The organism is Kitasatospora sp. NPDC087315, from assembly GCF_044744345.1.
GTDB lineage: Bacteria > Actinomycetota > Actinomycetes > Streptomycetales > Streptomycetaceae > Kitasatospora.
On sequence record NZ_JBIUYD010000036.1, the window covers coordinates 1 to 57,671 of the forward strand.

47 protein-coding genes and 1 pseudogene (1 of these 48 running past the window's edge) are annotated in these 57,671 nt (G+C 74.6%); 34 read left to right on the forward strand and 14 right to left on the reverse strand.

The features are described from left to right. Positions 1–91 precede the first annotated feature (91 nt). On the reverse strand, positions 92–886 hold the full coding sequence (locus tag ACIO5D_RS35035; RefSeq protein ID WP_400800124.1) for a TetR/AcrR family transcriptional regulator: 795 nt from the start codon (positions 884–886) through the stop codon (positions 92–94). Between the two features lie 96 nt (positions 887–982). On the opposite strand from ACIO5D_RS35035, the gene ACIO5D_RS35040 reads away from it, so the two are divergent. Then, positions 983–1,882, forward strand: coding sequence for a siderophore-interacting protein (locus ACIO5D_RS35040; RefSeq protein ID WP_363609945.1), 900 nt, complete (start codon positions 983–985; stop codon positions 1,880–1,882). Positions 1,883–1,946: 64 nt separating this feature from the next. On the opposite strand, the gene ACIO5D_RS35045 is transcribed toward ACIO5D_RS35040, so the two are convergent. Further along, positions 1,947–2,777 (reverse strand): hypothetical protein, encoded by an 831-nt coding sequence (locus ACIO5D_RS35045; protein WP_400800127.1) that lies wholly within the window; start codon positions 2,775–2,777, stop codon positions 1,947–1,949. After that, on the reverse strand, positions 2,774–3,307 hold the full coding sequence (locus ACIO5D_RS35050; RefSeq protein ID WP_363609949.1) for a SigE family RNA polymerase sigma factor: 534 nt from the start codon (positions 3,305–3,307) through the stop codon (positions 2,774–2,776). The genes ACIO5D_RS35045 and ACIO5D_RS35050 overlap by 4 nt, the downstream gene beginning before the upstream one ends. Before the next feature lie 197 nt (positions 3,308–3,504). Here ACIO5D_RS35050 and ACIO5D_RS35055 point away from each other — a divergent pair, with 197 nt between their 5' ends. The 3 genes and pseudogenes from ACIO5D_RS35055 to ACIO5D_RS35065 all read left to right on the forward strand — a co-directional run bounded on the left by ACIO5D_RS35055 (position 3,505) and on the right by ACIO5D_RS35065 (position 8,051). Continuing rightward, a complete protein-coding gene (locus ACIO5D_RS35055; protein WP_400800130.1) occupies positions 3,505–4,176 on the forward strand; it encodes a hypothetical protein in 672 nt (223 codons plus the stop codon). 33 nt (positions 4,177–4,209) lie between these two features. Further along, positions 4,210–6,930: pseudogene (locus ACIO5D_RS35060) on the forward strand (S8 family serine peptidase); the annotation flags it as partial. 143 nt (positions 6,931–7,073) lie between these two features. Beyond that, on the forward strand, positions 7,074–8,051 hold the full coding sequence (locus ACIO5D_RS35065) for an alpha/beta fold hydrolase (protein ID WP_400800135.1): 978 nt from the start codon (positions 7,074–7,076) through the stop codon (positions 8,049–8,051). A 34-nt stretch (positions 8,052–8,085) separates the two neighbouring features. On the opposite strand, the gene ACIO5D_RS35070 is transcribed toward ACIO5D_RS35065, so the two are convergent. From ACIO5D_RS35070 to ACIO5D_RS35080, 3 genes are all read right to left on the reverse strand, one after another. Beyond that, positions 8,086–9,534 carry a VWA domain-containing protein gene (locus tag ACIO5D_RS35070; RefSeq protein WP_400800137.1) on the reverse strand — a complete coding sequence of 483 codons (1,449 nt, stop codon included), beginning with the start codon at positions 9,532–9,534 and terminating at the stop codon, positions 8,086–8,088. Further along, entirely contained in the window at positions 9,531–10,403 is an 873-nt protein-coding gene (locus tag ACIO5D_RS35075; RefSeq protein ID WP_363615170.1) for a MoxR family ATPase, read from the reverse strand. The genes ACIO5D_RS35070 and ACIO5D_RS35075 overlap by 4 nt, the downstream gene beginning before the upstream one ends. A 471-nt stretch (positions 10,404–10,874) precedes the next feature. Next, positions 10,875–11,555, reverse strand: a complete 681-nt coding sequence (locus tag ACIO5D_RS35080) for a Tat pathway signal sequence domain protein (protein ID WP_363612028.1) — start codon at positions 11,553–11,555, stop codon at positions 10,875–10,877. Between the two features lie 453 nt (positions 11,556–12,008). Here ACIO5D_RS35080 and ACIO5D_RS35085 point away from each other — a divergent pair, with 453 nt between their 5' ends. From ACIO5D_RS35085 to ACIO5D_RS35100, 4 genes are all read left to right on the forward strand, one after another. Then, complete coding sequence (locus ACIO5D_RS35085) at positions 12,009–12,722, forward strand: TetR/AcrR family transcriptional regulator (RefSeq protein ID WP_400759728.1); 714 nt, start codon at positions 12,009–12,011, stop codon at positions 12,720–12,722. 181 nt (positions 12,723–12,903) lie between these two features. Then, positions 12,904–13,563 (forward strand): DUF6230 family protein, encoded by a 660-nt coding sequence (locus ACIO5D_RS35090; RefSeq protein WP_363612032.1) that lies wholly within the window; start codon positions 12,904–12,906, stop codon positions 13,561–13,563. 188 nt (positions 13,564–13,751) lie between these two features. Next, a complete protein-coding gene (locus tag ACIO5D_RS35095) occupies positions 13,752–14,195 on the forward strand; it encodes a DUF6114 domain-containing protein (protein WP_400800204.1) in 444 nt (147 codons plus the stop codon). Between the two features lie 382 nt (positions 14,196–14,577). Beyond that, a complete protein-coding gene (locus ACIO5D_RS35100) occupies positions 14,578–15,870 on the forward strand; it encodes a globin domain-containing protein (RefSeq protein WP_400800140.1) in 1,293 nt (430 codons plus the stop codon). A 39-nt stretch (positions 15,871–15,909) separates the two neighbouring features. Here the strand turns inward: ACIO5D_RS35100 and ACIO5D_RS35105 are convergent, their stop codons facing one another. The 3 genes from ACIO5D_RS35105 to ACIO5D_RS35115 all read right to left on the reverse strand — a co-directional run bounded on the left by ACIO5D_RS35105 (position 15,910) and on the right by ACIO5D_RS35115 (position 26,666). Then, the gene (locus ACIO5D_RS35105; protein WP_363612036.1) at positions 15,910–17,358 is read right to left on the reverse strand and encodes a selenium-binding protein SBP56-related protein; all 1,449 of its coding nucleotides are present in this window, start codon (positions 17,356–17,358) and stop codon (positions 15,910–15,912) included. A 235-nt stretch (positions 17,359–17,593) separates the two neighbouring features. Then, positions 17,594–25,159, reverse strand: coding sequence for a LamG-like jellyroll fold domain-containing protein (locus tag ACIO5D_RS35110; RefSeq protein WP_400800143.1), 7,566 nt, complete (start codon positions 25,157–25,159; stop codon positions 17,594–17,596). Positions 25,160–25,706: 547 nt separating this feature from the next. Further along, positions 25,707–26,666 (reverse strand): alpha/beta hydrolase, encoded by a 960-nt coding sequence (locus tag ACIO5D_RS35115; protein ID WP_363612040.1) that lies wholly within the window; start codon positions 26,664–26,666, stop codon positions 25,707–25,709. A 127-nt stretch (positions 26,667–26,793) separates the two neighbouring features. Between ACIO5D_RS35115 and ACIO5D_RS35120 the strand changes: the two genes are divergently transcribed. The 11 genes from ACIO5D_RS35120 (at position 26,794) to ACIO5D_RS35170 (ending at position 35,485) form a co-directional block, all read left to right on the forward strand. Continuing rightward, complete coding sequence (locus ACIO5D_RS35120) at positions 26,794–26,922, forward strand: hypothetical protein (RefSeq protein ID WP_400655451.1); 129 nt, start codon at positions 26,794–26,796, stop codon at positions 26,920–26,922. Between the two features lie 56 nt (positions 26,923–26,978). Further along, positions 26,979–27,773, forward strand: a complete 795-nt coding sequence (locus ACIO5D_RS35125) for a spermidine synthase (protein WP_400800207.1) — start codon at positions 26,979–26,981, stop codon at positions 27,771–27,773. Positions 27,774–27,924: 151 nt separating this feature from the next. Further along, positions 27,925–28,761: a class I SAM-dependent methyltransferase gene (locus ACIO5D_RS35130; RefSeq protein ID WP_363612042.1), complete on the forward strand. Its 837-nt coding sequence runs from the start codon at positions 27,925–27,927 to the stop codon at positions 28,759–28,761. Between the two features lie 182 nt (positions 28,762–28,943). Continuing rightward, the gene (locus tag ACIO5D_RS35135; RefSeq protein ID WP_400800145.1) at positions 28,944–29,207 is read left to right on the forward strand and encodes a hypothetical protein; all 264 of its coding nucleotides are present in this window, start codon (positions 28,944–28,946) and stop codon (positions 29,205–29,207) included. Between the two features lie 6 nt (positions 29,208–29,213). Next, entirely contained in the window at positions 29,214–29,849 is a 636-nt protein-coding gene (locus ACIO5D_RS35140) for a SigE family RNA polymerase sigma factor (protein ID WP_363612046.1), read from the forward strand. Continuing rightward, entirely contained in the window at positions 29,839–31,050 is a 1,212-nt protein-coding gene (locus tag ACIO5D_RS35145; RefSeq protein WP_400800148.1) for a hypothetical protein, read from the forward strand. Before ACIO5D_RS35140 ends, ACIO5D_RS35145 begins: the two co-directional genes overlap by 11 nt. Before the next feature lie 363 nt (positions 31,051–31,413). Continuing rightward, the gene (locus ACIO5D_RS35150; RefSeq protein WP_400655459.1) at positions 31,414–32,100 is read left to right on the forward strand and encodes a DedA family protein; all 687 of its coding nucleotides are present in this window, start codon (positions 31,414–31,416) and stop codon (positions 32,098–32,100) included. Positions 32,101–32,189: 89 nt separating this feature from the next. Continuing rightward, entirely contained in the window at positions 32,190–32,858 is a 669-nt protein-coding gene (locus ACIO5D_RS35155) for an O-methyltransferase (RefSeq protein ID WP_363612052.1), read from the forward strand. Between the two features lie 85 nt (positions 32,859–32,943). Beyond that, positions 32,944–33,843, forward strand: a complete 900-nt coding sequence (locus tag ACIO5D_RS35160; protein WP_400800151.1) for a Gfo/Idh/MocA family protein — start codon at positions 32,944–32,946, stop codon at positions 33,841–33,843. 176 nt (positions 33,844–34,019) lie between these two features. Then, the gene (locus ACIO5D_RS35165) at positions 34,020–34,703 is read left to right on the forward strand and encodes a TetR/AcrR family transcriptional regulator (RefSeq protein ID WP_400800154.1); all 684 of its coding nucleotides are present in this window, start codon (positions 34,020–34,022) and stop codon (positions 34,701–34,703) included. After that, positions 34,700–35,485, forward strand: a complete 786-nt coding sequence (locus ACIO5D_RS35170) for a carotenoid oxygenase family protein (protein WP_400800157.1) — start codon at positions 34,700–34,702, stop codon at positions 35,483–35,485. Before ACIO5D_RS35165 ends, ACIO5D_RS35170 begins: the two co-directional genes overlap by 4 nt. Positions 35,486–35,507: 22 nt before the next feature. Here ACIO5D_RS35170 and ACIO5D_RS35175 read toward each other — a convergent pair whose 3' ends face one another. Continuing rightward, complete coding sequence (locus ACIO5D_RS35175) at positions 35,508–36,605, reverse strand: hypothetical protein (protein ID WP_400800159.1); 1,098 nt, start codon at positions 36,603–36,605, stop codon at positions 35,508–35,510. A gap of 144 nt (positions 36,606–36,749) precedes the next feature. On the opposite strand from ACIO5D_RS35175, the gene ACIO5D_RS35180 reads away from it, so the two are divergent. The 3 genes from ACIO5D_RS35180 (at position 36,750) to ACIO5D_RS35190 (ending at position 39,979) form a co-directional block, all read left to right on the forward strand. Further along, a complete protein-coding gene (locus ACIO5D_RS35180) occupies positions 36,750–37,799 on the forward strand; it encodes a phosphotransferase family protein (protein WP_400800162.1) in 1,050 nt (349 codons plus the stop codon). Positions 37,800–37,802: 3 nt separating this feature from the next. Then, positions 37,803–39,074 carry an acyl-CoA dehydrogenase family protein gene (locus tag ACIO5D_RS35185; RefSeq protein WP_400800165.1) on the forward strand — a complete coding sequence of 424 codons (1,272 nt, stop codon included), beginning with the start codon at positions 37,803–37,805 and terminating at the stop codon, positions 39,072–39,074. 125 nt (positions 39,075–39,199) lie between these two features. After that, positions 39,200–39,979 (forward strand): SDR family NAD(P)-dependent oxidoreductase, encoded by a 780-nt coding sequence (locus ACIO5D_RS35190; protein WP_400655473.1) that lies wholly within the window; start codon positions 39,200–39,202, stop codon positions 39,977–39,979. Here the strand turns inward: ACIO5D_RS35190 and ACIO5D_RS35195 are convergent. After that, positions 39,952–40,140, reverse strand: a complete 189-nt coding sequence (locus tag ACIO5D_RS35195) for a hypothetical protein (protein WP_400655475.1) — start codon at positions 40,138–40,140, stop codon at positions 39,952–39,954. The two genes, ACIO5D_RS35190 and ACIO5D_RS35195, sit on opposite strands and share 28 nt — an antisense overlap. After that, positions 40,137–40,895, reverse strand: a complete 759-nt coding sequence (locus ACIO5D_RS35200; RefSeq protein WP_363612068.1) for an SDR family oxidoreductase — start codon at positions 40,893–40,895, stop codon at positions 40,137–40,139. The genes ACIO5D_RS35195 and ACIO5D_RS35200 overlap by 4 nt, the downstream gene beginning before the upstream one ends. 193 nt (positions 40,896–41,088) lie before the next feature. Here ACIO5D_RS35200 and ACIO5D_RS35205 point away from each other — a divergent pair, with 193 nt between their 5' ends. The 5 genes from ACIO5D_RS35205 to ACIO5D_RS35225 all read left to right on the forward strand — a co-directional run bounded on the left by ACIO5D_RS35205 (position 41,089) and on the right by ACIO5D_RS35225 (position 48,234). Then, complete coding sequence (locus ACIO5D_RS35205; protein ID WP_363612070.1) at positions 41,089–41,721, forward strand: TetR/AcrR family transcriptional regulator; 633 nt, start codon at positions 41,089–41,091, stop codon at positions 41,719–41,721. 369 nt (positions 41,722–42,090) lie between these two features. Next, positions 42,091–42,591 carry a GNAT family N-acetyltransferase gene (locus ACIO5D_RS35210; protein ID WP_363612116.1) on the forward strand — a complete coding sequence of 167 codons (501 nt, stop codon included), beginning with the start codon at positions 42,091–42,093 and terminating at the stop codon, positions 42,589–42,591. A gap of 139 nt (positions 42,592–42,730) precedes the next feature. Further along, positions 42,731–43,816 carry an RNA ligase family protein gene (locus ACIO5D_RS35215; protein ID WP_400655480.1) on the forward strand — a complete coding sequence of 362 codons (1,086 nt, stop codon included), beginning with the start codon at positions 42,731–42,733 and terminating at the stop codon, positions 43,814–43,816. Positions 43,817–44,112: 296 nt separating this feature from the next. After that, positions 44,113–45,840: a glycosyltransferase family 2 protein gene (locus tag ACIO5D_RS35220; RefSeq protein ID WP_400800168.1), complete on the forward strand. Its 1,728-nt coding sequence runs from the start codon at positions 44,113–44,115 to the stop codon at positions 45,838–45,840. Between the two features lie 165 nt (positions 45,841–46,005). Next, positions 46,006–48,234 carry an acyltransferase family protein gene (locus ACIO5D_RS35225; RefSeq protein WP_363612076.1) on the forward strand — a complete coding sequence of 743 codons (2,229 nt, stop codon included), beginning with the start codon at positions 46,006–46,008 and terminating at the stop codon, positions 48,232–48,234. A 166-nt stretch (positions 48,235–48,400) separates the two neighbouring features. Here ACIO5D_RS35225 and ACIO5D_RS35230 read toward each other — a convergent pair whose 3' ends face one another. Then, positions 48,401–48,931, reverse strand: coding sequence for a hypothetical protein (locus tag ACIO5D_RS35230; protein WP_400800171.1), 531 nt, complete (start codon positions 48,929–48,931; stop codon positions 48,401–48,403). Positions 48,932–49,271: 340 nt separating this feature from the next. Here ACIO5D_RS35230 and ACIO5D_RS35235 point away from each other — a divergent pair, with 340 nt between their 5' ends. The 7 genes from ACIO5D_RS35235 to ACIO5D_RS35265 all read left to right on the forward strand — a co-directional run bounded on the left by ACIO5D_RS35235 (position 49,272) and on the right by ACIO5D_RS35265 (position 57,172). Next, positions 49,272–49,502 (forward strand): hypothetical protein, encoded by a 231-nt coding sequence (locus ACIO5D_RS35235; protein ID WP_363612080.1) that lies wholly within the window; start codon positions 49,272–49,274, stop codon positions 49,500–49,502. A gap of 143 nt (positions 49,503–49,645) precedes the next feature. Beyond that, positions 49,646–50,302, forward strand: coding sequence for a class I SAM-dependent methyltransferase (locus ACIO5D_RS35240; protein WP_400800174.1), 657 nt, complete (start codon positions 49,646–49,648; stop codon positions 50,300–50,302). 199 nt (positions 50,303–50,501) lie between these two features. Then, entirely contained in the window at positions 50,502–52,496 is a 1,995-nt protein-coding gene (locus ACIO5D_RS35245) for a glycerophosphodiester phosphodiesterase (RefSeq protein ID WP_400800177.1), read from the forward strand. A gap of 392 nt (positions 52,497–52,888) precedes the next feature. Then, positions 52,889–54,124, forward strand: a complete 1,236-nt coding sequence (locus tag ACIO5D_RS35250; RefSeq protein ID WP_363612086.1) for an MFS transporter — start codon at positions 52,889–52,891, stop codon at positions 54,122–54,124. Between the two features lie 201 nt (positions 54,125–54,325). Then, positions 54,326–55,003 (forward strand): DUF6308 family protein, encoded by a 678-nt coding sequence (locus ACIO5D_RS35255; RefSeq protein WP_400800179.1) that lies wholly within the window; start codon positions 54,326–54,328, stop codon positions 55,001–55,003. 67 nt (positions 55,004–55,070) lie between these two features. Continuing rightward, positions 55,071–56,030, forward strand: a complete 960-nt coding sequence (locus ACIO5D_RS35260) for a D-2-hydroxyacid dehydrogenase family protein (RefSeq protein ID WP_400800182.1) — start codon at positions 55,071–55,073, stop codon at positions 56,028–56,030. 50 nt (positions 56,031–56,080) lie between these two features. Then, positions 56,081–57,172 (forward strand): hypothetical protein, encoded by a 1,092-nt coding sequence (locus ACIO5D_RS35265; protein ID WP_400800185.1) that lies wholly within the window; start codon positions 56,081–56,083, stop codon positions 57,170–57,172. A 66-nt stretch (positions 57,173–57,238) separates the two neighbouring features. Here the strand turns inward: ACIO5D_RS35265 and ACIO5D_RS35270 are convergent, their stop codons facing one another. Further along, positions 57,239–57,671 carry the end of a M4 family metallopeptidase gene (locus ACIO5D_RS35270; RefSeq protein ID WP_400759678.1) on the reverse strand. It continues 1,160 nt past the right edge of the window, so only the last 433 of its 1,593 coding nucleotides appear in the window; its start codon lies beyond the right edge, outside the window; its stop codon occupies positions 57,239–57,241.

Sequence of the window (57,671 nt, forward strand, 5' to 3'; positions counted from 1 at the left end):
GTGCGGTCAAGAGGGTGTTCAGGTCGGTCGTCACAAACTGATCTTGGACACCCTCTGCCCTTTGGCGGGCCAGAACTTCGGATCTACTCGTCTAGCGTCCGTCCGGCCGGGTGACCGCGGTCTCGACCCCGTCCAGCAGGACGGCGAGGCCGGTGCGGAAGCTCTCCCTGGTCTGGCCCTCCAGGTAGCCGCCGTCCTCCGCCGCGGGGGCGGCGGCGCCGCTCTCCAGGGCGGTCAGCAAGGGGAAGCGATCGGCGAAGTCCGGTGCGAGTTCGGCGAGTTGGGTGGACCGGGCGGACCACCACTCCTCGTCGGGCACCCCGGTGGCGGAGGCGGCCGCGCGGGTGTCGGCGGCGACCTGCGCCATCCCGCGCACGAACTGCCAGAGCGTGCTGACCACGCCTCGCAGCAGCCGGGGCTCCAGGCCCGTCCCGTGCAGGATCCGCAGCACCGTCTCCATCGCGCCCAGTTCGGACGGGCCGAGCACCGGGCGGGCCTGGGAGACCTGGAGCATCCAGGGGTGGCGCAGACAGCAGGCGAAGAGGTCCTCGGCCCAGGTGGTGAGGGCGGGCCGCCAGCCGGCGGCGAGGTCGTAGTCGGTGGGCAGTTCGGCCAGGGCCCGGTCGTGCATCAGATCGACCAGTTCGGCCTTCCCCGGCACGTAGGTGTACAGGGCCATGGCGGTGCGGCCCAGCCGCTCGCCGACCGCGCGCATCGACAGCGCGCCCATCCCCTCGGCGTCGGCCACCGCGAGGCCGGCCGTCACGATCGCGTCCACGCTCAGGCCGGGCTTGGGGCCGCTGCGCCCGGTACGGGGCCGGTCCGGCGCGCGCCAGAGCAGGGACATCGAGCGGCGGGCGTCGCCCTGTCCGGCGAAGACGACCACGGCGGCAACTCCTTATGCCGTAAAGTATCCTCGGTCGAGGTAACTCCTTATGGCGTAAGGTTATCAGTCGGTGGAACGGAACCGGAGGGTTCGACAGTGCTACTGCCCGTCACGTTCATCCAGGTCACCCAGGTCGAGCGGCTCACTCCGCGGATGGCCCGGGTCACCTTCGAGGCCGAGACCCTCGACGAGACCGTCGGCCGGCTGCCGGACCAGCAGGTGAAACTCTGCTTCCCCCGGGAGGGCCAGGCCGAGCCCGTCCTCCCGGCACGGAGCGAGGACCCGATGGGCTGGTACCGGGCCTGTCTCGCGGTCCCCGAGGCCGAGCGGCCCTGGCTGCGCAGCTTCACCGTCCGCCACCGCCGGCCCGGTACCAGGCTGCTGGAGATCGACTTCGTCCTGCACGGGGACAGCGGGCCGGCTTCCGGCCCGGACAGCGGTCCTGACGGCGGCCCGGCCGCCGCCTGGGCGCGCCGCGCCCGGCCCGGGGACCGGCTCGGCATGGTCGGGCCGTCCGAGCTCTACGCCCGGCCCGTCCCGCTCGCCACCGCCGTCGCCGAGGCCGACTGGGTACTGCTCGCCGGGGACGAGACGGCGCTGCCCGCGATCGGCACCCTGCTGGAGGCCCTGCCCCCGGGCACCGGGGCGGTCGCGTTCATCGAGGTCGCGGAGGAGGCCGAGCGGCAGCGGCTGGACAGCCGGGCCGACCTCACCGTCCACTGGCTGCACCGCGACGGCGCCGCCCCCGGCGGACCGCTGACCGCCGCCGTCCGGGCCGCCGACCTGCCCGGCGGCACACCGTTCGCCTGGCTGGCGGGGGAGGCCGCCGCCGTCCGCGCGCTCCGCCGCCATCTGGTGGAGGAGCGCGGGCTGGCCAGGCCGTCCGTCGAGTTCGCCGGGTACTGGCGGCACCGGCTCACCCAGGACGACGCGCCCACCGAGGAGGACCTGGCCGACGCCCGGGAGAAGCTCGCCCAGGCCGCGCGGGACCAGTAGCGGCGGCGACGGCCGGACCGGCAGGGCCGGGGTGTCCGGGCGCGGGCCCGGACACCCCGACCGCTCAGAACCGCCAGGCGGGATCGTTGGCGATCGCCAGCAGGGCGGCGGTCTCCAGGGCGGCCTCCGGGCGGGCGGTCCACTGCTGCAGGGTGACCGTCCGGCCGTCGGCGCGCTGCACCCGGACGTACTGCGAGCCGCGGCCGTCCTGCGGGAAGGTCAGCGTGACCGTCTCCGCCCGGGCGCCGTCGGCGAGTTCGACCACCTGGCAGTCGTTCGTCGGCACCACGTCCGCCGGGGCGGGCACGCCGGGCCGGGCGGTGACCTTCGGCAGGGCGATCCGGGCGCAGAACGGGACCTTCGGCGCGTCGGCGGTGCGGTCGGCGCCGCCGATGAACTCCACCGGGCCGGTGCCGCCGTCCCAGTCCACCCGGAAGGTCCGGCCGGGGATGTCGCCCTCGCGCACGGTGGTGGCACCGGACGGGAGCAGCCCGGCCAGTGCGTCGCCGAGCTGCCGGCTGGTCCAGTCGGTGGGGCGGCCGGTGCCCGGGCCGAAGGAGTCCGGGCGCAGCGTCTGCGGGGCGTCGCCGGCCGAGCCGGCCAGGACCAGCGGCCCGGCCAGCGGGTCGGCGGCGGCCACGGCGGCCGGGCCCGGTGTGCCCGGGGCGGCGGGCGCCCCACCGGTGCCGGGGGTGGCCACCACCAGCGCGGTCAGCGCGGCGGTGGCCGCCACCCCGGCGCCGGCGCGGGCGAGGCGGCGCCGCGCGCCCCGGCGGCGGCCGGCCGCGACCGCCGCGCCGACCGTGTCGGCGCGCAGCGGCGGTTCGGCGCCGAGCCCGGCCGCCAGCAGGGTCCGGACCTCGTCGTGCTCGTTCAGGGCGTCGTCGATTCTCACAGGGCTTCCTTCAGTGGGGTGGGGGTGGTGGCGAGCTCGCCGAACGGGTCGGTCTCGCCGAGCAGTTCGCGCAGCCGGACGAGGGCCCGGGCGCTGTGGCTCTTGACGGTGCCGGCGGTGCAGCCGAGTGCCTTGGCGGTGGCCGCGATGTCCAGGTCCGCCCAGAACCGCAGCACCACCACCGCGCGCTGACGCGGCGGCAGGGCGGCCAGGGCGGCCCGGATCTGGAGGCCGAGCGAGGGGTCCGTCCCCGGGCCGGCCCGGTCGGGCAGCTCGGGGGTCGGGTCCTCGCGCCGCCAGCGGCGCCGGGTGTGGTCGATGCAGGCCCGGGTCAGCACCCGGTGGGCGTAGGCCTCCAGGTTGTCGATCCGGTGCCGCTTTCCCCACACGGTGTACAGCTTGGCCAGCGCCGTCTGCGTGATGTCCTCGGCGTGGTGCCAGTCACCGCACATCAGGTACGCGGTCCGCCGCAGGTGCGGCAACCGGTCCTCGGCGAAGCCGCGGAATTCCTCCAGGTCTGCGGTACGCACAGCGCACGCCCTCCGTTCGTCTCTGATCACTCCGACGGAGCCGGCCACCCCGGGGGATGACACCGGACCACGAAAATCTTTTCGGATTTTTTCTGCCGCCCCAGGACATCCTCCGGCCCCGGCACTTCCGTCGATCCCTCGGCAGGACCAGTGAGCGGCACCCGAACCGAGGGCGCCGCCCGACCGAGAGGATATGAATGCAAGGCATACGGACGGCGGGCCGGTGGACGGCCGCCGTACTGGGCGCGGTGCTGGCCGCCACGGCGGTCACCCCGGCCGCCTCGGCGGCACCCGCACCGGCCGGGGAGCACCCGGGCACCGCACCGGGCCGCCTGGTGCACGTCACCCTGATCACCGGCGACCGGGTCACCGCCCGGATCGGCGCCGACGGCACGGTGGCGGTCGTCGCCGTCAAGCCCGGCACCGGCCGCGAGGAACTGACCTTCAGCCAGGAGCCCGGCCCCTTCGGCACGCTCGGGCTCATCCCGCAGGACGCCGCCGAGCCGCTGCGCGCGGGCCGCCTCGACCCCCGGCTGTTCGACATCGCCGGGCTGGTCGCCCAGGGCTACGACGACGAGCACAGCCCCGACCTGCCGCTGATCGTCGGCTACGACACGGCGGGCGGAAAGAGCCTCGCCCCCGCCGCCCCGCCCGCGGGCACCAAGGCGGTCCGCGCGCTGGACAGCGTGCACGGCAGCGCGCTGCGCGCGGAGAAGAGCCGGACCGGCGAACTCTGGCGACAGCTCGGCCAGTCCACCAGCGGCCGGTCCATCACCGGGTCGGCCCCCGGCGGAGTGCACAAGGTCTGGCTGGACGGCAAGGTCGGCGCCGCGCTCGACCGCTCCACCGCGCAGATCGGCGCCCCGTAGGCCTGGCAGTCCGGCTGGACCGGAAAGGGCGTCAAGGTCGCCGTGCTGGACACCGGCATCGACGCGGGCCACCCCGACCTCGCCGGCTCGGTCGGCGAGACCTCCGACTTCACCGGACAGCCCTCGGGCGTCGCCGACGGCGACGGGCACGGCACCCACGTCGCCTCGATCGTCGCGGGCGACGGCGCCGCCTCCGACGGCCGCTTCAAGGGCGTCGCCCCCGACGCCGAACTGCTCGTCGGCAAGGTCCTCGACGACGAGGGCCACGGCCAGGAGTCCTGGGTGCTCCAGGGCATGGAGTGGGCCGCCGCCCGCGCGCCGATCGTCAACGTCAGCCTCACCGGCCCGCCCACCGACGGCACCGACCCGATGGCCCAGGCCGTCAACACCCTCTCCGCCCGCTACGGCACCCTGTTCGTCGCCGCCGCCGGCAACAGCGGCAGGGCCGGCACCGTCGGCACCCCCGGCTCGGCCGACGCCGCGCTCACCGTCGGCGCCGTCGACCGCGACGGCACCCTCGCCGGCATCTCCAGTCAGGGCCCGCGCACCGGCGACCACGCCGTCAAGCCGGACCTCACCGCGCCCGGCACGGGCATCGTCGCCGCCCGGGCGGTCGGCACCGACGGCCAGAGCCCGGTCAGCGACCGCTACACCGCCATCTCCGGCACCTCGATGGCCGCCCCGCACGTCGCGGGCGCCGCCGCGCTGCTCGCCCAGCAGCACCCGGACTGGAAGGGCCCACAGCTCAAGGCCGCCCTCACCTCCTCCGCCCGGCCGGCCGCCGGCCAGAGCGCCTACCAGCAGGGCGCCGGACTGACCGACCTCGCCCGCGCCACCGGCCAGAGCGTGTACGCGACCGCCGACGGCACCGGGATCCACTTCGACGGCCCACCCGCGGGCCCGGCCGTGACCCGCACCGTCACCTACCACAACCCCGGCCAGGCGCCGGTCACCCTCGACCTGGCCGCCGCCGTCACCGACCGCGCCGGTGCCGCGGGCCCGGCCGGGGCGTTCACCGTCACGCCCGCCCGGCTGACCGTCCCGGCCGGCGGCACCGCCGAGGCCACCGTCACCGTCGACCCGGGCCGCGTCCCGGCCGGCGCCTCGCTCACCGGGCGGCTGGCCGGCACCGCCCCCGGCGGCATCGCCGTCGGCACCGCGTACGCGGTGAGCCGGGAGGCCGTCCGGCACACCGTCACCGTCCAGGCCGTCGACCGCAACGGCGCACCCGTCGGCCCCGGCGACCGGGAGAACGGCGCCTCCCAGGTCCGGCTGCTGGACCTCGACACCCACGAGTCGTACGGCCTGACCTTCGACAACGGCACCGCCACCGCCACCGTCCCCGAGGGCCGCTACAACCTGGGCGGCAAGCTGGTCACCCCCGGCGCCGACGGCGTCAAGCCGACCAGCACCATGTTCCTCCAGCCCGAGATCGAGCTGCGCCGCGACGGCCTGCTCACGCTGGACGCCCGCCAGGGACGCCAGATCACCGTCGCCGTGCCGGACCGGCGCGCCACGCCGTACTCGCTCTCGGCCGGCTACTGCTACCGGGCCGTCAAGGACGGCGACTGCACGGACGTCGCCCTGATGATCGCCCGGCCCGGCAACCTGTACGTCATCCCCGGCGGCCGGATCACGACCGGGACGCTCGACTTCTCCGTCCAGAGCATCCAGCACGGCCCGGCGACCGGCACCGGACCGCTGCCCGACCGCTACGACTTGCTGCTGCACACCACCGGACCGCTGCCCGACCCCGCCTTCACGGTCGGCCGCGGCGACCTCGCCACCCTGAAGACCGTCTACTACGCGTCGGCGCCCGGCACCGCCGGCAGCCTGAGCAGCTACGCCGAGGCGGGCGGGATCGGCGGACTCTCCATCGTCGAACCCGACTTCGCCCTGCCCGCGGCCCGCACCGAGTACGTCACCGTCCGCGACCAGCGGCGCGAGACGTCCTTCGGCCAGCGGACCGGCCCCGGTGGCGAGTACTACCCGTCGGCCGTCACCCAGAGCGGCACCGTGCTCTGCGCGGCCGGTGCCACCTGCGTCGAGCGGTGGAACGCCGCCGTGACCGGCCCCGGCCTCGCCCCCGTCAAGAACGGCGCGCCCGCCGTCGCCCGCGGCAGCGACGGCACCCTCACCGTCTTCCCGCAGCTGTTCACCGACGCCGCCCCGGGCCACTACGGCTCCCCGCTGCCCGACCTGCTGGACGACACCGTCCACCTCGAACTGGAGCGGGACGGCAAGCGGATCGGCGCGAGCGACCAGCCGGCCGCCGACTTCGCCCTCCCGGCCGCCGACTCCGCCTACCGGCTGACCGCCAGGGGAACCCGGGCCGAGCCCTGGGCGCTCTCCGGCACCGTCGAGGCGGTCTGGACGTTCCGCTCCGCCGCCGTCGCCCCCGGACCGGGCGGCGCCCCGCGCACCGCCCCGCTGCCGATCGGCGTCGTCCGCTTCAACGCCCCCGTCAACGCCGAGAACCAGGCGCCGCGGGACCGGCACACCCTCACCGCCAAGGTCGAACGGCAGGCCGGCGCGCCCGCCGCCAGGACCAAGCGCCTCACCGTCCAGGTCTCCTTCGACGACGGCGCCGGCTGGCAGGACGCCCCGGTCACCACCACCGACGGCGTCCACCGGATCACCGTCACCCCGCCCGCCGGGGCCGGCCCCTTCGTCTCGCTGAGGACGGCCGCCGAGGACGCCGACGGCGGCACGGTCCAGCAGACCGTGCTGCGCGCCTACCGGCTGAAGCCGTGACAGCCGCCCCGCCGTCCGGCCGCACCCGGTCGGCCGGACGGCGGGGCGCCCCGGGCCCGGGGATTCCCGGGCGACGCCGCTGGGCAGGGTCGTCAGCGAACGGCCGGACGGGGTCCGGCCCGGTGACGACCTGAGGAGCGGGTGTGGACAACGCGGTCGAACATAGCCACGTCGAGGTGAACGGTGTCAGGCTCCACATCGCCGAGCAGGGCGAGGGACCACTGGTCCTGCTGCTGCACGGTTTCCCGGAGAGCTGGTACTCCTGGCGGCACCAGTTCGCCCCGCTCGCCGCGGCCGGCTACCGGGTCGTCGCCCCCGACCAGCGCGGCTACGCCCGCAGCGAGCAGCCGGCCGATGCCGACGCCTACACCCTGCTCCACCTGGTCGGCGACGTCACCGCCCTGATCCACGCGCTCGGCGAGGAGCGGGCGGTGGTGGTCGGCCACGACTGGGGCGCACCCGTCGCCTGGACCACCGCGCTGCTCCGCCCCGACCTGGTGCGCGGCGTGGCCGGCCTGAGCGTGCCACCGCTGCTGCCCGGCGGGCTGCCCCCGCTGCGCCAGGCCCGGGAGAACTACGGCGAGGGCTTCTACCAGATCTACTTCCAGCAGCCGGGCGTCGCCGACGCCGAACTCGCCGAGGACGTGCGGTCCACCTTCCGCCGCATCCTGGGCAGGGGGTCCGGAGGCGGCTCCGGCCGGCCGCGCCCCTGGGTCGTCCCGGCCGGGCAGCGGCTGCTGGACACCGTCCCCGAGCCGGAGCACCTGCCCGACTGGCTGACCAAGGACGACATCGAGGCCTTCGCGGCCGACTACGCCGGGCACGGCGGAGACGCCTTCACCGGCCCGCTCAACTGGTACCGCAACATCGACCGCAACAACGAGCTGCTCGCGCCCTTCGGCGGCCTCGCCATCACCGTGCCAGTCCTGTACGTGGTCGGTGAGCAGGACATGGTGAACGCGCTGGTCGGACCGGACCGGATGCGGACGGCCCTGGAGCGCTTCGCGCCCCGGCTGCACCGGCACGTCACCCTGCCGGGCACCGGCCACTGGACGCAGCAGGAGCGGCCGGCCGAGGTCACCGCCGCGCTGCTGGACTTCCTGGGGCAACTGGACGGCTGAACCGGACGCGCCCGGCGGCTGCCGTGACCAGGCGTCAGACCGGCAGCAGCCGGGCGATCAGCTCGCCCAGCCGGCGGGCGTTGCGGCAGGAGTGCATCTCCACCACCTCCGCGTAGGCCGGTGCGGCGGAGTCGCCCGCCCCCCAGAGCGAGGGCTGCTCCGGGTTGAGCCAGTACACCCGTCGGGCCCGCCCGGCGATCCGGCGCAGCGCGGGCAGGTTGGGGTCGCGGTGGTTGTTCCGCGCGTCGCCGAGGATCAGTACGCCGGTGCGCGGGCCGACCGCGTCCAGGTGGTGCTCGGCGAACTCGCCCAGGGCGGAGCCGTAGTCGCTGTTGCCGTGGTGGCCCATCACCTTCGTCTCGGTGAGGATGCGCCGGGCCAGCAGCGCCGGATCGCCGTCGCCGCCGGAGAGCAGACCGGTCACCTCGGCGGTGCGGTTGACGAAGGCGAACACCCGGACCCTGCTGAACTGGTCGCTCATCGCCCGCACCAGCAGCATGGTGAAGTCGGCGAACCCGGCGACCGAACCGGAGACGTCGCAGAGCAGCACCAGCTCCGGACGGGCCGGCCTGCGCACCCGGTAGGCCGGGCGCAGCGGCACCCCGCCGGTGCCGAGCGAGCGGCGCAGGGTGCGGCGCAGGTCGATCCGCCCCCGGGCCGCCCGGCGGCGCCGGGCGGCCAGCCGGGTGGCCAGCTTGCGGGCCAACGGCTGTACGGTGCGGCGCAGTTCGGCGAGCTGGTCGCGGCCGGCGGCGAGGAAGTCGATCCGGTCGGCGCTGGGTGCGACGGCGCGCTCGGCGATCCGCTCGGCGCCGCGCAGCTCGGCCACCCGGCGACGGGCCTCGGTGCCGACCAGGGCGCGGAAGTCCTGGACGCGGCGGCGGACCTCGTCGGCGAGGAGACGGTCGGAGAAGTCCGGGGCGGTGCCGTCGCGCAGGGCCGCCAGGACGCGGGCGAGCAGGGTCTCCGGCGCGAGGCGGCTGAGCGTCTGGTGGGCGGACCAGCCGTCCGAGCCGGGGGTGGCGCCGGTGCCGTACCGGCCGAGCGCGGCCACCGCCTCGCCGGCCAGCCGGGCCTGGGCCGCCCGGTCGTCGGCGGCGAGGGCGGCGGCGAGGCGCTCGCGCAGGCCCTCGCGCACCTCCTGGTACGGGTTTCGGCGTGGGTCCCGCTGTTGGTCCTGCCGCGCTCCGGGGCCCTGCCGCGGGTCGGTCGGCGGGTGGGCCCGGGCGGCCTCCGGTGCGCCGACGCCGAGCGGGAAGAACAGGTCGAAGGTGGCGTCGAACACCGCCCGCTGCCCGGCCGAGCGCAGGAGCGCGGCGGCCAGGCCGGCCCTGGCCTGCTCCCGGTCGTCGAGGCCGAGGACGTCGAGCACCGCCGCCGCGTCGACGGTCTCGGCCGGACCGGTCCGCAGCCCGTGGCTGCGCAGCGCCCGGACGAACGCCGTCAGGCGTGCGGAGGTGTCGCCGGCCGGGGGAGCGCTCACGCCAGGGTGAGTTTCTGCGCGGCCTTCCGTACGTCGTCCTGGTGTTTGAGGATCACCCCGAGGGTGTCCCGGACCATCGCCTCGTCCAGCGTGTCCGCGCCGAGCGCCAGCAGGGTGCGGGCCCAGTCGATGGTCTCGGCCACCGACGGGGCCTTGCGCAGGTCCATCGCCCGCAGCGCTCCGACCACCCGGACCAGCGACTCGGCGAGCGCCGCGTCCAGGCCCGGCACCTTCAGCCGGACGATCCGGCGCTCCAACTCGGCATCCGGGTAGTCGAGGTGGAGGAAGAGGCAGCGGCGGCGCAGCGCCTCGGAGAGCTCGCGGGTGGCGTTGGAGGTGAGCAGGACGAAGGGCCGGCGGCTCGCGGTGACGGTGCCCAGCTCGGGCACGGTGATCTGGAAGTCGCCGAGCACCTCGAGCAGCAGGGCCTCCACCTCGACGTCGGCCTTGTCCATCTCGTCGATCAGCAGCACGGTCGGCTCGTCGCCGCGGATGGCGGTCAGCAGCGGCCGGGGGAGCAGGAACTCCTCGCCGAAGATGTCGCCGCGGGCCTGGTCCCAGCTCTCGTCCCGGCCGGCGGTGATCCGCAGCAACTGCTTGGCGTGGTTCCACTCGTACAGGGCGCGGGCCTCGTCGATGCCTTCGTAGCACTGGAGCCGGACCAGCCGGGCCCGGCCGACTTCGGCCACCGCCTTGGCGAGTTCGGTCTTGCCGACCCCGGCAGGCCCCTCGACGAGCAGCGGCTTGCCCAGGCGGTCGGCCAGGAAGACGGTGGTGGCCACCGCGGTTGAGGCCAGGTAGCCCGTCCGCGCCAGTTTCGCGGCCGTGTCCGCCACCGATTCGAAGAAGCCCGTTCCGTCGCCGCTCATCCGCGCTCCGCTCCCCGTCGGCTTGTTCCTGTGCGCCACCCTACCGGTGAGTCACTTCGCTGTCCGCGCGTCGCGTGGGCGACCGGGCTGCCGGCCTCGGCCGCCGTCGGCGGCGGTCTGCTGACCGGCGGGCCCGGAGTGGGGAGGGCCGGTCGTCGAGGTGGGCCGTGACCGTGCGTTCATCGACCAGGTCCGGACCTTCCGACCCGGACGGACGGCGGTGACACGCCGAGCGGCGGGGGGGGGGGGGCCGGGGGCGGCGGCGCGCCCGCCGGGGCCGCGCACCCGCTGGTCGCCGGTGAGGGGCGGGGGCTCCCCGCGTGCCGGGGGGGCGGGGGGGGGGGTGGGGCCGGTGGGGGGGGGCCCGCGCCCGCGGGCCGCCGGGGCTTCCCGCCGCGGGCGCCCCCGCGCCCCCGGGGGCCCCCCACGCCGCTCGGTCCGTTTCGGTCCGCTACCGCTTTTCGGGGAGGGTCAGTTGACCCAGATGGGCGGGTTGCCCGGGCGGGAGATGTCGAGGACCTGCCCGTAGGTGGCGGTGAAGTAGCCGGCGGCGAAGCAGGTGCTGGGGCCGGAGTACTTGCTGAAGGCCTGGGAGGCGAAGCCGATGGTGTTACCGGTGTTGTTGGTGGTGCCGGAGAGGCTGCCGGGCGCGCGGTAGACGCAGGTGATGGTGCCGAGGATGGTGTTCAGCACCATGGTGGTCTGGATCGGCGCGGCCGCGCTGGACGGGCTGAGCGTCACGGGGTTGCCCGCGGCATCGCTCACCGAGTTGGTGAACGGCAGGTTGTTGACCGTGATGCTCTGCACGCCGGTGAGGCCGAGCACGTTGGACGTGCAGGAGGCGAAGGTCTGGCTGTTGAGCTGCTCGGTGGCGACGCCCGGCGCGGCCGGGTTGGCGGTGACGGTCGCGGAGAAGGAGGAGCCGGCGCACTTGATGCCGCTCGTCCCGGTCGCGCTGGAGTAGAAGCTGGCGTAGGTGCCGGGGACCAGGTTGGCGCTGAGGACGTCGCCGACGGGGACGTCGGTTCCGGCCGAGCCGGCACCGCCGTAGGTCAGCACGGCGGAGCCGGCGGCCTGGGCGGGGGTGACGGCGGCGGTGGCCAGGGCCACGGCGGCCAGGGCTGCGGTACCGAGGGTGCGGCGGATGCGCATGAGGGTGTGCCTCTCTCCGTGAGGAGCCGGGTGGGGTGCCCGCCGGAACGCGTGGAGGTGCGCGCGGACGTGGGCGGGGGGCGCGCCGACGTGAGCACGACGTGAGCACGGCGGGTGCGGTGCGGGTGTGCGTCGTTCGTGCGTCGTTCGTGCGCCGGACGGGCGTTGGACGTGCGGCACGGTGGACGGCGACTCGGCGGGCCCGGCGCCACGGGCCCGCCCGTACGGCGAGAAGGTGCTGGCGGTGCAGGAAGGTGCAGAGAGGTGCGAGGTGGTGCGGGGAGTGCGGTGGGGGTGCACGTCGACGGCTGCCACCGCCGGGTATGCGTTCGCCGTACTGAACAGCCGGAACGCGTGGAGGTTTCCGGCGGCTCGTCGCCGTCCGATTGGAAACCTGCGAGTGTTGTAAACCAGCCCCTGCTTCAATGTCAAGGCAGAGAACAGGAGTTGGCCATGGACCTGAACACCGTCCGGAGTGACGGGACGCCGCTGCTGCCCGGTGCCCGCACCGGGCGTGACCCGGCCCGGTCGATCAAGCGAGGCCCGAGCCGGCTGCCGCCGGACGTGGTCGCCGCCACCCAGCGGGAGCGCCTGCTCGACGGCCTGGTCCACACCGTCGCCGAACACGGCTACCAGCGCGCCACGGTGAGCGACATCTGCCGCGCCGCCGGGGTGACCAGGCCGGTCTTCTACGAGCTGTTCAGCGGCAAGGAGGATGCCTTCCTGGCCGCCCACCGGCACGGCACCGGTGTGGTGATCCGGCGGATGGCGGCCGCCTTCGCGGCGGCGCCCGACTGGTGCTCCGGCATCCGTGAGGCGCTGCGCGCGATGCTCTACCTGCTCGCCGGCGTACCGGCGTTCGCCACCATGGCGGTGATCGAGATCGACGCCGTCGGCCCGGCCGGGCGTCGCGAGCGCGACCAACTCCTCACCCGATTCCGGGCGTTCTTCGCCGAGGTGCCACAACCTCCGGGCGGGGTACCGGTGGAGGCGTTGGTGGATGCGGTGGTCGGCGGTGTCTACAGCGCGCTCCACCGCCGCATCGATGCCGACCGGACGGATGAACTCCCTGATCTGCTACCGGCCTTGAGCCTGTTCTGCCTGGCGACCTTCCTCGGGCCGGCCGAGGCCGCCCGGCGGCTGGGCGGTGCCGTCGGCGGACGATGATCCTTCGTGCACCCGTATTGACCCGTCGGATACCGGGCAGTAGCTTCCCAGTTACCCAACTGCGGTCCGTCCGGACCGCCCCGCTGCCGAGGGGCGTCCGAACCGGTCGGGCCCGCAGAACGCTGTCCGCGCCAGGACAACGTGCCAGTGCCTGCCCATCCCACTCATCGAGGGAGCACACATGGCCACGTCCGAGGACGCAGCCCCCACGCCCGAAACCGCCGGGACGCCCGCCGGGACACCTGCCGGGTCCAGAGGCCGGGTCCGGCTGCGGCGTACGGCCCTGATGGCGGTACCCGCCGTCGTTGCCGGCGCCGTGCTGATGACCCTCACCGCGCAGGGTGTACTCGCCGCCCAGTTCTCCATCTCCGGAATGCCGTTCACCGTCACCGCCGACAGCCTCGACGGTGTGGGCTTCGAACAGTTCGGCAGCCTGGACCACATGATCGACGACAGCCCGAACGCCGGGGACACCGGCGGGCAGGTCCTGGTCGCGGTCTCGGCGATCAAGAACGCCTCGCTCACCAAGCTCTGCCAGAGCGTCGACCTCGGCGGCATCAACCTGCTGATCAAGGCCGGCGACGCGGGCACCCCCGTCACCGCCACCGACCTCACCACCGACTCGGACCTGTTCTCCGGTGACGCGTCGTTCACCAACATCGAGATCGGCGGCGACGCCAGCACCTACACCAAGGCCGGGGTCAAGGGCCTGCCGGGTGTGTTCGGGCAGCAGGCCGACACCGTCACCGTCCACAACCTGCGCCAGCACAACTATGCCACCACCGCAGGGGCGTTCAGGCTGCCCAACCTGCGGCTGAGCTTCAGCTCGGAGGGCTGCTGACGGTGTCCGATCCCGTACCCGACGGCGCGGTGCCCGGTGCGGCCGAGGCCGTCGAGCCGGTGGTTCCGGTGCCTGACGCCGCCGTGCCCGAAGCCGCCGTGCCGAGCGCTGTCGTGCCGAGCGCCACCGTGCCGGGTGTCGCCGGTGCCGAGGCCGTCGAGCCGGTGGCCGTCGAGCCCGGGGCCCCGGTGTCCGCTGGGGCCCCGGCCGGCCGAACGGGCTGGCGTGGCTGGCGGGGCCGGCGGCCGTTCTGGGGCGGTCTGCTGGTGCTGCTGGGCGGCGCCGAGATCCTCTTCACCCTGCGGGCCCCGCTGCCCGTCGTCCTGCACATCGGGATGCAGGGGCTGACCGGCTACCTGGTACCGGCCCTGATGGTGGTCTGCGGCGCGCTGATCCTGTTCAACCCGGCCCAGCGGCTGTTCTACTCGGTCCTCGCCGTGCTGAGCTCGCTGGCCAGCTGGATGACCTCCAACCTGGGCGGCTTCCTGCTCGGCATGCTCATCGGTGTGGTCGGCAGCTGCCTGGCCTTCGGCTGGCTGCCCGACCAGCCCCCGCGCCGCCGCCGGCTTCGGCGCGCCGCGCGCGGCAAGACCGCCGGACCGGCCGAGGTGGGGCCGCCGGCCAGGGCCTGAGCTCCGGCCCCGGCGTCACCCGGGCCCGGCGTCACCCGGGCCCGGCGGGCGACGCGGGCCCGGCGGGCGACGCGGGCCCGGCGGGCGACGCGGCGCCCCGCCGCCGGTGATGGGAGAGCACCGGCGGCGGGGCGCCGTACCGGGCGGCGGCCTCCGCCGGCCCGCCCCCAAGGGGCCGTGGGTCCTCACCACGAGCCCCCCGTTGGGCCGGTGGTCCCGGTCTTCCCGGGACCACCGGCCCTTCTCCGGGCGGTGCGGGCGGCCGTTTACTGGACCTGTCAGCCCCAGGGCCCGACCCTGCCCGGAACCGGTCCGGAAGTGGACGGCGAACATGAACATCCGCTTTCCAGAAGGTGTCTGATGAATGGTTAGGCTGCTGGCCATGGAGATCACCAGCACCACCACCGAGTACGACCGGTTGATCGCGCGCCACCACGCCATGCGCCTTCGCCGGCAGATCCTCGCGCCGGCGTCGTCCTTCCAGACCGGGCCGGACCAGTCGGCGCCCGCCGGCCCCACCGGCGACCCGGCCGGACCGCAGGGCGGCTACCCGGACGGCTTCGACGCGGCCGCCGACCAGCGGCTGATCCTGGACACCCTCGGGCTGGTGACCCCGCTCGCCGACCTGATCGACCACCTCTACGCGTTCATGTTCCGGCGCCGGCCCTACCTGCGCTCGCTCTTCCCCGAGTCCATGGAGTTCCAGCAGACCCATCTGGAACGGATGTTCAACCACCTGATCGATCACCTCGACCGCCCCGCCCAGCTCGCCGCCACCCTCAGCCAGCTCGGCCGCGACCACCGCAAACTGGGCGTCCGCCCGGTCCACTACGAGGCCTTCGAGGAAGCGTTGTGCCAGGCGATCCGCCACCGCGCCGGCGCCCGGTGGAGCGATGGCCTGGAGGCCGCCTGGATCCGGATGCTGCGCTTCGCCGTCCGGGCGATGGTGGCCGGCGCCGAGTCCGCGCTCACCGAACCCCCGTACTGGCACGCGGTCGTGGTCGGCCACGAACGCCGCCGCCCCGACCTGGCCGTGCTGCGCGTGCGGACCGGCGAGCCCTACCCCTACCGGGCCGGCCAGTACGGCACCGTGGAGCACCCGCGGCTCCCGCACACCTGGCGGCAGTACTCGATGGGCTGCGCCCCGCGCGAGGACAACGAGGTGGAGTTCCACGTCCGCCGCACCGGCCCGGGCGGGGTCAGCGAGGCACTGGTCGAGCGCACCACCGTCGGCGACGAACTGCGCCTGGGCCCGCCGCGCGGCACGCTGATGCCCGAGGACGACACCCGCGATCTGCTGCTGGTGGCCGGCGGCACCGGGCTCGCCCCGATGAAGGCGATCGTCGAGGAGCTGGTCGAGCACCGCCCGCGTGGCCGCCGGGTCCATCTGTTCGTCGGCGCCCGGGACCGGGCCGATCTGTACGACTGGCCGGACCTCTCCGAACTGGTCGGCCGCAAGCCCTGGTTGGAGCTGATCCCGGTCGCCGACGGCGGCCCCCGCCCGGGCGGGGGCTCACGGCTCGCCGACGCGGTGAGCCGCAGCGGCGACTGGGCGGACCACCTCGCCTGCGTCAGCGGCCCGGCCGGGATGGTGGACGAGGTCCGCACCCGCCTGGTCGCCGCCGGCCTGCCCGCCGCGCACGTCCACCACGACCCGGTGCTGGGGCGGGTCTGACGCTCCCGCGCGGCGAGCCGCCGCGGCGCCGAGGGTTTGTTACCGGTAGCAGTACGAGTCCGAGGAGGCGTCGCCGCCCGCGAGGTGGGTCTGGTGCACCCGCAGGCCCCGGAACTCGTCGCCGTGCGGGAAGAAGCGGTGGTCGACCGAGAGCCCGCCCGCGTCGGTGTCGGCGTCCAGCTTGATGATCCACGGCTCGATGCCGTCCGGGTAGAACTGGTCGTCCCACGAGCCGTACAGCGAGTTGGTGAGGTAGAGCCGCCGTCCGTCCCGGCTGATCTCGACCATCTGCGGCCCGCCGCTCAGCGGGCGTCCGGGCTCGGCCGGGTGCGGCGTCCTGGCCGTCACCCCGCCGAGTCGTACCGAGCCCGCCAGCCGCGGGTGGAACGGGTCCGACACGTCGTACTGGAACAGCTCGCCGGTGCCCCAGGCCGAGACGTACAGCCAGCGGTCGTCCACCGACAGGTTGATGTCGGTCACCAGCGGTGGCACGGCTCCGAAGGGCTGCAGGGCCGGCGGCAGGTCCTCGGCCTTCGCCGGCTCGGCCGGAATGTCGATCACCTTGCGCGCGGTGAACGCCGCGCCGTCCCGGTACCAGAGCCAGACCGAGGAGGAGAGGTCCTCGACGTTGGTTACCACCCCGGCGAACCCCCACTCGGCCTGCGGGTCGTGGGCCGGCCGCAGCTCCAGCACCATCTGGTACTGGTCACCGAGGTCGATCCGCTGGAGGTGGCGCCCCGAGTCCAGCTCCCAGAAGTGCAGCGCGTGCCCGTACTTGCGGCCCAGCAGCAGCTCCGGGACGACCCCGTCCTCGACCATCCACGGGGTTCCCCACTCGCTGGTGATGCCCACGTTGGTCCCCAGGTGCCACCACACGTCGTAGGCGAAGTGCTGCGGCCCGCGCTCCGTCTCCCAGGCGCGCAGCACGTCGAAGGTGGTGTGGTCGAGCAGCGCCACCCCGCCCGGCCCGTCGGAACCGTCCGAGCCGTCCGGGCCGTTCGCGCCCGCCGCCCCGCCGAGGCAGGAGAGGAACACGCCGTCCGGCCCGCAGTGCAGCGTGTGCGGACGCGAGTAGCCCGCTCTGGCCGCCAGCTCCTCGGCCTGGACGGTCTTGACCAGCCGGGGCCGCACCGGGTCCGGCCGGGTGTCCATCACATGCAGCCGGGACGAGCGCAGCCCGGGCAGCAGCAGGTAGCGCCGCTCCGGGTTCTCGTGGCAGGCGTGCGCGAGCGCGCTGGAGCAGGCGTTCCAGCCGAAGTGGTGCAGTTCGTCGCCCAGCCCCGGCAGTTCCGAGAAGTTCAGCACCCGGCCGTAGCTCGGCGAGTCCGGGTCGGTGTCGACGGTGATCAGCGCGTCCGGCCGCTGCGCGGACCGGTCGAACCCGGCGACGTACGCCAGCTTCTCCGGTGGCGCGGCGATCGCCTCGGCGGGGGTGCGGTAGAGGGACGGATCGGTGTGGCCGGCCTGCGGCTCGTGACCGTGTGGCATGCGGACTCCTCAACTCGCCTTGCTGGCACAGGGAGTGACAGTGGTCCGGGTAGCGTTCCACAGGAACACGGGCGCACAGCAGGCGCACGGGGAGCGGGGGAGGGGTGGCGCGACCGGCCGCCGGATTCGGGCGCGGGGCCAGGACGGGCTGCGGGGCCCGCTCGCAGGGGGCGCTCGTACCGGTGTGCGGTCCCGGGGTCCGCGGGGGCGCCCCGGGACCGCACACCGGAGGTGCTCAGCCCTCCACGCCGTAGTACTGCGCGAGGAAGCTGATCACCTCGGCCGCGTGCGGCAGCAGTTCGGGCAGCTGGGCGGCGAGGGCGGCGCGGGTGGCCTCGGCCAGCTCGGGCAGGCCGGTGGCGGCGCCCTTCACATACGGGTCCAGACGGCGGACGAGTTCGTAGTTGCTCTCCACGTCCACGTCGCGCATGGCCTTCTCCAGCGCCGGAGCCCCGGCCGGAGGCACCGCGGGCAGCACCCGGCTGACGAAGGTGACCCGGTGCAGCACCCGCCAGCACGGCGGCTTGCGGTCCGACTGGCGGGCCTGGCGCAGCGCCGCCGCGTCGGGGTCGCCGCCGTTCTCCAGCCAGCGCGGGTCGACCACCTTGTGGAAGAAGGTGTCGAAGTGCTCGCTGTCCTCGCCCAGGTAGAAGCTGAGGAAGCGGTAGGCGTCCACCTTGCCGGGGACCTTGACGGGTTGCCCGTCCTGGTCGAAGACGGGCTTGCGGTCCTGGTCGTAGCGCTGGAGGTCGCCGGCGGGGGCGACTTCCACGTTCAGTCCGAAGGAACGGGTGGCCTCCTTGCCGCGGGCCCGGGTGGCGGTCATCCCGCCGCCGACGGAGGCGTCCAGCTGGGCGCCGATGCCGATGCCGGCGATCCGGAAGGAGGTGCCGATCGAGGTGCCGACCGAGCCCGACAGGGAGTAGGAGCCCGCGGTGGTCTCGCTGACCACGTCGGTGGTCTCGGTGGTCTCGGCGAAGAAGCCGCCGGCGGCCGTCCAGACGTAGGTGTTGACCAGGTCCCGGCGGGAGAAGCCCTGGCCGGTGGCGCTGCCCGTGGTCTCCCGCCGCTGGGCCGGGGAGGCGTCGGTGCCGATCGCGCCGCCGAGCACCCGTCCGGCCCGCTGTGCGGTCGGGTCCGGGGCGTGGGTCTCGGTGGAGACGGTGTCGTAGTAGCTGTGCAGGCGCTGCTGGTCGCGCTGGATGCGGCGCTTGAGCGCGTACGCCTCGCGGGGCTTGAAGTAGCTGTACTCGCCCCGCTCACGGGTGCCCTGGTAGTCGGGGTCGGCGACCTTGCCGCGTTCGTTGAAGCCGACGGTGCCGTCCAGGGTGCCCTGCTTGGTGTAGCGGGGGTTGATCGGGAACGGGATGACGTTCCAGTCCCTGGGGATGTCCGGGTTCGGCTGGATGCGGTAGGCCACCAGTGCCCCGCTGTGCGCCAGGCGCAGGGCGAAGACGTCGGCGGTCTGCGACTGCACCACGGCGAAGCCGGTGTTGGCCGGGACGTAGCGGCGGCCGGTGGCGGGGTTGAGGAGCCGGCCCGGGTCCTCCCAGTGGCCGGTGAGCGAGACCTTGGTGGTGCGGGCGGTGTTCTCGCCCTGGGAGACGGAGGTCTCCTCGGCCCAGCTGTTGGAGAACTCCAGGTTGCCGCGCACGCCGGCGGAGCCCCCGCCCTTGGCGATGGCCTTGGCGATGCCGAAGCCGAGCGGGGCGGTGATCATCCAGATGTCGACATCCACCTCGTTGGACAGGGCGAAGCCGAAGGCGGCGTCCACGCTGCGCTCCTTGGCCGACGACAGCGAACGCACCACCTGCTCGGCCTCGGTCAGCTGGACCGAGGAGGCCCCCTCGAAGGTGTCGCTGCCGGGGTCGGTGAGCCCGGCGGTGAGGTTCTCCGAGGGCACCGGCGGCGCGCCCTCCACGTAGCCGACGAGCTGCGGGTCGAACTGGATCTGACTGACCCACTCGCTCACCAGCTCGCCGACCTTGTAACCGGTGACCAGGTGCCAGCGTCCGTCCCGCAGATAGCTGTAGGCGCGCTTGAGGACACCGAACGCCTCGCCGCGGGCGCCGTACTGCATGTCGGCGTACTCGGCCACCGCCGGGGCGGCGGTGACGGTCTCGTGGAACGGGGTGCGCATCCCGGCCAGCGCCGAGCGGACCTGCGCGGTGTCGGTGGAGACCGGCGCGCTGGAGAGGACCGTGCGCGGACGGGTCGCCTCGGCACCGAGGCGCAGGTGGTTGCCGCGCAGGCCGTCGTCGCGGACCTGGGCGACATCCGGCTCGGTGGAGTCCCGGTCGAACGGCCAGTAGGCGACCAGGTCCTCCTTCTCCCCCTTGAGCCGGGTGAAGAGGTTGTCCAGCAGCTGCTCGTGGGTGCGGGCGGTGCGCCAGATCCGCACCTCCTCCAGAACGCCGTTGAAGGACTCGGCGGCCTTGCCGCCCTTGAGCAGCGCACCAAGGCTGAGCTGGGCGTCGCCGGCGTCGGCGAAGGCGGCGGTGTCGGGGGCGCCCGGGTCGCCGGCCGGGTCGCAGGCCACCGCGACGCCGTTGCGGTAGAGCCGGAAGACGCTGCCGCGCGGGTCGGGGTTGCGCACCCAGCGGGCGCCGCGCAGCCGGGCGGGGTGCGATCCGGTGGCATCGGCCGCCGTGCCGCCGGCGTTCTCCTCGAAGCGCCAGTGCGCGACCAGACCCCGGTCGCGGGCGGTGACGGGGGTGCCGAGCCGGGCGGCATCGCGGGCGGCGCCCCAGATCCGGACCTCGGCGAGCACACCGGTCAACCGCTGGACGACGGAGCCTTCGCGGGCCCGGCCGAGCTCCAGCGGCGCGTCGTTGCCGCGCGGGCCCGGACCTTCGTAGCGGGCCGCGCCGATCTCCCGGCCGTCCAGGTGGAAGCGGATCTCCTGCCATTCGCGGACGGTGACCGACTCGACCAGCTCCACGCTCTGGGTGACCGGCTTGCCGTCGGCCCCCACCGCGCTGATCTGGCGGGTGCCCTTCTGCTCCTGCATCGAGCGCCCGCTCCTGCGGACCACCGCGATCCGGTGGAACGTCCCGGCCTTGACGCCCTCGGTGGAGGTGAAGCGCACGGCCCGGCCGTCCGGCTCCTCGAAGGCGAACTCCAGCCGGCCGTCCGGCAGCACCGCCAGCCGGTAGGGGACGCTGCCGCCCGCGCCGTCGGTCATCCGGCCCTTGGAGAGCAGACCCTGGGTCTCGCCGAGCCGCTCCAGACAGGCGAACACCTCCAGCGTCAGGTCGTCGGCGATGTCCAGGGCGTCGTCGTCGGCGACCTCCAGGTAGGCCTCGCCGTCCAGCTGGACGGCCCAGGACTGCTGGTAGGCGGCGGCGAAGTGGCTCCACTCGCGCAGCGGGAAGGTCTCCCGGCTGACCACCCGGCGGTCGCCGACGGTGGCGACGGCCCAGTAGCGGCCGTTCTCGATCGGCGACAGCGCGGGCACCGGGCCCGGCCTGCCGCGCAGTTCGGCGTGCCGCTTGTTGCCGGAGCGGTCGGTCAGGACGGGCTGCGCGCCGGGCGCCGGGGCGGAGTGGACCCAGTAGCCGAGCAGTCCGGTCTCGGCGCCGGTGAGCCGGCGCTTCATCGCGGCGCGCAGGTCGTCGCCGCCCCGCGCCCGGGACCAGAGCCTGACCTCGTCCACCTGGACGGAGGCGAATCCGGTGGGCTGGAAGGGCACCTGGGCGAGGGAGAGCCGCCCCTGGCCCTGGTAGGGGGCGCTCGCGGTGCGGCGGGCGATCTCCTGGCCGTCCCGGTAGACCACCTGCTGGCGGGTGCCGCGCTCGAAGACGCAGGCCCAGTGGTGCCACTGGGTGTCGCCGAACCGCTGGGTGGTGTCCAGGTCGTCGCCGTAGAAGGCGAAGGTGAACTTGCCGTTGTCGCGGAACCCGATGTGCAGGCTCTCGTGGTTGCGCCCCTGGTCGCCGCTGTGCCCCAGGACGAAGTGCGAGCGTTCGTCGACGGCGGTGCGGCGGGCCCAGAACTCGACGGTGAAGTCGCCGTCGCCGAACCCGAAGGCGCCGGGCACCACGGCGGCGGCGCTCACCCCGTCGTAGGCCAGCGCGGAGGCGGCGGGGCCGCCGAGCAGTCCCAGACCGTACGGAGTGTCCCCGGCGTTGGCGTGCACCACACGCACCGGGCCCTCGACCCGCTCGGGGTTGACCCAGGCCTCCACGGTGAGGTCGCCGGGGGTGGCGGCCCTGGCCGGCTGTTCGGCGGGCAGGGAGAGGAATCGCCCCTGGCCGTCGAAGGCGTAGGCGCGGCCCGGCATGTCGGCGCGCCAGCGGCCGCCGTGGCCGCGCAGCAGATCGGCGGCGGTGCCGACCGGGATCTCGGCCAGGGTGCCGGGGTCGACGGTGACCAGCCGGGAGCCCGCGGAGAGCGCCACACCGGGCCGGGAGTCGGTGGACCAGCGGTGGTCGTAGCGCACCCGCAGCACGCTCATGCCCGGCTTCAGCAGGGTCGGGTCCGCGCCCGCGCCCAGCCGCAGCGACTTGCTGCCGGTGGGGTGGCTGCCCTCGAAACGGAAGCCGTGGCCGCCGACGGTGACGAAACCGGGGCCGGTGAGCGGGGCGAGGGTGCCCTCGCTGAACTGCACCACGTCGCCGTCGATCCGCAGCACGGTGCCGATCGGCACGGGCTGTTCGGCGGCGCCGTTGACCACGGCGGCGAAGTCCTCGGCCCGCCGGGGCAGGTGGGACCACTGCTCGCTCCGCCCGTCCTGGCTGATGGTCAGGCTGACCTGCGCCGGGTTGTCCCCGGCCCCGACGGTGATCTCCACGGTGGCCAGGTCGGTGGCCGCGTCGCGGGCGGTGAAGGCCACCGCCGTGCCGCCCGAGGTTAGCTGCCGGGAGGAGCGCAGCACCTGGGCGTCGTAGTAGCCGGCGAAGAACTGGCCGTTGGCGCCCCGGAAGTAGAGCACCACGCTGCCGGTGGCGCTGTCCAGCAGGAACGGGCGGTCGGCGCCGCGGGCGAAGGCGAGCAGCGCGCCGGAGCTGCTGAGCCCGGTGCGGTCCACGGCGAGCTGAGGCATCGGGAGGGCGATGTCGTCGGAGCCGCGCACCCCGCCGGTGAGCCGGCCCAGTTCCTCCCGCTTGGCGGCCAGCAGGGCCTGGCGGGCCGGCAGGTCGCGGCGGTGGCGGCCGAGCGCCTCCTGCTTGCCGGCGAGGGTCAGCAGCCGGTTGTCGAGCTCCAGGATCTCCTGGTTCCGCTGGTCGGCGGTGGCTCCGGGCCTGCCGGAGGCGCCGTCCCGCTCCAGGACGACGACGCCCTCGCCGGAGGCGTTCGCCGTCCCGTAGTCGTACTGCACGATGCGGTCGCCCTGGCTGTCCCGGGCGGCGACCAGCTTCCCGCTGCGGCGGACCACCAGGCCGCGGCCGTTCCAGGTGTCCAGCGCGAAGTGGGTGGCGTCGTTGTCGGCCTCCCGGCGGTACTGGATCAGCGGGGTGTCGTTGTCGGTCTTGCCGCCGGAGAGGTTCATGTCCAGACCGGAGTTGACGTTCCGCAGGAAGTAGCAGGTGACGCCGTTGAGGTTGGTGCCGGTGGGCTCGAAGGTCCACAGCGCGGAGGCGGCCGTCCGGTTGGCGGTGCGGACCAGCGGGGCCGTCGCGTCCCTGCGGTCGCTCTCCACCGCGAGGTACTGGTCCTTGCCGTCCTTGGGCAGCTTGAAGCGCAGCCGGTAGCGCCAGAGGGTGGGATCGTCCTCCTGGCCGGCCCTCAGCGCGGCGCGCCGGCGCTCCAGCTCCGGGATCTCGGCCGTCTCCTGCTGGAGGCGGGCGATCTCCGCCTCGGAGCCGGCCACGTCCCGGACCAGCCGGGCCACCTGGGCGTCCAGGTCGCCGACCGCGTCCACGGTGCCGCTGGACTCGGGGGCGGCGAGCACCGGCAGGGTCAGCTGGTCCGGGATCTCGGCCAGGCGGCCGTCCCGCCCGACGCCCAGGTCGAGGGTGGCGAGGTAGGCCACGTCGGTGGCCTGGCCGCTCACCGGGTCGGGCCCGCCGGTGGCGCAGGCGAGCAGCACCCGGGCCTGGCGCTTGACGGGCCTGGCCGTGCCGTCGTACCCGGCGGGCGCGGTCTCCTGCTGGTGGTGCAGTACGGCGGAGAGACCGGAGACCACGCGGCGCCCGGTGAGGGCGAAGCTGTCGCGGCGCACCCCGGGGTTCTCGCCGATCGGGGCCTCGGAGGTGATCCAGGCCGGACCGCCGCGCAGGGCGGCGTGCCGGGCGTTGTCGGTCTGGTCGTACAGCTTGTCGCCCCGGCCCTCGTCGAAGCGGTAGTAGACGGCCAGCCCCGGCTCGTTGCCGATCAGGCGGCGGTTGCGGTCGGCGGCGATCTCCTCGCCGCCGCGGGGGCGGTTCCAGACCCGGACCTCGTCCAGCTCGGCGCGGCCGTACGAGCCGAGGGCGCGCCCCAGGGTCAGCGGGCCGAGACCGGCGTACGGCATCTCGGTGGTCCGGCGCCCGAGTTCGACGCCGTCGCGGTAGACGATCTGCTCGCGGGTGGCGCGGACGAAGACGCAGGCCCAGTGGTGCCAGTCGGTGTCGGTGGTGCGCTGAGCGGTGTTCAGGTCGTCGGCGTAGAAGGCGAAGGCGAAGGTGTCGTCCGAGCGGAAGCCGATGTGCAGGCTGCGCAACCGGGCACCGGCGGCGGCGCCGTGCCCGACCAGGAAGTCCTCGCGGCCGCCGGTCGCGGTGCGCCTGGCCCAGAACTCCACCGTGAAGTCGGAGTCGGCGAGCTGGAGGACGGTGCCCGGAAGCTCGGCCACGTCGTCGGCGCCGTCGAAACGCAGGGCCGTCTCGGCGTGGCCGCTCCCGCTCACCACCGGTACCAGCGGCCGGCCGGTGAACGGGCAGCTGCCGGGGGCGGATTCGTGGACGGCGTCGCGGTAGCGCTCGTCGGGGCTGGTCCAGGCCTGCGAGCCCTGGGTGTTGAACAGGCCGTCGCGGCCGCGCTCGACGCTGAAGCCGTCGATCCGCCCGGTGGCGTCGTTGTGCGCGAAGAGCTGCCAGCGCTCCCGGCCGTGCACCGCGGTGGGCACCAGCAGCGCGGTGAACCGGCCGCCGGAGAGGTTGCGGACGAAGGACAGCTCCTGGGTGGGCTCGTGGAACGCCCGGCCCTCCATGTCCCGGGTGCCGAGGCTGTCCTTGGCGGAGTCGGGACGGCCCTTGTGGCGGCTGCGCCGGTAGCGGACCTCCAGCACCGGCTTCAACTCGCCGCCGGTCAGCACGAAACGGTCGCAGAGCAGGGTGGCATCGACCACCGCGGCCCTGGCCCCGCCGGTGCCGATGAGGTAGTCGCTGCGCGCCGGTTCGGCCGAGGACGAGCTGCCGTCGGCCAGCCGGAAGACCATGTCCTGGTGGTCGGCCCGGACGGACTGGCGCAGGACGTACAGGTGGGTGCCGTCGGAGACGACGTGGAACGGCGCGGCGGCACCGAGCCGGGCCGTGCTGGACAGGAAGGCGTCCAGCTCGTCCTCGTCGAGCCGCTCGGCCCGGTCCGCCTCGACCCGGCCGCCGCGCTTGACGGCGGGCATCCGGACCGCTCCGGCGACGGCGTAGCCGACCCGGGCGATCTCGCCGGGGAAGCGCAGCGGCAGCGGGTTCTCCGACCAGTAGGCCGCGTCGGCCTCCCCGCGCGCCTCGTCGTGCTGCGACAGGTCCAGCACCGTGTAGACGATGCGCCGTTGATCGTCCATCGCGAACGCGACCGTGCTGCCCTGGTGCCGGACGGTCGTCGTGTGCACGTAGGCGCGGTCACTGTAGACCTTCGCCAGATGCTGAATCTCCGTCAAGCCTGCCACCTCACCGATAATCGACCGCAGCACGGCGCTGACAGCCGCATGATCAATACGGAACGTGGTCACGTTTTCACTCGGAGCGATGGCCGGGCAAGATATTTTTCCGTCAGCCCAGGTCGAGATCTCCCGCGTTTCCGCCAGACATCCCGTGCTGCTCCGGGTCCGCGCGCCACGGCCGGTCCCGGGCGGCGCGGCGCTGCCGCGGGGCGCCGGGAGATGTGCGCCCCGGTGGCGTGGCGTGGGGGAACCGGTGAGGTCAGCGGCCCGGTGCGGGTCGACGGGCGGTGCGGCCGGGCGGCCCTCCCCGGCCCGGCGCCGTGCCGCGGGAGGGCGCCGCCGCCGGCCTTCCGGGGGTGTCCGCGAGGCCGCCCGGCGGTCCGACAGGTGGGACGGTGGCCGAAAAGCGGATGCTCGCGCGAGCGCGTCGTTCACCCGGGAGTGTGGTCCGGCCGTGCTGGCGGTGGTAGCGGGGCGTGACCGGCCGCCGGTCCCGGGTGCCGCTCGCCGGGGGCGGGATCCTCTCCCGCCCCCGGCCGGGGACCTACCCGGGTAGCCCCGGGAAGTAGGCGCCCGTCCAGCGGTCGAGCTCGGTGAAGACCTCGGTCCGGGCGGCCTCGCCGGACAGGACGAGGTCGTGCATACCGCCCTTGATCCGGACGGTGGTGACATGGCGGCCCAGGCGCGGGCCGACGGCCGCGATGTCGTCGGCGCGCAGCACGGCGTCGGCGTGGTGCAGTGCGGCGTGCCACTTGCTGGTGGCGACGGAGGCGGTGGAGGCCATCAGCAGCACGGGGCAGTCGATCACGAGGCCGCGGCCGACCCGCCGCTGCCCGCGCTGGACGGCGGCGAGCCAGCCGGCGTACAGCGGGAAGCCCTCGGCGGGCTTGAGGCGCAGGTCGAAGTCCCACTCGCCGCGGTGGTCGCGGTGCAGGCTGTGCACGTAGTGCGGGTTGAGCGCGCTGGGCAGCACCCGGGTGGGGGCGATCCGCCCGATCGCCTCGACGGCGGGCCCGCCGAGGGTGCGGACGGCCGGGGCGGCGGGCATCGCCAGGAACGGGCTGTTCAGGAAGAGGCCGTCCACCAGCCCGCGCCCGGACCGCCGGGAGGCCCAGAGCGAGGCGATCAGCCCGCCGGTGGAGTGCCCGTTGACCAGCAGCCGGGAGTGGCCGTCGACGTCCCGGATGATCCGGACCGCCTCGTCCAGCTCCTCGTCGTAGGCGGCGAGGTCGAGAATGAGGTTCGGCGACTGGTGCGGGCGCAGCGAGCGGCCGTACTTGCGCAGGTCCAGGGCGTAGAAGGAGAAGCCCGCCGCGACGAAGTGGTCGGCGAGATTGGTCTGGAAGAAGTAGTCGGTGTAGCCGTGGATGTAGAGCACGGCCCGCTCCGAGCCGGGCACCAGCCGCCTGACCAGGGTCGCGCTGACGGCGCCCTCCTCGTCGGGGGTGAGCGGAAGCTCGGCCGCCTCGTAGGGGGCACCCAGGATGTCTTCTTGGAACTCCACGTCCGCCGCACCCAATCTCTGCTCTGACCTGCCGTGACCGGATCCATAATCCGCCGGGGCACCGACGATACCGGCCGGTAGCCGGCGGCGTGGCACCGGCGCCGGACCAGGGGCCTATGCTGCCGACATGCCGCGAAACGCCGTCGCGGGGAGCCGCCGCCCGCCGACTCCCCGCCCATCACCCCTGGTCACCGCCGTGCGGGCCGCCCGCTCCGGCGCCTTCCTCGGACCCGCCGCCCTCCCGGAGGCGGCGTGACCGCGCCGGAGCCCGTGCCGGTCGCCCGCACGACCGATCTCGGCCGGGCCAGGCTGATGCCCGACATCGACCACGACGGCGGCTGGCTGCTCACCCTGGACGACACCCCGCAGTCCTACGTGGACCTCGGCGACCCCACCCACCTCGAATTCGAGTACACCCAGCGGATCGGCCACCTCGCCGACGCCCTGGCCCCCGCCGGCCGGCCGCTCGACGCGCTCCACCTCGGCGGCGGCGCCCTCACCGTCCCCCGCTACCTCGCCGCCACCCGCCCCGGCTCGCGCCAGCACGTGGTCGAGGTGGACGGCCCGCTGCTCGCCCTGGTCGAGGAGCACCTGCCCTGGCAGGGCCCGGGCGTGGACATCACGGCCACGGTCGGCGACGCCCGGGCGGCGCTCGCGGACCTGCCCGCCGCCTCCCTGGACCTCGTGGTCGCCGACGTGTTCCACGGCTCCCGCACCCCCGCGCACCTCACCTCGGTCGAGTTCCTCCGCCTGGCGGCCGCCGTGCTGCGCCCCGACGGCTGCTACGCCGCCAACCTGGCGGACGGCCCGCCGCTGGCCTTCGCCCGGGCCCAGGCCGCGACGCTGCGCGCGGTCTTCCCGCAGACCTGCCTGATCGCCGAACCGCCGGTGCTGCGTGGCCGCCGCTACGGCAACATCCTGCTGGTCGGCTCCGCCCGGCCGCTCCCGGTGGCCGATCTCGGCCGTCGGCTGGCCGCCGACATCTTCCCGGCCCGGCTCACCGACGGCGCCGACCTCGCGGCCTTCACCGGCCGCACCCCGGCGGTCACCGACGCCACCGCCCGGCCCTCCCCGCCACCGCCGGACGGTGCGTTCAGCGTCGGGTGAGCGCGGGGGAGCCGGGGGAGTGCCCGGCCCGGCGCGCGCCCGCGTCCCGGGGCGCTGACACGGCGCGCCGCGTGGCCGCGCGCCGGGTTTGCCCGCCGGGGGTGTCAGAATCGGCGGGTCCATGGCAGGACCACCTCCGAGGGAGCGAGTGATGAGCAGCGTGGAGCGGCCCGAGCTGGAGGCGGTACCGGAGACGGCGCTGTGGACGCTGTGGCACCGGGCGGTGGAGGCCCAGCGGCCCGACACGGTGCTCCCGGACCCGAAGGCCGTCGAGCTCGTGGAGCGGATCGACTACCCGTTCGCGGAGCGGTTCGGCCACGGCGCGCTCCTCTCCCAGCTCCAGGCACTGCGGGCGGCCTGCTTCGACCGCGAGGTGGCCGACTTCCTGGCCCGGGAGCCGCGCGGCACCGTCGTCTGCCTCGGGGAGGGGCTGGAGACCCAGTACTGGCGGGTCGACAACGGCAGGGCTCAGTGGCTCACCGTTGACCTGCCCGAGGCGGTGGCGTTGCGCGAGGAACTGCTGCCGCCCGGGCCGCGGCAGCGCTATCTGGCCGCCGACGCCACCGAACTGGGCTGGACCGAGGAGGTGGACCGCAACCATGGGGTACTGGTCACCGCGCAGGGCCTGCTGATGTACCTCCAGCCGGCCCAGGTGCGGACCTTGATCGCGGGCTGTGCCGAGCGGTTCCCGGGCGGCTCCCTGGTACTGGACGCCGTGCCGCGCTGGTTCAGCCGACTCACCCTGAGCGGAAAGATGCGCAGCCACGACTACCAGGCGCCCCCGATGCCATGGGCGATGGACGCGGGTGAGCGGGACAAGCTCCGCACCGCCGGTCCGGCGGTGGCCGCGGTACGGGACGTCCGGCCGACCGGCGGGCGCGGGCTGGTCGGCGCCCTGTTGCCGCTCGCGCTCACCGTCCCGCCGCTGGCCACCCGTCGTCCCTCGGTCACCGTCCTGGACTTCGCCGAGCGGCCCGAGCGGTCGTAACCGGCGGGTCGGCGCGCGCGGATCCCGTTCCCACGCGCGAGGCTTCCACCAGAGGCGGCGGCCAGGACCCGGCCGCCGACCGGATCCGGTGTGTCGCCACGGACCGTGACCTGCCCACCGCCGGGCCGTCGGACCGGTCATCGGTGACAACTACGACGTCAGGTACCCCCAGGAGTCCGGCAGTGAGTGCCCTGCACCACATCTTCGTTCAGCCCGTTGACGCCGGCGCCGAACTCGTGGCCGACATCGGTGCTGCCTGCGGAGGCGCACTGCGTCGAGTCGATCACGAGTTCGTGGGCTGGGCCGCGAAGGTCGGCGGCAGGACCGGATCGAAGATCTGGCCGCCCGCGACGACGCGCGGCTGGGCCGGGTTCCAGCGGGGGCGGGGCGGAGGTGTGAACTTCCTTCCACCGGTGTGCCACATGACCGTCGGTCAACGGCGTTAGAAGAGCATGGATCACACAACGAGCGCCGAGCAGCCGGCCGAGCCGGTGCCGCCCGACTTCCCGGCCTTCGCCGCGTCCAGGGGGCGGCATCTGCTGCGTACTGCCTTCCTGCTCACCGGTGGTGACGCCCACCTGGCCGAGGACCTCGTCCAGGAGGCGCTTGGGCGGATCTTCGTGAGGTGGCGCAAGGTCGTTCGGCTCGACAACCCGAGCGGTTACGCCCAGACCGTGCTGGTCAACACCTTCCTGTCGTACCGCAGGCGGCGCAGCAGTTCGGAGCGGGTGACCAGCACCTTCCCGGAGATCGCCGTGGACGGGCCGGACCCGGCGCTGCGGCTGACGCTGCTGCGGGCGCTGGGCGGGATACCGGCGCAGGACCGCGCGGTGCTGGTCCTGCGGTTCTGGGAGGACCGCAGTGTGGAGGAGACGGCCGCCGTGCTGCAGCTGAGCAGTGCGGCGGTGCGCTCGCGCAGCAGCCGGGCGCTGGCCCGGATGCGCGCGGCCCTCGGCGACAGTCTCGGCGATGACGACAACGACGGCGGCAACAGCGATGGCCCCGGCCGCGGCCCGGCTCCGGCCGGGGCCGGTCGTGCGGCAACGGACTCCACCAGCGAGAAGGCGGTGCACGGCCATGTCCTTTGAAGACGACTTCGCCCTGGCCCTGCGCGGCGCGGCGGCCTTGGCGCCGGAATCGGCGCTGCACACGCTCGCCGCCGATGCCGAGCGGCGCGGCCGGCGCCGGCGCAACCAGCGGCGGGCGGTGCTGGCCAGTGGGCTGGCGGTCGCGGTCCTGGCCGCCGGAAGCCTCGCGGCATTCGGCGGCGGCATCGGGGCGGACGCGGCCCGGCCGGCCGTCGAGCCGGTGCGGCCGATGACCTCCGAGGAGGTGGTGGAGCTGATCACCTCGCTGCTTCCGCAGGGGAAGGTCCGGGTCACATACGCCGAGACGCCCGGCGTGCCCGGTCCGACCGGGGACAGGTACCGGACCGACGGCGGCCTCTTCTACGACGACGGCAAGGGGGAGAGCGCCATGTCCTACACCGTCGACCGCACCGAGCTGACCCCGGGCGCGGCCGCCGTCTGCATGGATCCGTTCAACGGGCCGCAGGACTCCTGCGAGCGCACGATCGCCCCGGACGGTTCCGCGCTGGTGATCGACAAGCTGCGGGACCCGAACAACGAGGGCCGCCGGGAGTGGCGCGCGACCTGGGCGGCGGCGGACGGCCGCCGGGTGCAGATCATCGAGCACAGCGAGGAGTCGGTCACACCCGCCCGGGAGGACCCGCCGCTCGACGCCGACCAACTGCGCGCCCTGGTCACCGCACCCGCCTGGGAACGGCTCTTCGACGCGCTGCCGGCGCGGGACAACCCGCCCAGGCCGCCGGCTCCCGAGCCCGGCCCGAAGGCGGAGGAACTGCTCGCGACGCTCGTCCCGCTGCTGCCGCCGGGCGCCGTGCCGTCCGGACACGAGGGCGGGAGCGGACCGCACCTCACGGTGACGTACGAGGGTCGCACCAGCATGCTCGCGGTGAGCGTCACCGAGCCGGGCCGGCGGGGCATCGAGGACAAGGAGTACGCCGAGTCGACGGGCTCGGCCGGGCCGCTGGCGGTGAGGGAGCGGCGGGCCGACGGCAGCACCGTCGTCACCAACAGCTTCGGGAACGGCAAGACGGCGGTCGACACGGTCCTGCACTGGTCGGCCGCGGTCTACTACCCGGACGGCCGAAAGGTCGAGATCAACGAGTGGAACGGCGAGAACGGGTACACCGCCCGCCCCGGGACACCGGCGCTCAGCCTTGAGCAGCTCAAGGTGATCGCCACCGCCCCGGCCTGGCGGCCCTGACCCACCGGCCCCCCGCATACCACGGGGGTGGGAGCCGGATCGGCTCTCCGGGCGCCCGGTCGGCCACCGGGGGCGATGTCGCGGCGGCGCGGCGCACCGGGTCCCGGCGCGATTCCCGCCTCCTGCGCTTCGCCGGACCCGAACCGGTCTGAGCTGCGCAGACCCGAACCGGGCGGCTGGAACCATGGCGGGTCGCCGTACGTCGTAATCGGGGGTTGTCGGCCGGGGGGACAGGCCGCCCGGCACGTTAGGCTGCCCTTTCGGGGAGCGGCCTGGTGCCGCCATCGGATCATTGTCGAGACCACCGGCCGGGCGTCGGTTCGTTCTGCCGCGAAGTCTCGTCCTGCCACGGAGGTACTGGCCTTGCACATCGACGCCTGGATCGAGAGCGTCCCACCGGGCGCGGTGTACGCCCTGGTCGCGCTGATCATCGGGCTGGAGTCCCTGGGCATCCCGCTGCCCGGCGAGATCGCGCTGGTGTCGGCGGCGCTGCTGTCCGCACGGGGCGTGGTCAGCCCGGTCTGGGTGGCCGTCTGCGCGATCCTGGGGGCGATCATCGGCGACTCGATCGGCTACTCGATCGGCCGCAAGGGGGGCAAGCCGCTGTTCGAGAAGCTCGGGCGGAAGTTCCCCAGGCACTTCGGCCCAGACCATCTGGCCAGCGCCGAGCGCTCGTTCCAGAAGTGGGGCATGTGGGCGGTCTTCTTCGGCCGCTTCATCGCCCTGCTGCGCATCTTCGCCGGGCCGCTCGCGGGCGCGCTGAAGATGCCGTACTGGAAGTTCCTGATCGCCAACGTGCTGGGCGGCGTGGTCTGGGCCGGCGGCACCACTCTGCTGGTGTACCAGGTCGGCAAGGTCGCCGAGCAGTGGCTGTCGCGGTTCTCGTGGGTCGGTCTGCTGCTGGCCGCGGTCGGCGGCGCCTTCTCGGCGTGGCTGATGAAGCGCCGGGCCGCCAAGGCCCGCGCCGCGCACGAGGCCGAGGACGCCGCCGCGGCCGAGTCCGCCGCCGCGGAGTCCGAGTCCGCGCCCGCCGTGCGCGCGGCGGACTGACGAGCCGCCGCCGAGGGGTTGTCGGCACGCCGGGATAGCATCGGGGACTGTCCCGGCGGTGACCGACAACCCGGCAGGTGGAGGACGGTATGACCCAGCAGACGTGGAACGCGGTGGACGCGTACTTCGCGGAGCGTCTGGTCGGCGACGACCCGGTGCTGGACGCGGCGGTGGCCGCCGCCGACGAGGCCGGCCTGCCGCACATCGCGGTCGCGCCCAACCAGGGCAAGCTGCTGCACCTGCTGGCCCTCACCCAGGGCGCCCGGCGGATCCTGGAGGTCGGCACGCTCGGCGGCTACAGCGCGATCTGGCTGGGCCGCGCGCTGCCCGCCGACGGCACGCTGATCACCCTGGAGATCGACCCGAAGCACGCCGGGGTCGCCCGGGGGAACCTCGCCCGGGCCGGTCTGGACAAGGTCGCCGAGGTTCGGCTGGGCCCCGCCGCCGACTCGCTCGCCGCGCTGGTGGCGGACGGCGCCGAGCCGTTCGACCTGGTCTTCATCGACGCGGACAAGCGGGGCAACCCGGAGTACTTCGCGTGGGCGCTGAAGCTGACCCGGCCGGGCTCGCTGATCATCGTCGACAACGTGGTGCGCGGCGGTGCCGTCGCCGACGCGGCGAGCACCGACCCGTCGGTCGTCGGCACCCGGCGGCTGCACGACCTGATCGCGGCCGAACCGCGGGTCTCCGGAACGTCCGTGCAGACGGTCGGCGGCAAGGGCTACGACGGCTTCACGCTGGTTCGCGTGCAGCGCTGAACCACCGGGGCCGGGGCCCGGGGACGGGATCCCGGGTGGGGTGGGAATCCCGGGGGGTGAGGACCAGAGCAAGGAGCGAGGAAACGTGCGGATCGGACTGCTGGGCACCGGCCCCTGGGCGGAACGGGTGCACGCACCCGTACTGGCGGAGCACCCCGGGTGGGAGTTCGCGGGAGTCTGGGGCCGCCGCCCCGAGGCGGCCGCCGCGCTCGGCGAGGCGCACGGCGTTCCCGGGTACCCCGACCTCGACCGGCTGCTCGTCGAGGTCGACGCCGTCTCCATCGCGCTGCCCCCGGCCGTCCAGGCCGACCTCGCGGTGCGCGCCGCAGAGGCAGGCTGCCACCTGCTGCTGGACAAGCCGGTCGCGCTGACCGTGCCCGACGCCCGGCGGGTGGTCCGGGCGGTGGAGGCCAACGAGGTGGCCTCGGTGGTCTTCTTCACCGTCCGCTTCGGCGGCGACCAGATGCCGTGGATCGAGAAGCAGACCGCCGTCGGTGGCTGGTTCACCGCCCGCTCCGACTGGCTCGGCTCGGTCTTCGCCCCCGGCAGCAGCAGCCCGTACGCGGCCTCGCCGTGGCGGCAGGAGAAGGGCGCCCTCTGGGACGTCGGCCCGCACGCGCTCTCCGTCCTGCTGCCGGTGATGGGCGACGCCACCCAGGTGACGGCCGTGTCCGGCCCACTGGACACCCTCCACCTCGTCCTGCGGCACACCGGCGGCGCGTCCAGCACCCTCGCCCTCAGCCTGACCGCTCCGCTCGCCGCCGGCGGCACCGGCATGGAACTGCGCGGTACCAGCGGCGTCGTCCAGCTGCCGGAACGCGGCGAAGGCCCGATCCGCGCCCTCCACCGGGCCCTCGACGCCCTGCGGGACAGCGCCCGCACCGGTGAGCGGCACGCCTGTGACGCCGCCTTCGGCCTGCGGGTGGTGGAGATCCTGGCCGCCGCCGAGCGCTCCCTCGCCACGGGGGGTCCGACCGAGGTCTGATCCCCGGGCCGCCGGGTGTTCGAGCCTCGGCGGTCGTACGGCAGCGGGGCCCGCACCGACCGGACAGCGTCCGACCGGTGCGGGCCCCGCTGCCGTGTCAGGGCCCTTTCGGCTGGACGGAGTTGGTTCGGCGGCGGGCCTGGTAACAACGTTACCCATCAGATGCGGTGTTACCCATGAGCACGCTCTACCAGGACGCCCTGCGGCGCGGCCAGGAGGCCGCGCGCGCCGCGATCCTCGACCGCGCCATCGCCCTGCTGGTCGAGGAGGGGTCCGCCGCGCTGACCATGCGGCGGATCGCCACCGAGATCGGTGCGTCGACCAAAGTCCTCTACACCATGTTCGGCGGCAAGGACGGGCTGGCCGACGCCCTGTACCGGGAGGGGTTCGCCCGGCTCCGCCGGGCCCAGGAGCGCGTCCCGCGCACCGCCGACCCGCTGGCCCACCTCGACCACCTCGGCACCGCCTACCGGCGGCACGCACTGGCCGAACCCGCCTACTACCGGGTCATGTTCGAACAGGCCGTTCCCGGCTACCGGCCGAGCGCCGAGGCCCTCGCGGTGGCCGCGACCGCCTTCGACACCTCCGTGGCGGCCGTGGCCGCCTGTATCGAGGCCGGCGTCTTCCGCCCCGGCGACGCCCAGGAGATCTCGAAGCTCCTCTGGGCCGCCGCGCACGGGGCGGTGAGCCTGGAACTCGCCGGCCACTTCCCGCCGGACACCGCGGCCCGGTACTACGAGGCGCTGATGACGGCGGTGGGCCACGCCTTCCTCGCCCAGCCGGCTCCCATGACCGGCCAGGGCACGACCGGCCAGGGCACGACCGACCAGAGCGCGACCGACCAAGGACGGAACGCATGACCACGTCACTGACGTCCAACCGCTATCTGTCGGGCAGCTTCGCACCCGTCACCGAGGAGGTCACCGCCTACGACCTGCCCGTCACCGGCCGGATACCGGCCCATCTCAGCGGCCGCTATCTGCGCACCGGCCCCAACCCGCTGGGTGTCGAGGACGCCGCCGCGCACATCTGGACCCTCGGCGAGGGCATGGTGCACGGCGTGCGCATCCGCGACGGCCGCGCCGAGTGGTACCGCAACCGCTGGGTCCGCTCCGCCTCGGTCGCCGACCGGCTCGGCGAACCGCGCCGCGGCGCCCCCGTCGACGAGCGGACGGACTTCGCCCCGAACGTCCAGGTGGCCGGGCTGGCCGGCCGCACCTTCGCCCTCATCGAGGGTGGGCTGAAGCCGTACGAACTCACCTACGAGCTCGACACGGTCGGCCCCTGCGACCTCGGTGCGACGCCCGCGGTGCCCGCCGGCCCCCGGGACAGCCGGCCGGACGAGGGCTTCAGCAGCGCGCTGCTCAAGCACGACCTGCTCCGAGGCGCCACCGAGGCACACGAGTTCGGGCGGTTCGGAGCCGTCGGGGAGGGCGTGTTCGTCCCTGCCGAGTCGTCCGCCGCCGAGGACGACGGGTACGTCATGGCCTACGCCCACAACCCCGAGCGCGGCGCAGCCGACCTGGTCATCCTCGCCGCCCAGGACTTCACCGGCGAACCGCTCGCCCGCGTCCACCTGCCCGTCCGCGTCCCGCTCGGTCTGCACGGCAACTGGGTCCCGGACGACCGGTCGACCGGCTGAGCGCGGGCCCGCCCGCCGGCCGTCACGCCCCGCCGTCCGGAGGCGGGCGGCGGTCGGTGGGGCGGGCCGGGGGGATGGCGGCGGTGCGGAAGTCGCGGGGGCCGGTCCACAGGGCGGGCACGGCGTCGCTGCGGCGGGCCAGTTCGTAGGCCAGCGCCTCGTAGTTGACCCGCCAGCCGTGGAAGTGCGGCCAGGCCTCGGCGGCCGGGCGCTCGCGGGGGAAGCCGGCGGCGGTGATCATCGAGACGGCCGCGTCGAACTCGGCGAAGGTCAGGAGTACCGGGGTGTCCGGCGTCGGGTCCGGGTCGAAGCCGACCCGCAGTGAGCGGGCGATGTCGCGCATCGCCGTGAACCCGGCCCGCAGCACCAGCCTGGCCTCCGGCGGCGCGGAGTCCGGGGAGACCGCCAGGTGGATCGCGGCCGCGTCCATCACCGTGACCAGGCCCACCACCCAGCTGCGGTGCGGCCGCGGGGAGCGGAAGGAGAGCAGCACCGGGTAGTTGGAGTGGCTCTCGCCGATGTCGGCGGCCAGCCGCTCCCAGTCGCGGTACAGCTGGGGGAGCGCCGTCTCGGTGTCCACCAGCCACTGCCGTGCCAGCAGTTCCGGCCCCCAGGCGGGTTCCCCGGCCCGGGACTGCAGCAGGGTCACCTCCACCTCGCGCCGGTTGTACGCGGCGTAGAGGGTCGGCAGATAGGCGATCTGCAGGGCGATCACCAGCGGCCCGCTGGCGGCGGCCAGGAAGTCCAGCGCGGACAGGTGCAGCCGCTCCCCGCTCGCGAAGCCCAGCGTGAAGAGGCTGGAACCGGCCTCCCGGAACGACACCGCCCAGTTCAGCTCCGAGATGCCGTGCAGCAGCAGGGTGTACGCCAGCAGCATCGAGCTCAGCCACACCGCGAGCATGCCCAGCAGGATCAGCGGCGCCAGCCAGGTCTGCGCCCGGTCCTGCGCGTGGTAGGTGCCGAACGGCGCTGCGGACAGCCGCAGCAGCGTCCGCAGCCCCCACCAGAGCCGGTACGCCAGCGCGGAGTACAGACCGCGCGGGACGACCAGGGTGCGCAGGATGCTGGCGATGGTGAGCAGCAGGATCAGCACGCCGCCCAGGGTGTGGATCAGCCTCATGACGCCATTGTGGCGGCCGGACGGGGTGGCGGCGGCGCGGGCCCGGCGGGCGGCGCCGGAGCGCCGGGGCATTGACAGGGCGCGGCACCCGGTTGAATGCTAAGCAAGCGCTTAGTCAGCTACCCCGGACCCAGGAGCGAGCCCATGCCCGACACCCCCGCCGACCCGCCCGGCCTGGACCTCGCCCGGCTCCGCGCCCATCTCGACCGCGCGCTGCCCGGCACCGTCCAGGGGCCGCTGCGGGCCGAGTTGATCGAGGGCGGCCGCTCCAACCTCACCTACCGCCTCACCGACGGCACCTCCCGCTGGGTGCTGCGCCGCCCGCCGCTCGGGCACGTCCTCGCCACCGCGCACGACATGGGCCGCGAGCACCGGGTGATGACCGCCCTGCGCGACACCGGCGTCCCCGTCCCCGCCACCCTGCTGCTGGACCGGGGGACGGACGTGCTCGGCGCGCCCTGGTACCTGATGGAGCACGTCCCCGGGACGGCGCACCGCGACGCGGCCGCCCTCGGCGCCCTCGGGGAGCAGCGCGTCCACGCCCTCGGCCACCGCCTGGCCGACACCCTCGCCACCCTGCACCGGATCGACCCGGCCGCCGTCGGACTCGCCGACTTCGGCCGCCCCGAGGGCTACCTGGAGCGCCAGCTGCGCCGCTGGTCCACCCAGCTGGAGGCCTCCCGCAGCCGTGAACTGCCCGGCGTCGACCGCCTGCACGGCCTGCTCGCCGAACGGCTGCCCGCCTCCCCGGCGCCCGCCCTGGTCCACGGCGACTACCGGCTCGACAACGTGCTGGTGGACTCCTCGGACCGGTCCGGCGACACCATCACCGCCGTCCTGGACTGGGAGATGTCCACTCTGGGCGACCCGCTCACCGACGTCGGCCTGCTGGTGATGTACACCGAGCTCGCCGGCGTCGGCGGCGGCATCATCCCCTCCGCCGCGACCGCCCCAGGCTTCCCGGCCGCCGGGGAACTGGTCGCCCGGTACGCGGAGAACACCGGCCGCGACGCCGCCGACCTCCACTGGTACGTCGCCTTCGCGTCCTTCAAGCTCGCCGTGGTCGCCGAGGGCATCCACTACCGCTACCGGCAGGGCCGCACCCTGGGCACCGGCTTCGAACGGGCGGGCGAGATGGCGCCCGTCCTCGCCGAACACGGCCTCACCAGCCTCGACGCCCTCAAGGAGCGCTGACCGATGGACTTCGCCCACGACGCCCGGACGCTCGAACTGCGCGAGCGGCTGCTGGCCTTCATGGACCAGCACGTTCATCCCGCCGAACCCGTCCTGGAGGCCCAGCTCGCCGATCCGGCCCGCGCCCCCTGGGCTGTTCCGCCGATCGTCGCCGACCTCCGGACCGAGGCGCGCGAACAGGGCCTCTGGAACCTTTTTCTGTCAAAGCAGCACAGCCTGTCAAACCGGCACAGCCTGCCCGGCAGCGAGGGCGCCGGCCTCACCAACCTCCAGTACGCGCCGCTCGCCGAGATCACCGGACGCAGCCCCCAGCTCGCGCCGCCCGCCCTCAACTGCGCCGCGCCCGACACCGGCAACATGGAACTCCTCGCCCAGTTCGGCACCGCCGAGCAGCGCGAGCGCTGGCTGCGCCCCCTCCTCGCCGCCGAGATCCGCTCCGCCTTCGCGATGACCGAGCCCGACGTCGCCTCCTCCGATGCCGCCAACATCGCCACCCGGATCCGGCGCGACGGGGACACGTACGTCGTCGACGGGCGCAAGTGGTACATCACCGGGGCGATGAACCCGGAGTGCCGGATCCTCATCGTCATGGGCCTGACCGACCCCGCCGCCGAGCCGCACCGGCGGCAGAGCATGATCCTCGTCCCGCGCGACACCCCCGGCGTCACGGTGCGGCGCGGCATGAAGGTCTTCGGCTACGACGACGCCGACCACGGCGGCCACGCCGAGATCCACTTCGACGGCGTCAGGGTCCCCGCCGCCAACCTGATCGGCGAGGAGGGCTCCGGCTTCGCCATCGCCCAGGCCCGGCTCGGGCCCGGCCGGATCCACCACTGCATGCGGGCCATCGGCATCGCCGAGCGCGCCGTCGAGCTGATGTGCCGGCGCACCCTGGAGCGGGTCGCCTTCGGCCGTCCGCTCGCCGACCAGGGCGTCGTCCAGGACTGGATCGCCGAGTCCCGGGTGCGGATCGAGCAACTGCGGCTGCTGGTGCTCAAGACCGCCTGGCTGATGGACACCGTCGGCAACCGCGGCGCGCACACCGAGATCCAGGCCATCAAGATCGCCACCCCGCGCACCGTCGAGTGGATCCTCGACAAGGCCGTCCAGGCGCACGGCGCCGCCGGGGTCAGCCAGGACACCCCGCTCGCCCAGCTCTGGGCCGGGAACCGCACGCTGCGCCTGGCCGATGGGCCGGACGAGGTGCACAAGCGCTCGCTCGCCCGGCGCGAGCTGCGGCGCCACCGGGAGGGGGCCGCGGAGGGGGGCCGGTAGGGAGGAGCTGGAAGGGGGCCGTGTGCCCGGAGCCGTACTGCCGAAGCCGCCCGGCTTCGGCAGTACTCGTCCTAGGCTGAACCGTTCCCGGATCCGACCGGGACAGCGCGAGGGGAGGGGCGATCATGGGTGAACTGGACGGCAGGACCGCACTGGTGACGGGTGGTTCGCGCGGGATCGGGCGCGCGGTCGCCCTGCGGCTCGCCGCCGAGGGGGCGCTGGTCGCGGTCCACTACGGCGGCAACGACGCGGCCGCCGCGGAGGCGGTGGCGCTGATCGCCGGGGCCGGCGGGCGGGCGTTCGCGGTGCGGGCCCGGTTCGGCGAGAGCGGCGCGGTGGACCGGTTGTTCGAGGGGCTCACCGCCGGGCTGGCGGAGCACGGCGCGGACGGCCTGGACATCCTGGTCAACAACGCGGGCATCCACTCGGTCAGTTCGATCGGGCAGCTCACCGAGGAGGAGTTCGAGCGGCTGCTGGCGGTCAACGTGAGCGCGCCGGTCTTCGTGGTCCAGCGGGCGCTGCCGCTGTTGCGGGACGGCGGGCGGATCGTCAGCATCGGCTCGGCGGCCACCCGGATCGCGGCCGCCGGCCAGATCGGCTACACCGTCACCAAGGCGGCGCTGGCGGCCCTCGGCCCGTCGCTCGCCAACGAACTGGGCCGGCGCGGGATCACCGTGAACACGGTCGCCCCCGGGGTGGTGCGGACCGACATGATCGCCGGCTACACCTCGGCTCCCGAGGCGATGGCCGGACTCGAGTCGATCACCGCGCTCGGACGGATCGGCGAGCCGGAGGACATCGCGGACGTGGTGGGCTTCCTGGCCGGTCCGCAGGGGCGCTGGGTGACCGGCCAGACCATCGACGTCTCCGGCGGCACCTACCTCGGACCGATCACGGCCGGGTGATCCCCGCCGGCAAGGGCCACCGCTCCGCCGGACTCGGCCGGGCCCAGCGCCGTCGGTGCCGGCAGCGCCTCGCCGACCGCGCCGGCGCCGGTGACCGCCGTGCCCTGGCCGGTGAAGCCGCCGGCCGGGCCGTCCGCCCCGGAGCTCCGGTCGGTGCTCACAGGCCGCCGCCGAGGGTGACGCCGCCGTCCACCACCAGGGTCTGGCCGGTGATCCAGGCGGCGTCCGAGGAGAGCAGGAAGGCGACCGCGCCCGCGACGTCCTCCGGCACTCCGAGCCGCCCGAGCGGGTACGCGGCGGCGACCTGTTCCTCCCGGCCCTCGTAGAGCGCCTCGGCGAACCGCGTCTTGACCACGGCGGGCGCGACGGCGTTGACCCGGATCCCCTGGCCGCCGAGTTCGGCGGCGAGTTCGGCGGTCAGCCGGATCAGCGCGGCCTTGCTCACCCCGTACAGGCCGATGCCGAGCGAGGCGCGGATGCCCGCGACGGACGCCACGTTGACCACCGAGCCGCCGTGCTCGCCCATCCAGGCGGCGTGGGCGCGGCGGGTCCAGGCGAGCGGGGCCAGCACGTTGACGGCCAGGATCTTGGCGGCGACGGCGTCGTCGGTGGCCAGCACCGGGCCGTGGACGGGGTTGATCCCGGTGTTGTTGACCAGGTGGTCGAGCCGTCCGAAGGCCTCCATCGTGCGGGCGACGGCCTCCTCCTGGTGGGCCGGGTCGTCGGCCTTGCCGGCGATGCCGATCGCGACGTCGGGCCCGCCCAGGTCGCGGACGGCCTCGGCGAGCGGTTCGGGGGTACGGGCGGTCAGGCAGACCTTCGCCCCCCGGGCGACCAGCTCGCGCGCGATCCCGAGGCCGATGCCCCGGCTGGATCCGGTGACGACGGCCACCTGGCCCTTGAAGGAGTGCACCACGGAGGGTCCTTTCGCACGCGTTCGACGGAGTCGGCGGAGTCGGCGGTTCGGCGAGGGGTGGGGCGTGGGCCGGGCCCGGTGGCCCGGTGTGACTAAGCGCTTGCTCAGCATGCGGTCGGTGCGGGACGCTGTCAACAGTCCGCCGGGGCGTCCGGCTGGAACGTCTGTACGAGTCTTCTGCGAGGATGACGCCATGACGAGCACGCCCATCGCCGACCTCTGGCCCGCCCTGCCCGGCGGCCCCGACGCCCGCCCCGAGGCGGCCTACCGGCTGATCCAGGCGGCCGTCGAATCGTTCGCCGAGCGCGGCTTCCACGCCACCACCACCCGGGACATCGCCACCGCCGCCGGGATGAGCCCGGCCGCGCTGTACATCCACTACCCGTCGAAGGCCGCCCTGCTGGCCGAGATCAGCCGGGCCGGGCACGCGGCCACGCTGGCGCTGGTCCGGGCGGCGGCGGCCGGCGAGGGGGGCCCGGTGGCACGGATGCGGCGGCTGGTGGAGGAGTTCACGGCCTGGCACGCCCGGGCGCGGACGGTCGGCCGGGTGGTCAACTACGAACTGCACGCGCTGCCCGAGGACGCCTACGCGGTGGTCGCGGCGCTCCGGCTGGACATCGAGCGCGAGGTCAGCGCGATCATCGGGGCGGGCGTCGAGGCCGGGGTCTTCCAGGTCGCCGAGGTGCGGACGGCGGCCCGCGCCGTCACCTCGCTGGGCATCGACGTCTCCCGCTGGTACACCGACCGCAGCAGCGAGACACCGGAGGAACTCGGCCGCCGGTACGGCGAGTTGGTGCTGCGGATGCTGGGCGCCCGGGTGGCCTGAGCGGCGGCGCGGGCAGATCGTGGCACCGCGTCGGGTGCGATCGGCCAGGGCGGTGGCCTGCCCTGTCTTCCCGGCCGCCTCCTGAACCGCCGTCACGGGGCCGGGCCGCTCCCTGCCGGATCCGTGCTCCGCCCCCGGCCTCTCGGATCCGGCCCGCGGTGCCGCTGAGCTGCTGTGGCACGATTCCTGAGGGCCGACATCCGTGCGGCCGCCGCACCACCGAGGAAGGGGACCGCCGTGCCCGAGACCACCCGAGACGCCCAGCCCGCCACCGACCTGTCGGAGGCGGTCCGGCCCGCCGACCGGGGCGACACCGCCGCGCCCGCCGCCGTCGCCCCGGTCGGCGGGCCCGCCTTCCGCCCGGCGACCCTGGCCGATGTGCCCGCCCTGGTCGAACTCGTCGAGTCCGCCTACCGGGGCGACGCCAGCCGGGCCGGCTGGACCACCGAGGCCGACCTGCTGGAGGGGCAGCGGACCGACGCCGAGGGCGTCACCGCCGCGATCACCCACCCGGACGGCGTCGTCCTGATCGCCGAGCAGGATGGTGAACTGCTGGCCTGCTGCCAGCTGGAACGCCGGGGCGAGCGCGCCTACTTCGGCATGTTCTCGGTGCGCCCCGGCCGCCAGGGCGGCGGCCTCGGCCGGGCCGTTCTCACGGAGGCCGAGCGGGTCGCGGGGGAGTGGGGCGCCGCCGAGCTGGAGATGACGGTGATCGAGCAGCGGTCCGACCTGATCGCCTGGTACGAGCGCCGGGGCTTCCACCGCACCGGTGTCCACACCCCGTTCCCGTACGGCGACGAGCGCTTCGGCATCCCGCTCCGGCCCGACCTGCGGTTCGAGACGCTGACCAAGTCCGTGGCCGGGCGCTGAGGGGCCGCGGACCGGCCCGCTCCCGGCCGCCCCGGCCCGGGGCGGCCGGGTTCTGGGTCGTCCTCCCGCCGCCCGCCGGCCCGACGCGGGCGGCCAAATTCCGTTGCCCGCCGCCGGGCGTGCGGCGGATGATCCTCTGATGTCCGATATCGCATCCCAGCCCCCCGCCCTGCTGCCCTACCCCAAGATCCCCGCCGGCGGACGGCTCGGCGGCTTCGCGGTCCGGGAATGGGTCGCCGCCGAGAAGGTGCACGGAGCGCACTTCGCCGTTGTCTGCGATCGCTCCGGAGTCCGTCCGGCCAAACGGCGCGAGCTGCTGGGCGACGAACTGCTCGACGGTTTCTTCGGCGTCAGCAGGATCTGGCCCGCGCTGGCCGTGGCCGCGGCCCGCTTCGCCGCGGTACTGCGCACGGCCCGGGGCGGGGCACCTGGCGAACCCGGCGGCGCGACGGACGCGGACGGCGACGACGCGGTGGTGACCATCTACGGCGAACTGGCCGGCGGCCGTTACCCGCACCCGGACGTTCCCGCGGAGCCCGGAAGCGAGCCGGTGCAGACCGGGGTGTGGTACGCGCCGGGCCTGCACTGGCTGCTCTTCGACGCCCATGTCGCCACCGCCTCCGGCGACCGCCGCTGGATCTCCGACCGTTCCCTTCGCCGAGCCGCCGCCGCGGCGGGGCTCACCTGCGTGCCCGCACTCGGGCACGGTCCGCTGAACACGCTGCAGCAGCTGCCGAGCACATTCCGCACCAAGGTCCCCGCCGCCCTCGGACTGCCCGAACTGGACGACAACCTCGCCGAAGGCTACGTCCTCAAGCCGGCCGGGGAGTGGCACGAGACCGACACCCCGGAGGCCGAAAACCGCCCGGTCGCCAAGGTGAAGCAACCCGCGTTCGCGGAGGACGCGCGCTACAACGGCGCACGGCCCTACCTGCCACCGCCGCACGGTGTGACCGGGGTGCCCGCCTGGCTCCTGATCGAAGCCACGGCCCTGCTCACCCCGGCCCGCGCCGCCGCGGCGGTCAGCAAACTCGGCCCCTCCACCCCCGCGGCCGTGGTGGCCGCCGAAATCGCCCAGGACGCCAGGGAGGAGATCGCCTCGGCCATCGGGGGCCTGGAGGAGGCGCCCGCCCGGTCCCTGGAACAGGCACTGCTCCCGGGCGCCCGCACCCTCGCCCTGCTGGACGCCGCCGACCGCCGCACGGGCGGTGAGCGCCGCGGATAGCACCGCCAACGGGGTGGCGGCAGCGTTGACGAACCGTCACGACCTGCACGTTCGGATGATCGTGCGGGGAGTGGCGGCGATCCCCCGCGCCCACCGACGAGTTCGCCCGAACCCCCGACCAGCACTCGGACACTTGTGCGGACTGATCCACTCCTGTGTGATCATGACGGACCGTCAAAGTCCTGACCTGCGGCAATACGCAGATGTCATACCTTGTTAACGATTGGTCTAGGCCAATATGAGAGGCTGACGGCAGAACGGCCACGTCCCGTCCCAGCCCAGGGGGCTATCTCCGCATGCCCGTACTCCATGGCACCGCCATGCCCGCATCCGACACCGGTCCGCGCCGGATACCCGCGGACCCGTCCCTGCGACTGCCCAGTCCGCCCGACGACGAGGAGCTCTACTGGTACTTCGGCCCGCAGCGCCGCTGGGTGCTGCTCTGCGCCACCCTCTCCTACGCCGGAGCCACCGCCACGCTCGGCCTGTTCGCGCTCAGCCGCCCGCTGCTCTGGCCGTTCCTGCTGCTGACCGTGCTCAACGCCGTCACCTGGCTGCTCTCCCTCACCGACGGCCAGCGCTCGCGCCGCTTCACCCGTGACTCGCACGACCTGCTGCTGGGCGCCTGGCGGCCCGCCCGGTGCCCCGGTGTCGACGTGCTGCTGCCGACCGCCGGCGAACCGCTCGCCGTCCTCGACAACGCCTACCGCCACACCGCCGCCGTCCGCTGGCCCGGCCGGCTGACCGTCCTGGTGCTCGACGACGCGGACCGCCCCGAGGTGCGCGAACTCGCCGAGTCGTACGGCTTCCAGTACCGAGCCCGTCCCGACCGCGGCCGGTTCAAGAAGGCCGGCAACCTCAACCACGGCCTCGCCGAGGGCAACGGCGACATCATCGCCGTCCTCGACGCCGACTTCTGCCCGCGCCCCGACTTCCTGCACCACCTGGTGCCCTACCTCGACAACCCCGAGGTCGGCATCGTGCAGAGCCCGCAGTGCTTCGACACCGACCCCGACATGTCGTGGCTGGAGCGGGCCGCCGGCGCCACCCAGGAGATCTTCTACCGCTGGATCCAGCCCTCCCGGGACGCCCAGGACGGCACCGTCTGCTGCGGCACCAACGCGCTCTACCGGCGCGCCGCCCTGGAACGGGTCGGCGGCTTCGCGGAGATCGACCACAGCGAGGACCTCTACACCGGCCTCTCGCTGGCCCGTGCCGGCTGGACCACCCGCTACGTCCCCGCGCTGGTCGCCAAGGGCATGTCGCCGACCGGACTGCCCGCCTTCATCAGCCAGCAGTACCGCTGGTGCCTCGGCTCGCTCGCGCTGGTCCGTGACCCGGGCTTCCGCCGCGGCCCGCTCTCCCGCTCCGCCCGGCTCTGCTTCTGGAACGGCATCCTCGGCTACCTCACCAGCGCGGTGAACGTCTTCGCCATCCCGCTGCCGGCGCTGATCATGCTGTTCTTCGCCCCCTCCGAGATCGAGCCCTGGCAGGTCCTGCCGTTCCTGCCGCCGATCTGGGTCGCGCTGGTGCTGCTGCCCGCGATGTCCCGCACCCGGTGGCGATTCGAGGTCACCCGGGTCCAACTCCTCGGCGGGCTCTGCCACGTGGTCGCCATCGCGCACGCGCTGCGCCGCCGCAGCGCCGACTGGGTGCCCACCGGCGCGGTGTCGGGCGGCAGTTCACTGGCCCGGACGGTCGCCCGGATCGGCGTCGGCTGGCTCGGCTTCGTCATCCTCGCCGGGATCGCCGGTCTCGCCCGGGCCGTCGCGCTGCGCGGCTGGCAGCCGTACTGGGCGCTGATCGCACTGCTCTCGCTGACCGCCTACACCATGATCCCGCTCATCCGGTCCCTGTGGCCCCTGCTGCGCGGTGGCGACGGAGCCGCCGTGGCCGAGGTCGCCCCGCCCGTCCGGCGCAGCTCCGACCTGCGCTTCGGCCGGGCGGAGGCGGTGGCCGTCACCGCCGTGCTGCTGCTCTGCGGGCTGCTGGCGTCCGGCTGGGCCGACCCCCTGATGTTCTGACCGGCCCTCGCCCTCCGGTTCCTCCCGCTTCACCTTCCCTCTGCTCCACCCTCCCTCTGCTCCACCTTCCTTGCGCGTCGCCCCACCGGCGCGGACCCGCCGCCCGGCCGCCCCATCGGCCCGGCAGCCCCGACCACCGCTGCCAGCCCTGCAAGGAGCACCGCCGTGTCAACGGCCGTACCACCGTCGAGCGCCGAGCCGTCGAGCGCCGAGCCGTCGAACCCACCGCAGTCGGCGGACGCCGTCCTGCCGGACGTCGTGCTGTCGACCGCCGTCCTGTCGAGCGCCGCCCCGTCGGGTGACGTGTTACCGGACACCGTGCGCATCGACCGCGCACCCGACCCCGGCCACCGGACCGCCCTGGCGGCGCCACCGGCCGAGGAACCACGCAAGCGGGCGGCCTTCCGCCCCGACATCGAGGGCGTGCGCGGCATCGCCGTGCTGTCCGTCCTCGCCTTCCACGCCTCCGTCCCCGCCTTCACCGGCGGCTACGTCGGCGTCGACATCTTCTTCGTCATCTCCGGCTTTCTCATCACCGGGCTGCTGCTCGGCCGGCCCATCGGCCTCTGGGACTTCGCCGCGCGCCGAGCCCGCCGCATCCTGCCCGCCGCCGCCGTCGTCCTGGTCGCCACCGCGCTCGCCGGCGGCGCCCTGCTCGACCCGCTGCGCGGCACCGACCTCGCCCGCGACCTGATCGCCGCCGCCGGGCAGTTCGCCAACTGGCGGTTCGTCGGCCAGCAGACCGACTACCTCGCCGCCGAACGCGACCCCAGCCCACTCCAGCACTTCTGGTCGCTCGGCGTGGAGAACCAGTTCTACCTGCTCTGGGGCGTCCTGTTGCTCGGCCTGGTCCGCTACCTCCGGGGCCGCCGCCGCACCACCGCGATCACCCTCGCGACCGTCGCCATCGGCGCCGTCTCGCTGCTGCTCTGCATCCGCTGGACGGCCGGCTCGGCGCCACTGGGCTACTTCTCCACCGCCAGCCGCCTCTGGGAGTTCGCGGCCGGCGCCTGCGCCGCCCTGCTCGGCTCCGCCCTCGCCGCCCGGCTGTCGAACGGCGGCCGCGCCGCGGGCCCGGCCGACCGGGCACTGCGGTTGCTCGGCTGGGGCGGCGCGGCGGCGGTCGTCGTCGCGGTCTTCCACTACGACCGCAACACGCCCTTCCCCGGCAGCGCCGCCCTGCTGCCGGTGCTCGGCACCGCCGCCGTCCTGCTCGCCGGCCCGGCGCACCGCGCACTCGGTGCCACCGACGTCGGCCGGCTGCTCTCCGTCCGCCCGCTGCGCGCCGCCGGCCGGCTCTCCTACGCCTGGTACCTGTGGCACTGGCCGGTGCTGACCATCGCCCAGGCCAGGTACGGCAGCCTGCCGTGGACCACCCTGGTCGCGCTCACCGCCGCCAGCGCCCTGCCGGCCTGGCTCACCATGCGGCTGGTGGAGCAGCCGCTGCGCTACGGCAGCAGCCCGGCGCCGCGCCGGGGCCTCGCCGTCGGTGCCAGCGCACTGGTCATCCCGCTGATCGCCGGGCTGACCCTGGGCGGCGGCACCGTCCGGGCCCTGGGCACGGCCGAGGCGTCCACCGTCGCCCCGGCCGGTGCGGTGGAGGGCCCCGACCTGCTCGCCCCCGGCGTCCGGGTGCTCAGCCTGACGCCCTCGCTGGCCCGGGCCCGGGAGGACTTCCCGCCCGGCAGGGGCTGCGAGATCGCGCTCGGCGCCGACAGCAGCCCGCGCTGCCTGTTCGGCACCGAGGACAGCCCGGACCGGATCGTCCTGATCGGCGACTCGCACGCGGGCCAGTGGATCTCGGGCGCGCTCGCCCTGGCCGAGCAGCGGCACTGGGCGCTGGAGGTGCTGGTCAAGCCCGGCTGCCCGCTGGCCACCCTGACCGTGCGCAACAACGTCCTCGGCCGCACCTTCGACGAGTGCGACCGCTGGCGCGAGAACACCTTCACCCGGCTGGCCACCGGGCCCAAGCCGCGGCTGATCCTGATGGCCGGCCTCAACCGGTACGGCAGCCAGGAGGAGCGCGCCACCGGCTGGACCCGCACCCTGGACCGCCTCACCGCCACCGGCGCCCCACTCGCCTACCTGGGCGACACGCCGATGCCCGGCAAGGACATCCCAACCTGCCTCGCCGCCTCGGACGGGCGTTCCGACGCCTGCTTCTTCCCGCGCGAGACGGCCTTCGAGCGTGACCCGCTGATCGACGGCGGACTCGCCGAGCGCTACCGGGTCCGGGTGCTGGACCTCGGCCCGCTGCTCTGCCCGGGCACCGGCCCGGACTGCCCCGCGGTGCTGGAGGGCGTGGTGCTCTACCGCGACACCGGGCACATCACCGACACGCTGGCCCGGGTGCTGGCGCCCCGGCTGGACCGGGGGCTGCTGCCGGCCGGGTGAGCCGCGGCGCGCCGCGCCGCGCGGCCCGGCCGACGGCGGCCCGTCCCCGAACCCCGGGGGCGGGCCGCCGTCCGTTCGGGCCCCACGGGCGTCGTGGGCGCCCCCGAACCCGTCGGCACTCGCCCCCTCGGCACCGGGCGGCCCGCGCGGCCGGTGGCCGCCGCGCTCAGCCGTAGACGCTGTGGCAGAGCCGGGACTGCTCCGAGCCGGGCTTCCAGCGGCCGAGGCGCTCCGCCTGGTCGCAGACCGTGCCCGCCCCCGAGCCCGCACCCGCGCCCTGGCCGCCGCCCGGCTTGCCGGCACCCGCACCGTTCGCCGGGACAGCCGGTGCCGCCGAGGCCGCCGAGGCCGCGGGGGTGGGCGCGGACGCACCGGCGGCGCCGGTGCCGTGGGACGGCGACGGGTGGGGCGTCCGGCCCGGCTTCGGCCGGGCGCTCGCGGAGCGGTCCGGTCCGGAGGGCGTGGCGTTCGACGCCGGGGCGGCCGGTGCCGCCCCGAGGTCGGCCGTTCCGGCGCCGAGCGAGGTCGGGGCGTTCTCCGGCGAGGGTGACGGTGTGGCGGACACCAGCCGCGGCGACACCGGCAGCAGCGCGGGCGCCGCGGACCCGGACGGCGAGGGCGAGGCCTCCGGGACCGGCACCGCCCCGGACAGTTCCTCGTCCGATCCCGGTCCGCACATCACCAGCACGGTCGCCATCACCGCGAGGGTTCCGATGGCCGACGCGCCCCACACCCGGCGCGAGCGCCGGGGCGGTGCGGGCGGGCGCGGCGTGGGTGGCGGCACCGCGGATGCCCCCAGCGGCGGGGGCTGCCACGCCTGTTGCGGCCACTGCCATTGCTGTGCGTGCGTCGGTTGCCCGCTCATCGTCTTGTCCTCCTGCCGCCGAACCCCCCACCAAACCGTGTGCAGTGCTCAACGAGCGTTCCGCCGTCGGGATATGACCCGGAAGAGGGTTCTCCGAGGCCCGCCCGGTCGGCCGTACGCTGCCTGCCGTACCCCGGGTGCGGAGCCCGGGAGCCGACCACATGCTGAGGACATGGAAACCAACAGCACGACGAAGCCCCTGGTCGAGGTGGCCGAGTTCCGTACCGACAGCCGCTACCGCCTGGTGTACTTCGAGGGCCACGGCTGGGAACCCCTGGCGCCGGAGGAGTTCGAGCCCCGGATCCGGCAGCTCTTCCCGGATCTCGACGCGCACGACCCCGTCCGGGTCCACTGGGCCGACCGTCCCTGGGAGTGGCCCGCCTGGCACCCCGGCGAGGCCTGAGCGCTCCGGCCGGGCGCCGGCGGCGCGGGCCCTTCGGCGGGCGCTTGCCCACCTGCGACCGGGTCCTCCTTCCGGGCGACCCGGACCGGCGGTCACCTGGGGGAGAATCGTCCCGACCGCCCGTACCGCGCCCCGGAGGAACCATGAACCAGCTCGCGAGCACCGCCGGTTACGGGGAGGAGGCCGAGCGGCTCGCCGTGCAGTACGAGAGCGTGACGTTCGCCGAGGTCCACCGCGAGGTGCTGCACCTCGTCCCCGAGCCGCCGAGCGCCGTTCTGGACATCGGCGCCGGCACCGGGCGGGACGCGGCCGCGCTCGCCGGGCTCGGCCACCGGGTCGTCGCCGCCGAACCCACGGCGGAACTGCGCGGTATCGGCCACCGCCTCCACGCCGGACGCGGCATCCGCTGGGTGGACGACGCGCTGCCCTCGCTGCCCGTCCTCGGCGGCGGGCGCGAGCGCTTCGACCTGATCCTGCTGACCGCCGTCTGGATGCATCTGGCCGACCGGGAGCGGCCGTTGGCGATGGACGCGATCGCCGGGCTGCTCGCTCCGGCCGGGCGCGTCCTGCTTTCCCTGCGGCACGGGCCCGTTCCGGCCGGACGCCGGATGTTCGACGTCCCGGCGGACGAGACGGTGGCGCTGGCCCGGGCCCGCGGGCTGGAGCTGCTGCACCGTGCGGAGCGCGGGGACCTGCACGGCCGGGCCGGTGTGCGGTGGAGCCTGCTCGCGTTCCAGCGGGCGAGCGGGGCGAGCGGGGCGAGCGGGGTGCGGCGGGCCGATCCGTCGGCGTCGCGCTGAGTTCCCGCGGCCCGGGCCGGCAACCGGACGGCCCGGCGGCCGCGTCCTCGTCCGCGAGGCTCGCGCCCGGTGCCGTATGGAAGCGAACCGGCCAGATACCGCAAGGAATTCGCCATCGACGCGAATCGCACCCCCAATGGTCATGGACGGTTTTCGGAGCCGTGGCTTCCGGTTCGATCGCCATCCCTAGCGTGCGGGCATGACACAGAGTCACCACCCCAGCCCCGTCGGCGCGCACGCCGAGCTCCCCCCGGTCCACCTCGGGCACCAGCCCGTCCGCCGGGCCACCGGCCGGACGGCCCGTCGGACCTCCGCCCTGGTCGCCGCCGTGGCCGCGGTCGCCGCCCTCGGCCTCACCACCGTCGCGCTGAGTGCGCCGGCCGCGGTGTCCGCGACGACCGCGGCGGCCGCGCAGGCCCCCGGCGAGGTCGTCGTCTCCGAGGACTTCTCCGGCTCCGGCCTCCCGGCCGGCTGGAACGCCGTCGAGGGTGACTGGAAGGTGGAGAACGGCCGACTGGTCGGCAGCTCCGCCAACTCCGGCCAGCAGAGCCGGATCACCTTCGGCCGCCACCTGGACGACTTCCGCTTCGAGGCCACCGCCCGCTTCGAGAGCGTCCAGGACACCGCCCGCTGGACGGCGCTCGGCCTGGACGTCCCGGCGAGCGGATCGACCCCCTGGTCGATCGCCACCATGCGCACCGGCACCACGGCCGCCAACGGCCTGGAGTTCGCGCAGCGGACCACCGGCAACGCCTGGAACGTCACCAACACCGGCTCCGCCCCGTCCGCCGCGGGCACCGGCCGCGACGTGCGGATCGCCGTCGAGGTGCACGGCACCAGCGCCCGCTGGATCTTCGAGGGCAAGGAGGTGCTGCGCACCACCCAGGTCGCCCGCAGCGCGGACGGCGGCCAGGCGCTGGTGGTGAACGGCGCGAAGGTGTCGTTCGACGACATCAGGGTCACCGCGCTCGCGCCCGGCGCCTGGATACGCCCGGCGGGCTCGCCGCTGACGGTGTTCGCCCACCGCGGCGCCTCCTCGGCCGCCCCGGAGAACACCCTGGTCTCGGACGAGATCGCCCGGCGTGGCGGCGCGGAGTGGATCGAGAACGACGTCCAGCCCAGCAAGGACGGCGTGCCGTACGTGCTGCACGACGACACCGTCGACCGCACCACCAACGGCAAGGGCCGGATCCGCGATCTGACGGCCGCGCAGATCGACGCGCTGGACGCGGGCTCCTGGTTCGGTCCGGCGTACACGGGCACCCGGGTCCCGACCCTGGCCGCCCAGCTCGACGACCTGCGCACCCGTGGCGGCAACCTGCTGCTGGAGATCAAGGGCCAGCACAGCCGCGACGAGGTGGCCCGGATCGTCAAGGAGGTGCGCGACCACGGCATGACCGGCCGTGTCTTCGTCCAGAGCTTCGAGGTGGACGCGCTGCGCTTCACCCGCGAGCTGGCACCGGAGCTGCCGCTCGGCCTGCTCCGCGGTGACCTGGACGCCGACCCGGTGGCGATCTCCAGGGAGCTGGGGCTGGCCGCCTACAACCCGTCGGACGGCGGTCTGTCGGCGCGCGCCGGCGTGGTGAAGGACCTGCACGCCGCCGGGGTCGCGGTGAACGTCTGGACGGTCGACGCGGCCGCCCGCTGGAAGGCGCTGGAGGCCGCCGGGGTGGACGGCGTCATCACCAACCGCCCGGCCGAGCTGTCCGGTTGGAACTCCGCCTGGCTGCAGGGCGGCGCCGTGGCGCCGCCGGCCGCGCCGAAGGTGGAGATCACCTCGCCGGTGGCCGGTGCCACTCTGGACCGTGCCCAGCAGCCGGTCACCGCCGTGCAGGCGACCGGTGCGGAGACGGTCCGGCTGACCCTGGACGGCAAGGAGATCCCGGCGGGCGCCCCGCTGGACACCGCCACCCTGGCCCTGGGCAAGCACACCCTGCGCGCCGAGGCCACCGGCCCCGGCGGCAGCGCCCAGGCCACCGCGGAGTTCACCGTCGCCGCCACGCCGACCGGCCTGGCCTCGCTGATCCTCACCTCGGGCGCGGACCGCAACGCGGTGGCCACGCTGACCGTGATGCTCGGTCAGGGCCAGTACCAGCCGCTGGCGAACTGGGCCGAGAACCAGGCCGGCCGGACCGTTCCGGCCGACCGGGCGCAGCTGATCGCGGCCGACGCCCGGGCCCTCGGCCGGAGCTGATCCGCCGATCGTCCGACCCCCTGCGCGACGGGCTCCCGTGCCACCCGGCACGGGAGCCCGTCGCGCGCGAGCGATCCATCAGGTTGTCTGAGGAGTTAGGTAGCCCTTAGGGTGCCGGTGGAGCCGTTGAGCGCGGGCCTGGGGTCACACATGTCAGACAAGCGGACAGGTGTGCCCCGGTGCGGCGTCGGCGGATCCGGCCATGACCGGTGACCCATGACCGGTGACCCATGACCGGTGACTCATGCCCCGTGACCACGACCTGCGATCCACGGCTCATGACCACGCTCCCCGGCCGGAGAGCCAAGGCCCGGGGGCAATTCCCGGACCCGGACCCGGACCCGGACCCGGACCCAAGACACCAGACCCAAGAGCCAGAGAAGGGCACGCCCGTGAAGAAGGGCCAACTGGGGTTCCTGACCTCGACCCATGCCGTGAACGACCTCTACCAGGGTTTCGTCCCGGCACTCCTGCCGTACCTCGCCTCCGAGCGTCACTACAGCTACGCCGCCACCACCGGTATCACCCTGGCGGCCACCGGGCTGTCGAGCGTGGTGCAGCCGGTGTTCGGCGTGGTCGCCGACCGGCGGTACCGGGGGTGGCTGATCCCGGCGGGCTTCCTGGTCGCGGCGGCCGGGATCGCGCTCGCGGGGGTGAGCGGCAGCTATCCGCTGACCTGGCTCGCGGTGGCGCTCTCCGGCATCGGGGTGGCGGCGTACCACCCGCCGGCGACCAGCGCGGCCCGTGCGGCGGGCGGCAGTTCGCAGCAGGCGATGAGCTGGTTCTCGGTGGGCGGCACGGTGGGCGGGTCGCTGGCGCCGCCGCTGGTCACGCTGGTCGTGGGGGCCACCGGGCTGTCGGGCGCGTGGCTGCTCGCGACGCCCGCCGCGGTGATGGCGGCGCTCTGGGCGCTCAGCGGCCCGTGGATGCGGCTGCGCGGGTACGAGCCCGCCCGGCCGCTGGTGCGGGCCGGCGGGGCCGGGGGACGGCAGGCGGTGCACCGGGACGACTGGCGGGCGTTCGGGCGGCTCGCCGCCACCACCGTCGGCTGGTCGGTGCCGTATGTGACGACGACGTCCTTCCTCTCCCTCTACATCAGCCGCGACCTGGGCGGCTCGGGCGCGGTCGCGGCGCTGGCGCTCACCGCCTTCACCGCGGCGGGCGCGGTCGGCACCCTCCTGGGCGGCTGGCTGGGTGACCGGTGGGGGCGGCTGGTGCCGGTGCGGATCGGGTACCTGGCGGCGCTGCCCGCGCTGGGCGCGCTGATCCTGGCACCCGGTGCGGGGGTGGCGCTGGTGTGCGCGCTGCTGTTCGGGCTGGCGATGTTCCTGCCGTTCGCGCCGCAGGTGACGCTGGCCCAGGACTATCTGCCGAACCGGCCCGGTACGGCGAGCGGGGTGACGCTGGGGCTGGCGATGTCGGTGGGCGGGCTGCTCTCTCCGCTGTTCGGGATGCTGGCCGACGCCCGGGGGCTGACGGTGACGCTGACCGGGATGCTCGCCGTCCTGGCCGTCGGCTGCGTCCTCGCGCTGCGGCTGCGGGACCGGGATCTCTCGGCGGAGGCGGTCGGCGCCGTCCCCGAGGACGGGCGCGAGCCGCTGGCCGGCAGCGCGGTCTCCGACGGCTGAGTCCGGCGGCTGAGTCACGGGGCCGAGTCCGGCGGGCGGTGCCGGGCACCGCCGGCGGCGCCGGCCGGCCGGGGGAGAACGGGCCCTGAGCTGTTCGGACATGGAATGGAACACCCGTGCCGGGCAGCGGAATCGACTGGAACGATTCCCCGCGCCGCGCGCCTGGCGGGAATTGTCGGACACGCCCTACGATTCGCCGTCATGAACCAGAGCATCAGCGTGGGCGGCCACCGGATATCCGTGGCCGAGGCCGCCAAGTGGGTCCGCGCCTACTTTGACGAGCAGGCGAACACCACCGCCGCCGCCAAGGGCGGCAAGCCCTTCGCCTACCCCGTGTACGACCGGATGGACACCGGCAGCGGGCCGGACGAACTCAACGACGGTGACCTGCTCGCCCCGCTGCTCCTCAATGTGGCGCCGAGCATCGCGGCCGTCTTCAACCTGCGGGCCGTCCGCCCGGAGCTGGAGGCGGCCCTGGCCCGCATCCCCCGGGACCTCACCCTCCAGGAGGCGGTGGCCCGGGGCGCCCACCGCGAGCTGATCGAACCACTGGTCGGCGTGCTGGACCGGGCCGCAGGGGTGCGCGGAGTCCAGGGGACGATCCTGATGAAGATCCTGCACCGCAAGCGCCCGCTGTTCCTCCCGCTCTACGACACCCAGGTCTACGCCTGCTACTGCGGCGCCGCCGAGGAGTTCCCGATCAAGCCCGAAACCGGGCGCGGCTGGGCCGAGTTCTTCTGCCGGCTGGCCGAGGCCATGGCCCACGACCTCGACCGCCAGGCCGGGCAGTGGGCGGTGCTCGCGGCGGCCGCCCCGGCCGACGTGTCACCGCTGCGCGTCCTCGACGTGGTCGCCTGGCACCTCGGCAAGCCGGAGTAGCGGGGCCACCGTCTCCGTGTGCGCCCCGGCCGGGTCGGCGGCCGGGGCCGTCTGCGAGAGTGCGGGCATGAAACTTCGCTGCGCCGTTCTCGACGACTTCCAGGGTGTCGCCACGAGCATCGTCGACTGGTCACCGGTTGCCGACCGGGTGGCGGTGACCGCCTTCCGTGAGCACTTCGGCTCGGAGGACGAACTGGCCGAGGCCGTCGCCGACTTCGACATCGTCGTCACCCTGCGCGAGCGGGTGGCGTTCCCCGCCTCGCTGTTCGCCAGGCTGCCCCGGCTCAGGCTGCTCGTCGCCTCGGGCATGCGGAACTCGGTGATCGACCACGCGGCCGCCCGCGAGCACGGGGTGACGGTCTGCGGCACCGCCAGCTCCGCGACCCCGCCGGTGGAGCTGACCTGGGCGCTGCTGCTCGGCCTCGCCCGGGGCATCGTGCCGGAGAGCACGGCGCTGCGCGCCGGCGGCCCCTGGCAGAGCACCGTCGGCGCCGACCTGGCCGGGCGGCAGCTGGGGCTGCTCGGCCTCGGGAAGATCGGCAGCCTGGTCGCCCGGGTCGGCCTCGCCTTCGGCATGGAGGTGGTCGCCTGGAGCCAGAACCTCACCGGCGAACGGGCCGCCGAGGTCGGTGTGCTCAAGGCCGCGTCCAAGGAGGAGTTGCTCGGCGGCAGCGACTTCGTCTCCGTGCACCTCGCCCTGGGCGAGCGCACCCGGGGCCTGGTCGGCGCGGCCGAACTCGCCCTGATGAAGCCCGAGGCCTACCTGGTCAACACCTCCCGCGCGGCCATCGTCGACCAGGACGCCCTGCTCGCCGCCCTCACCGAGGGCCGGATCGCGGGCGCGGCCGTGGACGTCTTCGACATCGAGCCGCTCCCCGCCGACCACCCGCTGCGCACCGCACCGCGCCTGCTGGCGACCCCGCACCTCGGCTATGTCTCGCGGGACAACTACCGGACGTACTACGGTCAGGCGGTCGAGTCCATCGCGGCGTTCCTGGCCGGCGCGCCGATCCGCCGACTGGGCTGACACGCCGGAAGGTGCGCCGTCCGGGGCAACGGCCCCCGCATACTGGCCGCGTGACGAGCCGAGACGGGGTGCGCGGGGCGGGCGGCGGACTGCCGGGCCGCCGGGGACTGCTGCTGGTGGGCGCCTCCGCCGTGCTGCTCGGCTCGGCCGGCTGTTCGAGTAGTGGCGTCAGGCGGGAGACAGCAACGGCGAGTTCGGCCGGGCAACCGGCGCAGTCAGGGCAACCAGGACAGCCAGGGCAGACCGGTCCGGCCGGCACCACCCCGGAGGCGACGGCCGCGCCCTCGGCCCCGACCGGTACCCCCACCGCACTGCCCCGGCCGCAGCCCTGGCAGCCCGGCCCGTCCGACGTACAGCCGGACGTCAAGCGCCGGGCCGTCGAACTGGTCACCGCCATCGGCTCCTGGCCGGCCGGCGGCCAGGGGGCGGACGCGGCGAAGGCACGGGTGGCGGAGCTGGGGCTGCCCCCTGGCCTGGTGGACCAGGCCGGCCCGCTCGCCCCGGCGGCCGACGAGGCCGCGCTGGAGGTGATCGTCGCCCAGTACGGCGGCATCCTCGCCGGTTCTGCGAGCGTGCTGGTGGTCTGCCGGCAGTGGACCCGAGGGCCGGACGGCTCCGTCGTGGAGGGCGGGACCAGCGTCGACGTCCGGCTGAGCCGCGCACAGCCCCGCTGGACCGTCACCGACCTGCTCCCGGGCGATCCGGGGGCCCCCGCCGCCGCGCCCTCGCCCGCCGTCGGCCAGGTGCTGGCCCAGCCGAGGATCCAGCTGCCGCCCGAGGCCGCCGCCGACCTGCGCAGCGGCACCGTGCACGACAGCGTGCCGCGGGCGATGCTCCAGCTGGCGGGCGGCTACCAGCTGTACGTCAGCGTGGTGCGGTCCGGCCACCCGCTGGACGTGTTCGGCACCACCCGGCCCAGTGACCACCCGCGCGGGCGGGCCTTCGACGTCTGGCGGATCGACGGCCGGGCGGTGGTCGATCCGGCGACCCCGCGTCAGCTGATCGAGTCCTTCATGCGGGACGCCGCGGCGGCCGGCTCCTACAACGTGGGCGGTCCGATCGCGCTGTCGGGCGGTACCGGCAACCAGTTCTTCACCGACGACACCCACCACGACCATGTGCACATCGGGTTCACGTCCTGACAGCGGCCGTGACGTGAGCGGCCCGCCGCCGGGGCGACGGGCCGCTCGCAGGACTCACGGGACGGCTCAGCCGACCGAGACGGCGCTCCAGGCGGCGGCGACCGCCTTGTACTCGGTGCTGTTGAGGCCGTAGAGGTCCTTGGCCGCGCTGAGGGTCGCGGTGCGGGCGCCCTTGTAGTTGGTGGTGGACGTCATGTAGACGGTCAGGGCGCGGTACCAGATCCTGGCGACCTTCTGGTTGCCGATGCCGGCCACCGTGGAGCCGTTGCAGGTGGGGCTGTTGTAGGTGTAGCCGTTGATGGTCCTGGTGCCGCTGCCCTCGCTGGCGAGGTAGAACCAGTGGTTGCCGACGCCGGAGGAGTTGTGGACGTCGAGCTGCCCGACCTTGCTGGTCCAGCAGTCGGCGGACCGGCCGTCGAGCGAGGGCTTGTCGAAGCGGCGCAGCCACGGCGGGGTGGACTGGTCGCTGAAGAGGTAGTCCGGGGTGTCGATCGGGTTG

What these genes read in the sequence shown, in the direction of transcription:
- ACIO5D_RS35055 (WP_400800130.1), top strand. Translation starts at nt 3,505, where the DNA reads ATGCAAGGCATACGGACGGCGGGCCGGTGGACGGCCGCCGTACTGGGC.
- ACIO5D_RS35075 (WP_363615170.1), bottom strand. Translation starts at nt 10,403, where the DNA reads ATGAGCGGCGACGGAACGGGCTTCTTCGAATCGGTGGCGGACACGGCC.
- ACIO5D_RS35080 (WP_363612028.1), bottom strand. Translation starts at nt 11,555, where the DNA reads ATGCGCATCCGCCGCACCCTCGGTACCGCAGCCCTGGCCGCCGTGGCC.
- ACIO5D_RS35085 (WP_400759728.1), top strand. Translation starts at nt 12,009, where the DNA reads ATGGACCTGAACACCGTCCGGAGTGACGGGACGCCGCTGCTGCCCGGT.
- ACIO5D_RS35090 (WP_363612032.1), top strand. Translation starts at nt 12,904, where the DNA reads ATGGCCACGTCCGAGGACGCAGCCCCCACGCCCGAAACCGCCGGGACG.
- ACIO5D_RS35100 (WP_400800140.1), top strand. Translation starts at nt 14,578, where the DNA reads ATGGAGATCACCAGCACCACCACCGAGTACGACCGGTTGATCGCGCGC.
- ACIO5D_RS35105 (WP_363612036.1), bottom strand. Translation starts at nt 17,358, where the DNA reads ATGCCACACGGTCACGAGCCGCAGGCCGGCCACACCGATCCGTCCCTC.
- ACIO5D_RS35120 (WP_400655451.1), top strand. Translation starts at nt 26,794, where the DNA reads ATGCCGCGAAACGCCGTCGCGGGGAGCCGCCGCCCGCCGACTCCCCGC.
- ACIO5D_RS35125 (WP_400800207.1), top strand. Translation starts at nt 26,979, where the DNA reads ATGCCCGACATCGACCACGACGGCGGCTGGCTGCTCACCCTGGACGAC.
- ACIO5D_RS35130 (WP_363612042.1), top strand. Translation starts at nt 27,925, where the DNA reads ATGAGCAGCGTGGAGCGGCCCGAGCTGGAGGCGGTACCGGAGACGGCG.
- ACIO5D_RS35140 (WP_363612046.1), top strand. Translation starts at nt 29,214, where the DNA reads ATGGATCACACAACGAGCGCCGAGCAGCCGGCCGAGCCGGTGCCGCCC.
- ACIO5D_RS35145 (WP_400800148.1), top strand. Translation starts at nt 29,839, where the DNA reads ATGTCCTTTGAAGACGACTTCGCCCTGGCCCTGCGCGGCGCGGCGGCC.
- ACIO5D_RS35155 (WP_363612052.1), top strand. Translation starts at nt 32,190, where the DNA reads ATGACCCAGCAGACGTGGAACGCGGTGGACGCGTACTTCGCGGAGCGT.
- ACIO5D_RS35165 (WP_400800154.1), top strand. Translation starts at nt 34,020, where the DNA reads ATGAGCACGCTCTACCAGGACGCCCTGCGGCGCGGCCAGGAGGCCGCG.
- ACIO5D_RS35170 (WP_400800157.1), top strand. Translation starts at nt 34,700, where the DNA reads ATGACCACGTCACTGACGTCCAACCGCTATCTGTCGGGCAGCTTCGCA.
- ACIO5D_RS35175 (WP_400800159.1), bottom strand. Translation starts at nt 36,605, where the DNA reads ATGAGGCTGATCCACACCCTGGGCGGCGTGCTGATCCTGCTGCTCACC.
- ACIO5D_RS35180 (WP_400800162.1), top strand. Translation starts at nt 36,750, where the DNA reads ATGCCCGACACCCCCGCCGACCCGCCCGGCCTGGACCTCGCCCGGCTC.
- ACIO5D_RS35185 (WP_400800165.1), top strand. Translation starts at nt 37,803, where the DNA reads ATGGACTTCGCCCACGACGCCCGGACGCTCGAACTGCGCGAGCGGCTG.
- ACIO5D_RS35190 (WP_400655473.1), top strand. Translation starts at nt 39,200, where the DNA reads ATGGGTGAACTGGACGGCAGGACCGCACTGGTGACGGGTGGTTCGCGC.
- ACIO5D_RS35205 (WP_363612070.1), top strand. Translation starts at nt 41,089, where the DNA reads ATGACGAGCACGCCCATCGCCGACCTCTGGCCCGCCCTGCCCGGCGGC.
- ACIO5D_RS35215 (WP_400655480.1), top strand. Translation starts at nt 42,731, where the DNA reads ATGTCCGATATCGCATCCCAGCCCCCCGCCCTGCTGCCCTACCCCAAG.
- ACIO5D_RS35220 (WP_400800168.1), top strand. Translation starts at nt 44,113, where the DNA reads ATGCCCGTACTCCATGGCACCGCCATGCCCGCATCCGACACCGGTCCG.
- ACIO5D_RS35230 (WP_400800171.1), bottom strand. Translation starts at nt 48,931, where the DNA reads ATGGCGACCGTGCTGGTGATGTGCGGACCGGGATCGGACGAGGAACTG.
- ACIO5D_RS35235 (WP_363612080.1), top strand. Translation starts at nt 49,272, where the DNA reads ATGGAAACCAACAGCACGACGAAGCCCCTGGTCGAGGTGGCCGAGTTC.
- ACIO5D_RS35240 (WP_400800174.1), top strand. Translation starts at nt 49,646, where the DNA reads ATGAACCAGCTCGCGAGCACCGCCGGTTACGGGGAGGAGGCCGAGCGG.
- ACIO5D_RS35245 (WP_400800177.1), top strand. Translation starts at nt 50,502, where the DNA reads ATGACACAGAGTCACCACCCCAGCCCCGTCGGCGCGCACGCCGAGCTC.
- ACIO5D_RS35255 (WP_400800179.1), top strand. Translation starts at nt 54,326, where the DNA reads ATGAACCAGAGCATCAGCGTGGGCGGCCACCGGATATCCGTGGCCGAG.
- ACIO5D_RS35260 (WP_400800182.1), top strand. Translation starts at nt 55,071, where the DNA reads ATGAAACTTCGCTGCGCCGTTCTCGACGACTTCCAGGGTGTCGCCACG.